The sequence below is a fragment of the Alcanivorax sp. P2S70 genome (genome assembly GCF_000475295.1).
Lineage (GTDB): Bacteria > Pseudomonadota > Gammaproteobacteria > Pseudomonadales > Alcanivoracaceae > Alcanivorax > Alcanivorax profundi.
The window spans coordinates 1-57,671 of record NZ_AXBZ01000003.1; the positions used below are offsets into that span (position 1 = coordinate 1).

At 59.1% G+C, this 57,671-nt stretch carries 54 protein-coding genes, 1 tRNA gene and 1 other RNA gene (1 of these 56 running past the window's edge); 17 read left to right on the plus strand and 39 right to left on the minus strand.

Annotated elements, in window-relative coordinates; translation table 11 throughout:
- Window positions 1–143 precede the first annotated feature (143 nt).
- From Q672_RS18290 to rnd, 5 genes are read right to left on the minus strand one after another with little or no spacing between them, the layout of a single operon-like run.
- Window positions 144–587 carry an HIT family protein gene (locus Q672_RS18290; protein ID WP_022983843.1) on the minus strand — a complete coding sequence of 148 codons (444 nt, stop codon included), beginning with the start codon at window positions 585–587 and terminating at the stop codon, window positions 144–146.
- Between the two features lie 2 nt (window positions 588–589).
- Complete coding sequence (locus Q672_RS18295) at window positions 590–925, minus strand: hypothetical protein (protein WP_022983844.1); 336 nt, start codon at window positions 923–925, stop codon at window positions 590–592.
- Window positions 926–955: 30 nt separating this feature from the next.
- Window positions 956–1,408 (minus strand): YcgN family cysteine cluster protein, encoded by a 453-nt coding sequence (locus Q672_RS18300; protein ID WP_022983845.1) that lies wholly within the window; start codon window positions 1,406–1,408, stop codon window positions 956–958.
- Entirely contained in the window at window positions 1,401–1,706 is a 306-nt protein-coding gene (locus Q672_RS18305; protein ID WP_022983846.1) for a YcgL domain-containing protein, read from the minus strand. Before Q672_RS18305 ends, Q672_RS18300 begins: the two co-directional genes overlap by 8 nt.
- Window positions 1,706–2,779: a ribonuclease D gene (gene rnd, locus Q672_RS18310; protein WP_022983847.1), complete on the minus strand. Its 1,074-nt coding sequence runs from the start codon at window positions 2,777–2,779 to the stop codon at window positions 1,706–1,708. Before rnd ends, Q672_RS18305 begins: the two co-directional genes overlap by 1 nt.
- A gap of 112 nt (window positions 2,780–2,891) precedes the next feature.
- Here rnd and gpmA point away from each other — a divergent pair, with 112 nt between their 5' ends.
- Complete coding sequence (gpmA, locus tag Q672_RS18315; protein ID WP_022983848.1) at window positions 2,892–3,638, plus strand: 2,3-diphosphoglycerate-dependent phosphoglycerate mutase; 747 nt, start codon at window positions 2,892–2,894, stop codon at window positions 3,636–3,638.
- Between the two features lie 140 nt (window positions 3,639–3,778).
- On the opposite strand, the gene Q672_RS18320 is transcribed toward gpmA, so the two are convergent.
- The 6 genes from Q672_RS18320 to Q672_RS18345 are packed head-to-tail and all read right to left on the minus strand — an operon-like array spanning window position 3,779 to window position 12,677.
- Entirely contained in the window at window positions 3,779–7,063 is a 3,285-nt protein-coding gene (locus Q672_RS18320; protein WP_022983849.1) for an efflux RND transporter permease subunit, read from the minus strand.
- The gene (locus Q672_RS18325; protein WP_022983850.1) at window positions 7,060–8,217 is read right to left on the minus strand and encodes an efflux RND transporter periplasmic adaptor subunit; all 1,158 of its coding nucleotides are present in this window, start codon (window positions 8,215–8,217) and stop codon (window positions 7,060–7,062) included. Before Q672_RS18325 ends, Q672_RS18320 begins: the two co-directional genes overlap by 4 nt.
- On the minus strand, window positions 8,214–9,170 hold the full coding sequence (locus Q672_RS18330; protein WP_022983851.1) for a hypothetical protein: 957 nt from the start codon (window positions 9,168–9,170) through the stop codon (window positions 8,214–8,216). Before Q672_RS18330 ends, Q672_RS18325 begins: the two co-directional genes overlap by 4 nt.
- The gene (locus tag Q672_RS18335; protein ID WP_022983852.1) at window positions 9,167–10,261 is read right to left on the minus strand and encodes a GNAT family N-acetyltransferase; all 1,095 of its coding nucleotides are present in this window, start codon (window positions 10,259–10,261) and stop codon (window positions 9,167–9,169) included. The genes Q672_RS18330 and Q672_RS18335 overlap by 4 nt, the downstream gene beginning before the upstream one ends.
- Window positions 10,261–11,883, minus strand: coding sequence for a GH3 family domain-containing protein (locus Q672_RS18340; RefSeq protein WP_022983853.1), 1,623 nt, complete (start codon window positions 11,881–11,883; stop codon window positions 10,261–10,263). Before Q672_RS18340 ends, Q672_RS18335 begins: the two co-directional genes overlap by 1 nt.
- Before the next feature lie 17 nt (window positions 11,884–11,900).
- Window positions 11,901–12,677: a hypothetical protein gene (locus Q672_RS18345; protein ID WP_235047174.1), complete on the minus strand. Its 777-nt coding sequence runs from the start codon at window positions 12,675–12,677 to the stop codon at window positions 11,901–11,903.
- Between the two features lie 224 nt (window positions 12,678–12,901).
- Between Q672_RS18345 and Q672_RS18350 the strand changes: the two genes are divergently transcribed.
- Together Q672_RS18350 and Q672_RS18355 are read left to right on the plus strand one after the other, a co-directional pair.
- Window positions 12,902–13,915: a helix-turn-helix domain-containing protein gene (locus tag Q672_RS18350; protein WP_031225781.1), complete on the plus strand. Its 1,014-nt coding sequence runs from the start codon at window positions 12,902–12,904 to the stop codon at window positions 13,913–13,915.
- A 139-nt stretch (window positions 13,916–14,054) separates the two neighbouring features.
- Window positions 14,055–15,044: a putative solute-binding protein gene (locus Q672_RS18355; RefSeq protein ID WP_022983856.1), complete on the plus strand. Its 990-nt coding sequence runs from the start codon at window positions 14,055–14,057 to the stop codon at window positions 15,042–15,044.
- A 146-nt stretch (window positions 15,045–15,190) separates the two neighbouring features.
- Here the strand turns inward: Q672_RS18355 and Q672_RS18360 are convergent, their stop codons facing one another.
- From Q672_RS18360 to ffs, 5 genes are all read right to left on the minus strand, one after another.
- Window positions 15,191–16,333, minus strand: coding sequence for an acyl-CoA dehydrogenase family protein (locus tag Q672_RS18360; RefSeq protein ID WP_022983857.1), 1,143 nt, complete (start codon window positions 16,331–16,333; stop codon window positions 15,191–15,193).
- Window positions 16,334–16,801: 468 nt separating this feature from the next.
- Window positions 16,802–17,404 carry a recombination mediator RecR gene (gene recR / locus Q672_RS18365; protein WP_022983858.1) on the minus strand — a complete coding sequence of 201 codons (603 nt, stop codon included), beginning with the start codon at window positions 17,402–17,404 and terminating at the stop codon, window positions 16,802–16,804.
- A 9-nt stretch (window positions 17,405–17,413) separates the two neighbouring features.
- Complete coding sequence (locus tag Q672_RS18370) at window positions 17,414–17,731, minus strand: YbaB/EbfC family nucleoid-associated protein (RefSeq protein WP_022983859.1); 318 nt, start codon at window positions 17,729–17,731, stop codon at window positions 17,414–17,416.
- A gap of 23 nt (window positions 17,732–17,754) precedes the next feature.
- On the minus strand, window positions 17,755–19,647 hold the full coding sequence (gene dnaX, locus Q672_RS18375) for a DNA polymerase III subunit gamma/tau (RefSeq protein WP_022983860.1): 1,893 nt from the start codon (window positions 19,645–19,647) through the stop codon (window positions 17,755–17,757).
- 160 nt (window positions 19,648–19,807) lie between these two features.
- An RNA gene (gene ffs / locus Q672_RS33900) (signal recognition particle sRNA small type) lies at window positions 19,808–19,904 on the minus strand.
- A 193-nt stretch (window positions 19,905–20,097) separates the two neighbouring features.
- Between ffs and gap the strand changes: the two genes are divergently transcribed.
- On the plus strand, window positions 20,098–21,117 hold the full coding sequence (gap, locus tag Q672_RS18380) for a type I glyceraldehyde-3-phosphate dehydrogenase (RefSeq protein ID WP_022983861.1): 1,020 nt from the start codon (window positions 20,098–20,100) through the stop codon (window positions 21,115–21,117).
- Window positions 21,118–21,230: 113 nt separating this feature from the next.
- On the opposite strand, the gene Q672_RS18385 is transcribed toward gap, so the two are convergent.
- From Q672_RS18385 to Q672_RS18405, 5 genes are all read right to left on the minus strand, one after another.
- Window positions 21,231–21,749, minus strand: coding sequence for a hypothetical protein (locus tag Q672_RS18385; protein WP_022983862.1), 519 nt, complete (start codon window positions 21,747–21,749; stop codon window positions 21,231–21,233).
- Window positions 21,750–21,987: 238 nt separating this feature from the next.
- Window positions 21,988–22,437, minus strand: coding sequence for an Hsp20 family protein (locus Q672_RS18390; protein ID WP_022983863.1), 450 nt, complete (start codon window positions 22,435–22,437; stop codon window positions 21,988–21,990).
- A 209-nt stretch (window positions 22,438–22,646) separates the two neighbouring features.
- Window positions 22,647–24,695: a hypothetical protein gene (locus Q672_RS18395; RefSeq protein ID WP_022983864.1), complete on the minus strand. Its 2,049-nt coding sequence runs from the start codon at window positions 24,693–24,695 to the stop codon at window positions 22,647–22,649.
- The gene (locus tag Q672_RS18400) at window positions 24,644–25,309 is read right to left on the minus strand and encodes a 2OG-Fe(II) oxygenase (protein WP_022983865.1); all 666 of its coding nucleotides are present in this window, start codon (window positions 25,307–25,309) and stop codon (window positions 24,644–24,646) included. Before Q672_RS18400 ends, Q672_RS18395 begins: the two co-directional genes overlap by 52 nt.
- A 9-nt stretch (window positions 25,310–25,318) precedes the next feature.
- Complete coding sequence (locus Q672_RS18405) at window positions 25,319–25,792, minus strand: YbjN domain-containing protein (RefSeq protein WP_022983866.1); 474 nt, start codon at window positions 25,790–25,792, stop codon at window positions 25,319–25,321.
- 149 nt (window positions 25,793–25,941) lie between these two features.
- Here Q672_RS18405 and Q672_RS18410 point away from each other — a divergent pair, with 149 nt between their 5' ends.
- The 5 genes from Q672_RS18410 to Q672_RS18430 all read left to right on the plus strand — a co-directional run bounded on the left by Q672_RS18410 (window position 25,942) and on the right by Q672_RS18430 (window position 29,746).
- Window positions 25,942–26,628, plus strand: coding sequence for a hypothetical protein (locus Q672_RS18410; RefSeq protein WP_022983867.1), 687 nt, complete (start codon window positions 25,942–25,944; stop codon window positions 26,626–26,628).
- A gap of 211 nt (window positions 26,629–26,839) precedes the next feature.
- On the plus strand, window positions 26,840–27,388 hold the full coding sequence (locus tag Q672_RS18415; RefSeq protein ID WP_022983868.1) for a PadR family transcriptional regulator: 549 nt from the start codon (window positions 26,840–26,842) through the stop codon (window positions 27,386–27,388).
- Window positions 27,385–28,197 carry a DUF1853 family protein gene (locus Q672_RS33755; RefSeq protein ID WP_022983869.1) on the plus strand — a complete coding sequence of 271 codons (813 nt, stop codon included), beginning with the start codon at window positions 27,385–27,387 and terminating at the stop codon, window positions 28,195–28,197. Before Q672_RS18415 ends, Q672_RS33755 begins: the two co-directional genes overlap by 4 nt.
- Window positions 28,194–29,228, plus strand: a complete 1,035-nt coding sequence (locus Q672_RS18425) for a DUF2804 domain-containing protein (protein ID WP_022983870.1) — start codon at window positions 28,194–28,196, stop codon at window positions 29,226–29,228. The genes Q672_RS33755 and Q672_RS18425 overlap by 4 nt, the downstream gene beginning before the upstream one ends.
- A complete protein-coding gene (locus Q672_RS18430; protein WP_022983871.1) occupies window positions 29,222–29,746 on the plus strand; it encodes a DUF4282 domain-containing protein in 525 nt (174 codons plus the stop codon). The genes Q672_RS18425 and Q672_RS18430 overlap by 7 nt, the downstream gene beginning before the upstream one ends.
- 81 nt (window positions 29,747–29,827) lie before the next feature.
- On the opposite strand, the gene Q672_RS18435 is transcribed toward Q672_RS18430, so the two are convergent.
- The 15 genes from Q672_RS18435 to Q672_RS18505 form a co-directional block, all read right to left on the minus strand.
- The gene (locus Q672_RS18435) at window positions 29,828–31,981 is read right to left on the minus strand and encodes an acetyl-CoA hydrolase/transferase C-terminal domain-containing protein (protein WP_081703567.1); all 2,154 of its coding nucleotides are present in this window, start codon (window positions 31,979–31,981) and stop codon (window positions 29,828–29,830) included.
- Between the two features lie 51 nt (window positions 31,982–32,032).
- A complete protein-coding gene (locus Q672_RS18440) occupies window positions 32,033–32,362 on the minus strand; it encodes a DMT family transporter (RefSeq protein WP_022983873.1) in 330 nt (109 codons plus the stop codon).
- Window positions 32,363–32,379: 17 nt separating this feature from the next.
- Window positions 32,380–33,405 carry a CobW family GTP-binding protein gene (locus Q672_RS18445; protein WP_022983874.1) on the minus strand — a complete coding sequence of 342 codons (1,026 nt, stop codon included), beginning with the start codon at window positions 33,403–33,405 and terminating at the stop codon, window positions 32,380–32,382.
- Window positions 33,405–34,439, minus strand: coding sequence for a dihydroorotase (gene pyrC / locus Q672_RS18450; protein ID WP_022983875.1), 1,035 nt, complete (start codon window positions 34,437–34,439; stop codon window positions 33,405–33,407). Before pyrC ends, Q672_RS18445 begins: the two co-directional genes overlap by 1 nt.
- 147 nt (window positions 34,440–34,586) lie before the next feature.
- A tRNA-Ser gene (locus Q672_RS18455) sits at window positions 34,587–34,676 on the minus strand.
- Window positions 34,677–34,783: 107 nt separating this feature from the next.
- Window positions 34,784–34,972 carry a carbon storage regulator CsrA gene (gene csrA / locus Q672_RS18460; protein WP_022983876.1) on the minus strand — a complete coding sequence of 63 codons (189 nt, stop codon included), beginning with the start codon at window positions 34,970–34,972 and terminating at the stop codon, window positions 34,784–34,786.
- 210 nt (window positions 34,973–35,182) lie between these two features.
- Window positions 35,183–36,409: an aspartate kinase gene (locus Q672_RS18465; protein ID WP_022983877.1), complete on the minus strand. Its 1,227-nt coding sequence runs from the start codon at window positions 36,407–36,409 to the stop codon at window positions 35,183–35,185.
- A 144-nt stretch (window positions 36,410–36,553) separates the two neighbouring features.
- Window positions 36,554–39,145: an alanine--tRNA ligase gene (gene alaS, locus Q672_RS18470; RefSeq protein ID WP_022983878.1), complete on the minus strand. Its 2,592-nt coding sequence runs from the start codon at window positions 39,143–39,145 to the stop codon at window positions 36,554–36,556.
- Between the two features lie 243 nt (window positions 39,146–39,388).
- Window positions 39,389–40,156 carry a sulfite exporter TauE/SafE family protein gene (locus tag Q672_RS18475; protein ID WP_022983879.1) on the minus strand — a complete coding sequence of 256 codons (768 nt, stop codon included), beginning with the start codon at window positions 40,154–40,156 and terminating at the stop codon, window positions 39,389–39,391.
- Window positions 40,157–40,437: 281 nt separating this feature from the next.
- Window positions 40,438–40,902: a regulatory protein RecX gene (locus tag Q672_RS18480; protein ID WP_022983880.1), complete on the minus strand. Its 465-nt coding sequence runs from the start codon at window positions 40,900–40,902 to the stop codon at window positions 40,438–40,440.
- A complete protein-coding gene (gene recA, locus Q672_RS18485; protein ID WP_022983881.1) occupies window positions 40,895–41,932 on the minus strand; it encodes a recombinase RecA in 1,038 nt (345 codons plus the stop codon). The genes Q672_RS18480 and recA overlap by 8 nt, the downstream gene beginning before the upstream one ends.
- 178 nt (window positions 41,933–42,110) lie before the next feature.
- The gene (locus Q672_RS18490; protein WP_022983882.1) at window positions 42,111–42,599 is read right to left on the minus strand and encodes a CinA family protein; all 489 of its coding nucleotides are present in this window, start codon (window positions 42,597–42,599) and stop codon (window positions 42,111–42,113) included.
- A gap of 41 nt (window positions 42,600–42,640) precedes the next feature.
- The gene (locus tag Q672_RS18495) at window positions 42,641–43,396 is read right to left on the minus strand and encodes a heme ABC transporter ATP-binding protein (protein ID WP_022983883.1); all 756 of its coding nucleotides are present in this window, start codon (window positions 43,394–43,396) and stop codon (window positions 42,641–42,643) included.
- Complete coding sequence (locus Q672_RS18500; RefSeq protein ID WP_022983884.1) at window positions 43,389–44,429, minus strand: FecCD family ABC transporter permease; 1,041 nt, start codon at window positions 44,427–44,429, stop codon at window positions 43,389–43,391. Before Q672_RS18500 ends, Q672_RS18495 begins: the two co-directional genes overlap by 8 nt.
- Window positions 44,430–44,438: 9 nt before the next feature.
- The gene (locus tag Q672_RS18505) at window positions 44,439–45,287 is read right to left on the minus strand and encodes a heme/hemin ABC transporter substrate-binding protein (RefSeq protein WP_022983885.1); all 849 of its coding nucleotides are present in this window, start codon (window positions 45,285–45,287) and stop codon (window positions 44,439–44,441) included.
- A gap of 259 nt (window positions 45,288–45,546) precedes the next feature.
- Here Q672_RS18505 and Q672_RS18510 point away from each other — a divergent pair, with 259 nt between their 5' ends.
- Genes Q672_RS18510 through Q672_RS18520 form a run of 3 tightly spaced genes read left to right on the plus strand, consistent with a single transcriptional unit; the run spans window position 45,547 to window position 48,521 of the window.
- Window positions 45,547–47,574, plus strand: coding sequence for a TonB-dependent hemoglobin/transferrin/lactoferrin family receptor (locus Q672_RS18510; RefSeq protein WP_022983886.1), 2,028 nt, complete (start codon window positions 45,547–45,549; stop codon window positions 47,572–47,574).
- 18 nt (window positions 47,575–47,592) lie between these two features.
- Window positions 47,593–48,003 carry a heme utilization cystosolic carrier protein HutX gene (gene hutX, locus Q672_RS18515; protein WP_022983887.1) on the plus strand — a complete coding sequence of 137 codons (411 nt, stop codon included), beginning with the start codon at window positions 47,593–47,595 and terminating at the stop codon, window positions 48,001–48,003.
- Window positions 48,000–48,521: a HugZ family pyridoxamine 5'-phosphate oxidase gene (locus Q672_RS18520; protein ID WP_022983888.1), complete on the plus strand. Its 522-nt coding sequence runs from the start codon at window positions 48,000–48,002 to the stop codon at window positions 48,519–48,521. The genes hutX and Q672_RS18520 overlap by 4 nt, the downstream gene beginning before the upstream one ends.
- Before the next feature lie 21 nt (window positions 48,522–48,542).
- Here the strand turns inward: Q672_RS18520 and Q672_RS18525 are convergent, their stop codons facing one another.
- Entirely contained in the window at window positions 48,543–49,589 is a 1,047-nt protein-coding gene (locus Q672_RS18525) for a helix-turn-helix domain-containing protein (RefSeq protein WP_022983889.1), read from the minus strand.
- Between the two features lie 123 nt (window positions 49,590–49,712).
- Here Q672_RS18525 and Q672_RS34440 point away from each other — a divergent pair, with 123 nt between their 5' ends.
- Window positions 49,713–51,119, plus strand: coding sequence for a fatty acid desaturase (locus tag Q672_RS34440; protein WP_022983890.1), 1,407 nt, complete (start codon window positions 49,713–49,715; stop codon window positions 51,117–51,119).
- Window positions 51,120–51,457: 338 nt separating this feature from the next.
- On the opposite strand, the gene Q672_RS18535 is transcribed toward Q672_RS34440, so the two are convergent.
- Complete coding sequence (locus Q672_RS18535) at window positions 51,458–52,810, minus strand: WS/DGAT/MGAT family O-acyltransferase (RefSeq protein WP_022983891.1); 1,353 nt, start codon at window positions 52,808–52,810, stop codon at window positions 51,458–51,460.
- Window positions 52,811–52,956: 146 nt separating this feature from the next.
- Window positions 52,957–54,324 (minus strand): WS/DGAT/MGAT family O-acyltransferase, encoded by a 1,368-nt coding sequence (locus tag Q672_RS18540; protein ID WP_022983892.1) that lies wholly within the window; start codon window positions 54,322–54,324, stop codon window positions 52,957–52,959.
- A gap of 424 nt (window positions 54,325–54,748) precedes the next feature.
- Here Q672_RS18540 and Q672_RS18545 point away from each other — a divergent pair, with 424 nt between their 5' ends.
- From Q672_RS18545 to Q672_RS18560, 4 genes are all read left to right on the plus strand, one after another.
- Window positions 54,749–55,129 (plus strand): GreA/GreB family elongation factor, encoded by a 381-nt coding sequence (locus Q672_RS18545; RefSeq protein ID WP_022983893.1) that lies wholly within the window; start codon window positions 54,749–54,751, stop codon window positions 55,127–55,129.
- A 70-nt stretch (window positions 55,130–55,199) separates the two neighbouring features.
- Complete coding sequence (locus Q672_RS18550; protein WP_022983894.1) at window positions 55,200–55,727, plus strand: sigma-70 family RNA polymerase sigma factor; 528 nt, start codon at window positions 55,200–55,202, stop codon at window positions 55,725–55,727.
- Window positions 55,728–56,711, plus strand: coding sequence for a FecR domain-containing protein (locus Q672_RS18555; RefSeq protein ID WP_022983895.1), 984 nt, complete (start codon window positions 55,728–55,730; stop codon window positions 56,709–56,711).
- Window positions 56,712–56,815: 104 nt separating this feature from the next.
- Window positions 56,816–57,671 carry the 5' portion of a TonB-dependent siderophore receptor gene (locus Q672_RS18560; protein ID WP_022983896.1) on the plus strand. Its footprint extends 1,622 nt past the window's final position, so 856 of the gene's 2,478 nt are visible here — the first part of the coding sequence; the start codon lies at window positions 56,816–56,818; its stop codon lies off the right edge, out of view.

Below are 57,671 nucleotides of genomic sequence, written 5' to 3' on the forward strand. Positions count from 1 at the left end.
TGACGAGCATAAAGGCGCGGCTTGGAGCGCCCATCTGCTGCGCCTTGCCTCTAGGAAAGGGAACCACCCTTACCGTCGAGACAAGACACAACAGCTGCACGCTCCAGGCCACGCTCAGCGTGCAAGGCGTTATTCGGAGACACCTAGGGAAAATGCTCTGCCAGCAGGCCAGCCAAGCGATCCAGTTTCTGGCGACGTTTGGCCATGCCGAAAATATTGACCAGCCGGGTGGCCCAGGTGAATGCCGTTGCCAGAGTATCCCCACCCCGCCGGGGTATCACATGCAGATGCACATGGGGAACATGCTGATTGGCTTCCCGGCCATCATTGATGACCAGATTATGGGCCCGCACGGGCAAGCCAGCGCGTTTCTGGGCGCGAATCGTGCGCCGCGCCAGATCCATCAGATGGTAAGACATGGCGTCATCGAGCTGCTCTACCAGTGGCGCATGGGTCTTTGGAATCACCAGACAGTGCCCTTCGCGAACCGGAAACAGATCCAGAATGACCATCGCCTGCTCATCCTCATAGACTACGCTGGCCGGAAGCTTGCCAGCCTGGATCTGACAGAACACACAGTCTTTCATGACTACTGCACCGCAATCTTGCGTCGCTGACGCCAGACTTCCAGGCACGCCACCACCAGCGCCACGGCAAGCATGCCGAGCAAAGGACCGCCCGCGCGCCACAGGCTGATATCTTCCTGGGCGAGACCATCAAACAGGCTGACAACCCAGGCCGGCGCCCATTCATCGTGCTCAGGCGACACAGACCAGGGCGTCACCAGCAAGGCCGCCAGCACGATGCGTAACGGCACCTTGGCCCACACGGCTAACGGGCGGGTCAACCACCACCAGACAAACAGAACACCGGCACAGCCAAGAAGGTAGGCAAACCAGCCCCACAGATATGCATTCGTTGTCACAACGACTCCTGACGACTTTCGGGCAGCACGTTAGTCTACCCAGTGAATAATATGGTCTTCCCAATTGTCTTCGGGTACAAGCTGCTCAGACACTACCTTGCCGGCCACGCTGATCCCTGCCTTGGCGACACTGGCGCGATCACCACTCAGTAGCGGATGCCATTCTGCCAGAGGCTGGCCCAGGGCGCGCAAGCGATAGGCACAGGTTGACGGCAACCAGTCCGTATTGCGGGCAATGTTTTCGGTAACCCGGATACAGTCTGGCACCTTGCTGAAACGGTTGCTGTAAACCCGGCACTGGCATCGTCCGGCATCGAGATACCGGCACGCCAGATTGGTGAACACCAGCTCTTCGGTGTCTTCATCCTGCAATTTGACCAGACAGCACCGCCCGCAACCGTCGCACAGGGCTTCCCACTCCGGCGCCGACAGCTCCGCCAGAGGCAATTCCCAGAAACGGTCACGCAACCCGGCGTCAGGCATCCAGCCCCCGGGGCCGATCCGGGTGCCCCTCGGCCAGATACAGGTCTTCATCTGGCGGCGGAGGCATTTGCAGGTAAAAGCCCTGCTCGCGGATCTTGTCCATCACCTGTTGCACATCAGCACGGGCCAGCGGCCGGTCCGGGGAGAGAATCATGTCGTTAACATGGATCGGCGCACCAAACTGCTGCAGCAGTACTTCCGGCAGATCCTTGAGACCTTTCTGGCGGTCGACAAACAGGTACATCCCGGTCTTCTTGCGGGTCTTGTAGATCGAGCAAAACAACTTGCCCTGCAACATCAGAGTAACTCCAGCAACGGCTTGGTAATAATGTCCTCGCGCCAGCCCGTGAGGGGCTCCGGGACGCGCTCCGGGTGACGGATCAGTGCCTCCAGCCATCGTCGGCGCATCAACACATCCGGCTTCAGCCCCACCTGTTCGGCCACCTGCCCCACTTTGCCACGCAGGGTCTTGGCCAGCTTTTTCTCGCGGGCATCCGGCGGCCCGGGCAGCGGTGGGGGCGGCGTCACGGTGCGCCCCTCTTCCAGCAGGGCCAGCAGGGCTTCGCCATCCCGGCGGATGCATTTCGGGTGCAGCCCCACGTCCGCCAGCATCCCCCGGTCGGTGCGATTGGCACGGGCCAGCTCCAATAGCTGGGCATCCTTGATCACGAAGCTCTTGGGCAGGTTGCGCTCGCGGGCCATGCGGTTTCGCCACGGCGCCAGTACTGACAGGGCCGCCCGGGCATGATCCGGCAATAACGCCGCCCCTTTGACACTGCGCCAGGCTTTTTCCGGCTTTTCTTCCTTGCTGGCCTGCGCCAGCAGGCGATCGCACTCTTCCTGCCACCAGGGCAACCGGCCCAGTTCTGCAAGGCGATCATGCAACTGAGCCGCCACCTCCGGCAGGTATTTCACATCATCTTCTGCGTAATGCAGTTGTTCGTCGCTCAGGGGGCGCTTCAGCCAGTTGGTACGGGTGGCGCCTTTCGGCAGCTCAACCCCCATCAGCATCTGGACAATCTTCTGATAGCCCAGCTGCATGTCCTCACCACCAAGGGCTGCAGCGATCTGGGTATCTTCAATGCGGGCGGGATAATGGCCGGTAAAGGCCGCCACCGCCTCCAGATCTTCCGAGCAGGCATGCATCACCAGCGTGTGCGCCTGGAACAATGGTGACAGCGCCTCGGCACTGACCCGGGTGGTATCAATGAGACGGATGCTCTGCCCGTCATGCACCTGAACCAGTGCCAACTGGGGCCAGTAAGTCCGCTCACGCATGAATTCGGTGTCCAGATACACCGGGCTGCCCGGGGCCAGATCGGCCAGCCAGGAGCGAATTGCGTCGTCTGTGTCACACCAGAGATAAGCCATGAAACCGCCTGAAACTGAATTCGCGACGATTATACGACCTGTGGAACTCAATTTCCCGGCGGTTTTCTGCTACGCTTTGCGCCGCACTGAAAACCCGCACAGGAATGACCGAATGAGCACGAAACTGGTACTGGTCCGCCATGGCCAGAGCGTTTGGAACAAGGAAAACCGCTTTACCGGCTGGAAAGACGTGGATCTGACCGAGCAAGGCCGTGAGGAAGCCCGTACCGCTGGCGAGCTGCTGAAGGAAGCCGGCTTCGAATTCGACGTCGCCTACACCTCCGTGCTCAAGCGCGCTATCCGCACACTGTGGACCATCATGGACACCATGGACCAGATGTGGATCCCGGTCATCCGTGACTACCGCCTCAACGAGCGTCACTACGGCGCCCTGCAGGGCCTGAACAAGGCGGAAACCGCGGCCAAGTACGGTGATGACCAGGTGCATATCTGGCGTCGCAGCTACGACACCCCGCCGCCGAAGATGGAGCGTGATGACGAGCGTTACGCTGGCAACTTCCGTGTCTATCAAGGCCTCAACGAAGAGCAGATTCCGTTGTCCGAAAGCCTCAAGGACACCGTCGACCGCTTCGTGCCCTACTTCGAAAGTGAGATCAAACCGCAAATCGAAGCGGGCAAGCAGGTACTGATCTGCGCCCACGGCAACAGCCTGCGCGCATTGGTGAAGTATCTCGGCGACATCTCCGACGAGGAAATCGTCAAGCTCAACATCCCTACCGGGGTACCCATGGTCTACGAGCTGGACGACAACCTGAAAGCCGTGAAGAACTACTACCTGGGCGACGCCGAGGCAGTGGCAGCAGCGGCGGAAGCAGTTGCCAACCAGGGCAAGGCATAACAGTTAGCATTGCCTCATCGCAAAAAGCCCGCCCCGGGAAGCCGGGGCGGGCTTTTTTGTGGACATCTATCCCTGGCTACCCGAAACGCATTTCACGTTGCGAAAAATAGCCCAATCCGGCTTTCCGCCACAGAACCGCCTCAAGTCTGCCCGTGCTGAGGCGTCTCGCTTTCACTTCCGTGATCCTGATGTCCGGCCTCCCAGGCAGAACGCAGCACCGGGTCATGATAGGGATTACTGGCGCCCCACCAGGCGGTGAGCTGCCCCCGTTCATAGGCCACCTCCACCGTATCCGCTTCCGATGCCACCGGAGCCTGCCAGCGTGCCATCCAGCGACGCACGGCCACGCGCGCATCATGGCCAATCACTAACAGGCACGGGACCAGCAACAGGCTGACCAGCGTGGCGAACAGCACGCCAAATGCCAACGCCACTGCCATGGGGATCAGAAAGCGGGCCTGCACACTGGTTTCCAGCATCAGTGGCGCGACACCGGCAAACGTGGTGATGGACGTCAACATCACCGGCCGTAAACGGCCACTGACGCCTTCCACCACCGCATCACGCAGTCCCTTGCCCTTTGCCTTGAGCTCATTAATGGCATCAATCAGCACGAGATTGTCGTTGACCACGACCCCGCTCACCGCAATCACGCCCACCAGCGACCACAGGGTAAGGCTGTAACCCAGCAGAAAATGCCCCAGGAAAGCCCCGACCATGCCAAACGGAATCGCTGCCATCACCAGCAGGGGCTGGCCGTAACCGCCAAACAGCACGGTCAGGAGAAAGAAAATCGCCGCCAGGGCAATGACATAACTGATCGACAAATGGTCCAGAAAATCTTTCACCGCCGCCTGTTTGCCTGCCACGGTCCAACCCGCCGCACTGTCGTTAGCCATCATCGGGTCGAGCAAGTTGCCTCTCAGGCGTTGCATGACCAACGCCGGAGAGGTGGTGTGCTCATCGACAAACGCACTGACAGTGGCACTGCGGCGCCCATCGTAGTGACTGATCATGGCCGGCGCCTGACGACGGGACAGGTCTGCCACAGCAGCCAACACCGTCATATCGCCACCGGGCATCTGCACCGGCAGTTTTTCCAGGTCCACCAGATGGCGGCTGTCTGGCTGGGCAAGCCTCAACATGACCGGGACTTCCTGATCCTGTTCAAACCAGCGATCCAGCTCAATCCCGTGAAAGGCATTACGCACCTGCTTGCCGACTTCTTCTGCACGCAAGCCGGCCTGCTTTCCTGCCTCGTTCAGAGAAATATCCACGATAGTGCGCTTGGCATGAAGGTTATTGGCGACCTCGTGCACCCCCTCCATACGGGCCAGCGCCAGCGCCGCCTGTTCACTCATTTGCTGGAGGGTGGCCAGATCCGGATGGAACAGATTGATATGGATATCCGGTTTGACCTGCATCAGGCTGGCATGGAATTTCACCGACAAGGCATCCGGTATCGCCCCATGGGCATCACGCCATCGGGCGGCCAGTTCCCGCGGCGTCAGCGCGCCAGTATCCCCGCTGATTGCCAGGGTGACCCTGACCCGAAAACGGGCGCCAGGATCACGGGCATTGGACGTTTTCTGGCGTACCCCCTGCTCGGCGAACACCGCATCTATGCTCACCGGAGCACTGGCGTCGTTCAGCCCCTTCCCCAGTTCACGGGCCGAAGATTCCAGCGACTGCACTTCACGAAACAGACGGGCATCGCCGGTGCCTTGCGGAAACACCACTTCGGCCATGACCCGATCACCTTCCACTCGCGAGAACAGCACCATGGTAAGCCAACCGCTGTTCACCAACGCGCAGCAAAACAGGAACAGCCCAACAAACACCACCACCAACACATAGCGCCAATGCAGCGCTTGTCGCAGCAATGGACGAGCACGGACATCCAGCCACCGTTCCAGGCCAGCATTGATACGGTTAGCCAGTACCTCCGACTTCAACCAGATCCCCCGGGGAGCGCGGCTATGACTAAGGTGCGCCGGCAAAATCCATAGCGATTCCACCAGTGACAACACCAGAATGGCAATGGAGACCACCGGGATCACCCGCATCAAGGCCCCTTCCGGCCCGGGCAGGAACAACAAAGGAGCAAAGGCAAACAAGGTCGTCAGCACGGCAAACAACAGCGGTTTGGCCACGCGCTGCGCCCCGCTGATGGCGGCCTGGGAAGGCGTCATCCCCTGGCGCCGCTGATGGTCAATGCTTTCACCGACAATCACCGCGTCATCCACCACGATGCCGAGCACCAGAATAAAAGCGAACAGGGAAATCGTGTTGAAAGATTCCCCCAATAACGGCAACAGGGCACAGGCCCCGAGCATACAAACCGGGATGCCCAATGCCACCCAACCTGCCAGCCTCAGGGTCAGGAAAATTGCCAGCACGACCGTTAGCAACACCAACCCTTGCAGAGCATTGCGCCACAACAGATTGGAGCGCTCCTGGAATTGACGGGCATCGTCACTCCAGATTCTTACGCTGACCCCCTGGGGCAAGTCCGTGTCATGCATCCACTGCTTCACGGCATCGGCCACCGCAAGCACATTCTGGTCGCCAACCCGGTACACATCCAGAGCTACCGCTGGCTGGCCGTCCAGCCATGCCGCCTGGTTATCCCTCGAGAAACCGTCTTCCACATGGGCGACTTGCCCCAGCCGCAACAAATCCCCCTGATCCGACTGGCGAATCACCAAGGCTTCGTAGGCCTGGGCATCGCCCGGCTGTTGTCCAGTCTGTAGCAGCCAGTCGCCACGCTCGCTACGTAGCAACCCTCCCGCCACCCTCTGGACATTCTGCGACGCCGCCACGGCCATCCCTTCCAGGGTCAACTGATAGCGATAGAGATCATCACGAGAGACCTGCAAGGCCATTTCCCGTTCGGGAAGGTTCTCGATATCCACACTGGAAATCGCGTCATGGTTGAGCAATTGGCGCCGGGCCTGCTGGGCCAGCTGATAAATATCCTTGCGTGACAACGAGCCACTCATCAGCAACCGCACCACCCGGTTGCGCACGATCAGTTCCTGGACACGCGGGCGGTCGGCTCCTTGCGGTAAGCTATCCAGCCCTTCCAGACGGGTGCGAATCTGCTCCAGTACCGTGCGAGTGTCGTGGCCCTCCAACACATCCAGTTGCACGGAGCACAAGCCTTCGCGGGATTCACTGATCAGATCGGTGCCGCCCTCCACATCATCAATGGCGGTTTCCACTGGGGTACAAACGAGAGCTTCCACATTTTCAGGCGTGGCCTGGGGCCAGGCCACGTAAATGCCAATGCGATCCAGCGGGACGTTAGGGAGGGTCTCCTGACGGGTGTGGGGGATGGCTAACACCCCCGCCAGCAGCAGGGTCATCATCAACAGGTTGGCGACCGCCCCATTATTGGCAAACCATGCGATCGCGCGGTTCATTGACGCGTCCCATCCACCGTGGCCAGACCCGCCGGCGGTGGATTGGGATGAATACGCATCCCTTCGAGAAGTTGCAGATCGCCCGCCAGTACCGCCTGAGTGTCGGTCGTCACACCATCATGAACATAGAGGCTCTCGTTATCGTAGTGCAGGATCGCCACAGACTGGCGCCGCAGACGCTTCTCGTCATCCAGTACCCAGATACTGTCTTCACCGGCCTGGGCAGACCGTGGCAGCACGGCCACCGCCGCGGTAGGCGCGCCTCGCAACTCTGCCTGCACCAGCACCCCGGGCTCCAACGGCAGATCCTGTTCAAAATTTGCCACCTGGACGATCAGGTGCATCATTTGATTGCGGTTTAGCCCGCCTTCCCGGCGTACCACCTTGCCCTCCCAATGCCCCTGACGGCCGGCAAATCGTCCACTCAACCGGGCGCTCACCGTATCCAGACTGGCATCATCTCCGGGCACAATGCCCAGCAACGCCAGCCAGTCATCGCGCACCGGCAAGCGCACCTCCACGAGATCTTCCTGATACAGCTGCCCCAGTACCGCCCCTGCTTGCAGGTGCTGCCCGGGCATTACCTGAACCCCTTTCAGGCGACCACTGATCGACGCCACCAGTTCGGTCTGTTCGAGTTGACGCTGGGCCTGACGCAGCCCTGCCTTCGCGGCAGCCAACCGGCTACGGGCTTCATCCATCTGCGGCTCGAAGCGACCCAGCGCCGAGGAACGACTGGAGCCCCCCGCCACCCGGGCGCGAGCCTTGGTCTCTGCCACGTGCAAGCGTGCGGCATGGACGGCATTCTGCTGGGAAACCACTTCCAGTTCGAAAGGCTCAGGATCCAGACGAAGCAACACATCACCCGCCATGACCCGACCGCCATCTGCAAACGCCGGGGACACCTCTTCGACTCGTCCGGAGACTTCCAGACTCAGCGGCAATTCATGTCGCGCCCGCACCATGCCTTGTGTGTGCACGGGGATCACCACGTCGCTCCACTTCACCGACCAGGTATCCAGCGAGAGCACATTGTCTTGCTGCCGGATATCCGGCTGGGCGGGTGGCACCATGTACAACGACACCACCGCAAGAACCATGACCCCGGCAGCCACCAGGGCGACCAGCGTTCGCAAACTGAAAGGTACTTTCATGCATCAGCTCCCAGCCAGTTGATCCAGCGTTGCAGGCACTGTTCGGCCTGGGCATGGCCAGCGCCCAGAGAAGGATGAAGTTTCAGTGCCAGACTCATGCAACCGTTAACCACGGTCACACCATTGGCGACGGGGTGATTGGGACTACCCGGGCCACAGCAGGCAAACACGGTATCCGGTGCCATGCCTGCCGACATAAAATCCATTTGCCATTCGCCCAGACTGGAAAACGATCCACAATGCTGCGGACCGTTCAGCAACCTGCTGCACACCCAGTTCACTCCGCGCTGACCGATCCAGCGCCCAATACGGGCCAGATGCCAGTAGCGCCAGTGCACGTTGGCTTTCAGGTTCTGGCGTATGGTGCGGTCGATGCGCGAAGGGGTGTCGTTTTCGTCCACGGTTAAATAGAACGCGCTGGAGAGATTCATTTCCTGACGGGGAACAGTGACCGCATTGCGCATGTTCACCGGAAAGCACCAGCTGCCAGGCTGCCCTTTCACCAGCAAGGTATCGGAGACTGCACGGTGAAGCGCCAGCAACAGCAAGCTGTTTACCGACACCTTCTGTTGATGCGCACGTTGGTACAGTGCCCGGGTCTGCTGCGGGTTAAGCCACTGCACCAACGGCGCATTGTTCTCGCCATCCGCCACCCCGAAACGCCGCCATTGCAGCTCGGCAGGCTCGCGGGATTCAGCCGGTGACTGCCAGCGCTGCCAGAAGGGCGGCGCCTTGCGTCGCTTTCCCGAGGGCACCATGGGCATTCGCATGCCGACCTCCCGGGCCGCCACCAGAATCCCCGCCACGCCATCATAGTCACGATGTCGCAGGGCCACGGTTCGCCGTTGCCCGGAAGCCGGATCGATGAAGATGAACTCGATGCGGTCATCCACGCCCAGACGCGCCCGGGCGCGATACCACATCCCGATGTAATCGGTTGCTGCAGCACTCACAGTCGCGCCACCTCGACATACCAGGGGCGGTCACTATCCAGTTGCTCACGGGGGTCGCCATCAAAGCTCACCAGAAAATGTTCGCTGAGCAACAATCGCCGGCGGTAACGCGCCGGGACCTTCGCCAACGGATCATTGGCAAAAAAACCGCACACCAGGGCATCAAAACGGCCATGGAAAAAACTCACTGCATGATCGAGTAACAACCGCAACAGTTCCGGGTCATCGTTCTCGACGACCAGACTGTGCAGCGCCAGGTAAGACAGCACGCCACCGGGCGCAGGCAAACGCATACCGCCACGCAACATACTGTGCGAGTTATACAAATGACGCATTAGCCCCATGCCTTTGGCATAACCCAGTACACGGGTCTGCTTGATGGCTTTCTGGTCCCAGAAACCCAACAAGCCTTTCAATTCCCCCTTGACCCACAAGCCCAGAAAATTGCCAGGGCCCATGCCGTAAAAGTAGTCATCGCCACGCACCCGCTGGACATCCCAGTACGGGAAGAACTGTTTTTGCCGGCCCTGACGATTCAGCAGTGTTGCCATCTCTGGCAAATCCACTTCGTTGGTCTGGCGAAGGGTGATATCCGCCGGTAAGCGGGCTTTGCGGGCGCGGGTATAAAGCATGCTGGTTTCAATGGTGCCGGCCGGGTAATACACCGGTAAGCCGGCACGCCCACTGGCGACAGTGGACAGGGACGCCTGGTTATCGTGAAGTACGGTGGTCTGCATCCACTCCCCTTCAGCAAGCTGTTTGCGCAGTTGCCGAAACAGGCGATGCAAAATCATGCCATTACGGTATTCCGGATCGATACGCAGATCGTGGGCATAGCGCACCCGGCGAACCTCGCCATTGATCCACAAGCTCCGCCAACCCACGTTATAAACAGCACTGACCTTGCCGCGGGCATCGCGGGGTTCGGCCACCCACACATCCGGCTGTTCACAGGTCACTTTGGCGCCACGAAAATAATCCGGCTGCCGCTCAAAATTCAGGGTAACGGCGCCTTGCTGGGGCGTGCCTTGCAGCAGGGAGAGAATCGCTTCATTGTCCGCCGCGCGGGCAGGACGAATCTGGTAGCTCATCAGACAGTCTCCTGCTCAGCACCGGATTCACTCGCTGCCCGTGCCAGCCACAAAGGCAAGGCGCCAGGCCAGTGCTGCAGGGACTCCATCTTGATATTGCCCTCGATCATGCCCCGTTGCCGACACTGATGCAGATAACGCTCGCGCATGTTGGCGTGCACGATGCAGCGCACCGGCGCCAGTTGTCCGAGGTTACGGGCCAGCTGGTAATGGAAGTGCTCCTGAAGCGCGGCATCCAGTTGACGCGCCAGCGTCGGGCCATCACAGCCATACCCCTCGAGCAGCAGCAAGTAGCCTGGCTTACCCTCACCGGCATCTTCCACACCCACGGTACACACCGGGGTCGCCGTCGGCGGCAGCGCAAGACCGGCAATGGCTGATTCCACCACCGGAGCCGTCAGCTTCTCTCCTACCAGGTCGGTTGTGCCCGCCCGTCCAAGGAAGGTCAGCACCGGTACGCCCTGGCTCAACGCCTCCACCTTGACCAGGTCTTTCAGCCGATAGCGCAGCAACCCACTGCCCGTGCTCAGCAGCGGCATCACCTGCTGACCCGGCTCCAGCTCCCAGGGCGCATAAATACAGCCATCCTCCGGGTCCTGGAATTCGTACACATGGCTTCGATAAGCCAGTGTGTGCTGGCCCTGATAAGGAATCGTCACCACCCCTTCGGTGGCCCACAAGCCCTTGCCCTGAAACGCCGCCTGGGGAAGGAGTCCGTGAAGCTGCCTGGCCCAGGGCGCAGAAGCCGCCGTGTCCCAGGCACTGACCAACGCCAGTCGCGGCCATAGCGCCATGAAAAAGTCAGCCCCAAGGCGGCCATCCCATTGCCTCAGCAAACTGGCTGCGCGGTGAGAAACCGGACACCCGGCCCCCTCCACGCCCAACATGCGAGTGCCCCACTTCCCGGTAGCAAGCACCTCGGCCAGCTCCTCACGCCACTGGGCCATGGCCTTGAGCATGCCCAGACCAAAAGTCGGGCTCCAGATGGACATCATGGAAAGCGACTCATCCGCCGCCAGATAAGCCAGTGTCGAGAACAACGAATCGTCAGAGGTGCGCGCCAGCGATACCTCTTGCGGTACCGACTGTGTTGCCCCTGCCAGCAGACGTTTGCCCAGCGACATCAACTGCAGGTCATCGTTGATCTCATCGCTCATGGACTCGCGCAGTGCGGTGGGCACCCAGGACATGGACCAATAATGGCGGCCACGCTTGAGACCCGGAAACTGACGATAGAGGTCTACCACCCATGGACTGATGGCGTTGTCCAGTTCTGCCAGGAACTGGCGGGTGTAGGGTACCCATTTGATGGCTGAGGTGGAGCCACTGGTAGGCTGATAACGACTGACCGGCGAGGTCGTGAGCCCTGCCCCCCCCTGGAGACGGCTATGCTCGATAGCCTCACGCCAATGGTCGTAATCGGTTACAGGCTGACGGGCAGCAAACTGCTCCCAGCGCATATCCGCCTGCAACGTTCCATCGGCGTGATGCGCAGAAGCACAAACCTGTTTCAGCAGTGCCGCCAGATTATGACGTTGCACCTGTTCCAGGTTCTCACGGGAATGGGCGAAACGCCGCTCGCCGGGCCAGGTGGCCAGCTTGAGCAGTTGATGTCCGAGCATGGGAGCCCCCGTTTTTTCTAATTATTGGCCGGGACCGCAGAGATCGTTTCGCTGGTTTTGCGGCGCAGTTTTTTCCACAACATAAACGGGTAATGCAAAATCAGGGAATAGCTGACTTCACCGATACAAGGCAACTCCGTTCCCCGTTCCCAGGTCGGGTTACGCTGCTCAAAAAAATTGATTTTTACGTTGCGCTGGCGCATGTCATCGGTGATCCCTGCCACGTCGGATTTGAGGTGGGTGTAACCATCACCAAAATCGAGAATTTTCTTTTCGGCACGATAATAATCGCTAAAAAGGCGCTCACAATAATTATCCACCAACCCTTCCAGTTTCTCGCAGTGACGCTCCGGACTTGGATAATAGTTGTGGAAATTATTTGCCATCAGCAAATAGGTTTTGTATCCCTTGGAAATCAGCAACCAGAACAACGGTTGAAAAGGATGGCGAAGTTTTTCGCGAATCATGCGGAAGAAAAAGGCAACATGCAGCGCCTTGTTACCCCAGTATTCCTTTTCGAGAATCGTGTCACCACTGAACACCCCCTTCACCACGCGGTTGCCCGCTTTCATGTGCAAGGTCTTCATGGTCGAAAAACCTACCACGCGCTTGGTAGAGCGATCTTCCACCAAAAACACGCCATTTTTTTCTCCCAAATCCTGGCAAAACAGTTCCAAGCTTATATTTTCGTAGTACCCAGAATATATCTCATACATTCTTCTCACTACTGGAACTGATACTTTAGAAATAGGTACATAACGTGCCTTAAGACAAGCAGCCTTTTCCCTTTTCATTTTCTCGCTCCATGTTTATTTTTATGCGATAAAAGCGGCCGACATCATGGCCATCTATGGTCAATGGCTTAATAGTTAAAGCGGCCAGTTTTTTGTTAAAAAAGGCAAACCTCCTTTTTGCTTTTTGTTAAAATCGACATAGTGAGACCCGGTTCTCACCTATAACAACAACAGGTTCCAGGGAGTCTCCACAAAACTCCCAGGTAAAAAAGTCGGGTAAAAAAATGAAGAACAATGGAATGGCTCTCGACGTTCCGCTGATTTCCGTTCGTTATGCCCGCCGGTATTTACGGTTTGTCCAGAAACGCGGAATTAATGGAACGATCGTGCTCGAAAATGCCGGAATTGAGTCCGCCATCCTTGAAAACCCTGATGCCTACCTTTCGGTTAAACAGATTTGTCAGTTACTGGGTCAGGGCGAAAAACTGCTGGATGATGTGACCTCCAGCTTTCGCTTTGGACAGGAACTGGATTTGCAAGGACACGGCCTGTTCGGTTTTGCCTTGCTCGGCCAGCAGGATTTTCGCAAGCTGGTGAACATGGTAGTGCAATACCTGCGTGTATCCCTGCCCTTGATGGACATGGAAATCCACTGCTCCGGGGACCTGATTTCCATCCGTCTGCACGACAACTGGGATTTCGGAGAGCTCAAACCCACCATCGCCAATATCTATATGGGCAGCATCCATGCCCTTGCGTCATTGGTATGCCGCCGCTTCACTTTCGAGTTCGACTTCCCGTGCCCGGGCAAATCCCTAGGCTGGCAGCAACTGGCCAACGATGTGGCTGTGCGCTTCAACTGTCCGGCCAACCGTGTACTGATGCCCCTGTCCGGTCGCCAGATCCGCGACGACGATGCCAGCGTCGCAGGCTACCTGGCTGCCGCCCGCTCCCGGGAAGACCTCGAAAAAACCGACAGCCTGCGCGTTGCCACTCTGGTACGTCAGGAAATCATGCGTGAGCCCGGTCGCAACAGCAGCCTGGAACGTATCGCCCAGAAACTGGGAATGAGTCCCCGCTCTGTCCGCCGACACCTGGGGCTCGCCGATCAGGCCTTCAGCGCCATACGTAATGAAGTTCGCGAGACCTTTGCCACTCGCTATCTGGAAGAAACCGACATGCCGCTGGAAAAAATTGCCGAGCACCTTGGCTACAGCGACCAGGCCAGTTTCAGTAAAGCCTACCGGAGCTGGACGGGCCATACCCCCGGCGAAATACGCAGGTCAAGGCGTAGCTGAAAGGTTCCCTGACCGGATTGACCCAAATGCTCCATAATCTGACGCAAGGGGTTTTTCCTTTCCTTCTGCTAATCTCTAGTATCGAAACCAGCCGCTGCGCATCAGCAGACATACCAGTAATAACAAGCAGGAAATACTGATGAAGAAACTGTTCACCTCCCTTGTGGCCGCCTGTGCCCTGACACTGCCTTTCTCCGCCCAGGCCGCCACCAAGACCAAGATCTGTGTTTTCGATATCGTCGGCAATGTGGGGCCCATGATGGGTGCCATGAAAGACTGGCAGGCCGCCGCTCTGGGCTGGGGCCTGGAAGCCGAACTGATTCCTTACACCAATGAAGCTATCGCCGCCGAAGACCTGAAGGCGGGGGTATGTGAAGCCGCTCTGATCACCGGTATCCGCGGCCGCGGTTTCAACAAGTTTTCCGGTACAGTGGACTCCATCGGCGCCATCCCGACCATGGATCACATGCGTCTGGTGCTGCAGGTGCTGTCTCACCCGCAAAGCGCCGGCAAACTCTCACAGGGCTCCTATCAGGTGATGGGTATCGCCCCGGCAGGTGCTGCCTATGTCTTCGTTAACGACAAGGAAGTGAATACCCTGGCCAAGGCAGCGGGCAAGCGCGTAGCGGTACTCGAATATGACGAAACCCAGGCCAAGCTGGTCTCAAAGGTGGGCGCGACCCCGGTGGCATCGGACATCACCAACTTCTCCACCAAGTTCAACAATGGCGTGGTCGACGTAATCGCAGCACCGCTGGCGGCCTACGAGGCACTGGAGTTGTACAAGGGGCTGTCTCCGGATGGCGGTATCATTAACTACCCGCTGGTTCAGCTCACCATCCAGCTGATTGCCAAGAAAGAGGCCTTCCCGGCAGAAACTGCCCAGAAATCCCGCGAGTATTTCTACAACAACCTGGACCGCATCCTGGATCAGCTGAAGAAAGAAGAATCCAAGGTCGATCAGCGCTGGTGGGTAGAGATTCCGGATGCCGACAAACAGGAATACGAAGTGCTGATGCAGGAAGCCCGCGACCAGCTGCGTACCGAAGGCTACTATGACCCGACCATGCTCGACATGCTGCGCAAGGTTCGCTGCAAGCTGGATCAGAGCCGTGCCGAGTGTACCTGAGAAGGCCAGTTGAAAGTTAAAAGTTGAAACGCGGGCAACGTTAACCTTGTCCGTAAGCAACGAGGCCGCGCCCAGGGTTTGGACGCGGCCTCGTTGATTTCAGTCACTGACAAGCTTCAATCGCGCTATAGCTTGCCGCCTGCCACTCACAACCCCATCTGTTTGGCAATCACCTCATTCATGATTTCGTGCGTGCCCCCGCCAATGGAAAGAATGCGATTGTCCCGGTAGAGGCGCTCAACGATGGTGCCGCGCATATAACCGCTTCCACCGAACAGCTGAACGGCATCGTAGGTCACCCGGTCGGCACAGCGGGTCGCCACATTCTTGGCCATGGACACATCCAGAACACAGTTTTCCCCGGCAGCAATGCGTGCCGCCACCCGATAGGTGAACTCGGTGCTGGCACGAATATCCGTGGCCATTTCCGCCAACTTGTGGCGGGTCACCTGAAAGCCCGCCAGCGGACGACCAAAGGCCTCACGCTCTTTCACGTAGCGCAGGCATTCATCCAATGCCAGCTGGGCGGTACTATTGGCGGTTACTGCCAGAATCAGACGCTCCATCTGGAAGTTGCTCATGATGCAATAGAAACCGCCATTCTCTGGCCCGATCAGGTTCTCTGCCGGGACCCGGCAGTCTTCAAAGAACAGCTCGGCCGTATCGGATGCCCACCAACCCATCTTCTTGAGCTTGCGCCCCACCGTGAAGCCGGGAGTGCCTTTCTCGATCAGCAGCAGGCTGATGCCTCCGTACCCCTTGTCACCGGTACGCACCGCCACAGTGTAGTAATCCGCCCTGACGCCACTGGTAATGAATGTCTTGGCACCGTTCACCACATAGTGGTCGCCCTCGCGGACCGCACGGGTTCGAAGGTTGGCCACGTCCGAGCCGCCATTGGGTTCCGTGATTGCCAGGGCCGAGATCTTTTCACCGCCAAGCACCTCGGGCACCACCTTCTGCTTCATGGCCTCACTGCCCCACTTCCAGACTGGCGGCAGACCGATATCCAGGGAACCGAGGCTGGCACACAGGCCACCGGAAGAGCTGCGTACCAGCTCCTCACAGGCGGCAATCTTCATGAACACGTCCTCACCGGTGCCCCCCAGCTCCTCGGGCGCATTGATGCCCAGAATCCCGGCCTCTGCCGCCTTGCCATAAAGCTCACGCGGAAACTCCCCCGCTTCTTCCCAGTCATCTACATGGGGAAGAATTTCACGCTCCACGAACTTGCGGACGGTGTCGCGCACCATCTGGTGAGTTTCATTGAAATAGTCCAGTGCGCTCATAGGGCCTCCCTCGCAGAAAAGATATAAACCAAGCGCTTGCTCGGCTGAAACCTTAACAGAGAATAACGGACAAGTGCAGCTGCGCGCTTTCAGCTGCGAGGAAAGGCAAAAGACCAAGGCCGGAGCGGTGCCAAGCCAGGCCTTGCCGCAGAAGCGTTCGCCTGCGGCACGATTGTTCGGGTGGGTTGGTCTCTCAAGTGCCTGCACAGAGAGAGTCTGGCAGCCATGCGCAGCTCCCCCTTCTGGCCACACAGCGTGCGATGCGTCTCTCCCGCTGCGGCCTCACCCGTAGGGCGGAAATCGCTCAGGCGATCTCCGCCACCATCATCGCGGTGGAACCACCGCTCCTACGGAGTGCTCGGGTTATTTCTTGGCGCCGAACTCAACGACCTGACAGGCGTTTCCGTTCTTCAAAAGCCGGGAACTATTTTGGGTTTTCCATTCCAATCGAGCAGTAGCTCGTAACTGCTAGCTACCGAAAGGGCGGCGGGCTTTGAGCGCCTGCGCGAGGGTGGCGCCGTCGACGAACTCCAGGTCTCCCCCCATGGGCACGCCCTGGGCGATACGGGTCACCTGCACACCGGCATCCTGGGCGATATCCAGCACATAGTGAGCGGTGGCCTCTCCCTCCACGGTAGTCCCCGTCGCCAAAATCAGTTCGCGGATTTCTCCACCCTGCAGGCGCTGTTCCAGCACATCCAGGCCTAACTCACGAGGGCCAATCCCGTCCAGCGGCGACAGCTCGCCCATCAGTACGAAATACTGCCCCAAATACTCTCCGGACTGCTCGAAGGCCAGTACATCGGCCGGCGTGGCCACAATGCAGATCAGTGAACTATCCCGCTTTGGGCTTTCGCAAATGGGGCACAACTCGGCTTCGGCATAATTGCGACACCGCTGGCAATGCTGCACCCCGTCCATGGCGGCATGCAGGGCATCGCCCAAACGGCGGCCCTGTTCACGGCCGCGATCGAGCAAGGCATACGCCATACGCTGTGCAGAACGCGGCCCCACGCCGGGCAGACAGGTAAAGGCATGTATCAGCTGGTCGACCAGCGGTGCGTGTTTCACTTGGCCGCCTTACAGCTTGAAGCCTGGCGGAAACGGAAAGCCCCCCGCCATGTTCTGCATATTGTCCTGCTGCTGCTTTTCCACCCTGCGTACCGCATCGTTCACCGCGGCTGCCAACAGGTCTTCCAGCAGTTCCTTGTCTTCACTCATCAGGGAATCATCCACGCTCACCGACTTCACGTCGTGGCGCCCATTCATGATCACCTTGACCAGGCCCGCGCCCGCTTCGCCGGTCACTTCGGCGTTGGCGGCCTCGTCCTGCATTTTCTTCATTTTCTCTTGCATGGCCTGGGCCTGTTGCATGAGAGAGTTGATATCGAAATCCATGGTTATCTCCTCCCCGTTGCGGGTTATTCCACCGTTTCTTTCGGGGTGACGCTGTCTTCATCCAGCCGACCGCCAAAACGACCAACCAGCTGTTGCACCACGGGATCCTGGTGCAGGGTTTGGGTGGCCTCGACAAGCAGTTCCTGCCGTCTGGCCTCGGCCATGGCCTCCGGGGTATCCCCGGCTTGCTGCTCATATTCTACCTGTACCTGGATGCGACGCTGAAAGTAGTTACCCAGTGCCGCAGACAGTTCATCCAGCCGTTCCCGGTTCACCAACACCTGGTGCCCGGTGCTGATTCGCAAGGTCCAGTGAGGATCATCCCGACTCACGAGCACAGCATTGCGGGCAATGTGGCGCACCGTGCCATCGAGATCGAGGCGTTGTAGTAACGACGCCCACCAGGGGGCCACCTCGCTTGGCGACGACGGCTCCGGTAACGGCGCCAGAGGCTCCGCCTCGGGTTCTGGCTCGGAACTGGCCGTGGGATCAGGCGCTGTGGGGTTGGGCTCCGGCATCTCTGCGGGTGCAGGTGCGTCATCCTCCCAGGGTGGCGGTTCGTCCTCCCAGGGCGGCGCCTCTTGCTCTGCGGTAGAAACGGCATTCTCTGGTGACGGCTGACTCGCTGAAGCAGAGTCTGCAGGGGGAGCCGGAATCGCTTCTGGCGATGGCGCCACCGCGGGTTCCGGCACGGGCGGTGCAGTCTGAGTCTCTGCCGGTGTCACCACTGTCGCTGAGGGGGGCGCATCCAGCAAGGCACGCAGGTCCGGACGCCCGTCAGCCGTGGCTGACGCTACCGCCGCTTCAGGCTTTTTTGCCGGAGTGCCGCCCCCCTGGGCAGGCAGCACACCTTTGGGGGTGAACAGCACCATGCGCAGCAACAGCATTTCCAGTGCCGCACGGGTATCCGGTGCATCCTGCAAGTCACGCCGGCCACGCAAGGCAACGTCGTAATAGAGTTGTACCTGTTCTGCGGTAAGCGCCGCGGCCAATTGCGATACGGCCTCATCATGGTTGCCCGGCACCGCCTGGCACACGGCGATTTGATGGAGCTGGGTGATCAACTCATCCAGCAATGCCAGCTCACCGGGGCTGTGCTCACACACTGATGCCAGTGCAGCCAGCACCCCTGCAGGCTCCTGCTCGGCCAGCGCGACCAGCAAGGTCAGTACATGATTACGGTCCACCGTACCCAGCATGGCGTTGACCGCCTCACTGCTGAGCTGTTCGCTGCCAAACGCAATGGCCTGGTCCGTCAAGCTCAGGGCATCACGCATGGAGCCTTGAGCCGCCTTGCCCAATGACAACAAGGCCGGTTCGTCGTAGCGAATCATTTCCTTGTCGAGCAGCGCCTTCAAATGGCCTGCGATCTGCTCGGCAGGCAGCGCCTTGAGACTGAACTGCAAACAGCGGGACAGCACGGTAACCGGCAGCTTCTGCGGATCCGTGGTGGCCAGCAGGAATTTCACATGGGGAGGCGGCTCTTCCAGGGTCTTGAGCAGCGCATTGAACGAATGCGCTGACAGCATGTGCACCTCATCGATCAGGTACACCTTGTATCGGCCACGGGTCGGTGCGTATTGCACGTTATCCAGCAGCTCGCGGGTATCTTCTACCTTGGTGCGGCTGGCCGCATCCACTTCAATCAAATCGACAAAGCGGCCGTCAGTAATTTCCTGACAGGTCGGGCACACACCGCAGGGCCGGGCGCTGACGCCCTGCTCACAGTTCAGGCAGCGCGACAGAATACGGGCAATGGTGGTCTTGCCCACCCCGCGGGTCCCCGTGAAAAGATAGGCGTGGTGCAAACGGTCCTGATCCAGTGCATGCATCAGTGCCCGCGAGACATGCTCCTGCCCCACCAGTTCATCGAAGGTACGGGGGCGGTATTTCCGGGCAAGGACCTGATAACTCATAGCACTCCAGCAGCTTTCGCAGCCACCACGACAAAGGAATTGAAATTCAGTCGCTTATGCTAACGAAGTTCCCGAAGCGAGGACAGTGCGAGCAACGGTTTTGGGAAGCGTGTTTGGGGAGTGTATTTGCGAGAAGCGGTGAAGCGGGATTAGGAGGTCTTCCCGCCAGCCACACCCCGGCACACGAGTCCACTGCTACCGTTGCTCCCTTCCGGGCCTGGCGGGGTTTACAGCTTGTCGTTGCGGGGGGACCGACGGGTCGACCATAACGCGCGCGCAGCGTGACAGCCGCACAGCGAGCGCGCATTGTGGCCAAAGCCTTGTGGCTTTGCAAGGGCGTCTCGGCAAAACACCGGATCCTGCCGTCCATCTGAACAAAGCTTGATCAGACTGGCGGCAGAATGGTGCCCGGGTCTACACTGGAAACGGATGGTAGACGGAGCCTGAACGATGAATACAGACAGGACATTTCGTATTGCTATCAATGGCTTTGGACGCATCGGCCGTTGCATTGTCCGCGCCCTGCAGGATCATCCGGCCAGCCCTCGTTTTGAGCTGGTGGCCATCAATGATCTGGCCGACTTTACCGTGCTTGCCCACCTGCTGGCCTTCGACAGCACCCATGGGCGCTGGACTCACTCGGTTCACTATGACGGCAGTCATCTGGAAATTGACGGCCACCGCATCCCCTGTTTCTCTCGTGCGGAACTCTCCACCCTGCCCTGGGCCAGCCTGAAACCGGATCTGGTGATTGAAGCTGCGGGCAAATTCAAGCATCGCGCCGAGCTCCAGCACCACCTGGACGCCGGCGCACCACGGGTGCTGGCCAGTTATCCTGTAGACGATGCCGATGCCATGGTGGTCTACGGGGTCAATCATGAGCAGCTGACGGCAAGCCAGCAGATTGTCTCCAATGCGTCCTGTACCACTAACTGCCTTGCTCCATTGGTCGAGGTACTGGACCGGGCCTTTACCGTACGCCAAGGCCTGATGACCACCGTACACAGCTACACCAATGACCAGAATCTGGTAGACAAGGCCCATGGCGACCTGCTGCGCGCCCGTGCCGCCGCGGTCAACATGATTCCTACCAGCACCGGAGCCGCCCGCGCGGTGGGCAAGGTCTTGCCACATCTGGCCGGCAAGCTGGACGGGCTGGCGGTCAGGGTCCCCACATTGAATGTGTCGCTGGTGGACCTGACGGTGACCCTGGAGAAACCCGCCACGATCGACGCCGTGCACGAAGCCCTGAGCAACGCCGCCCACGGCCCGTTACAGGGTGTGCTGGCGATCAATCACCTGCCGTTGGTGTCCGGGGATTTCAATCACCAGCCCTATTCCTGCATCGTGGACATCAACCACACCCAGCAGATTGGCCAGCAGTTCAAACTGCTAGCTTGGTATGACAACGAATGGGGATTCAGTCAGCGCATGCTGGATGTGGCAGCCACCTGGCTGGAAACGGCATAAAGGCGCCCAGGCTTCTCCCACAGGAGGAGGACAGTGGAGGCCCCCGAACTGCGGGCGTCAACCGCAGAGAGAACCTCCCACAAACCGTTCCTGTGTTTCCAGACGAAACACACTCAATCGAACGGGCTGAAATGCTCCTCACGGCCGGCTTCTTCGGCTTCGTGGCGGTGGTTTTTCATCACCTTTTCCACCCTGCCCGCCTGTTGGTCGTCATCGGCATCCACCATCATCAGGTAGTCTCCCTGCTCCACCCGATCCAGGTAAGGCGTCAGATGGTGATTCTGGGAAGACACCCCACGCAACCCTCCCAACCAGGCACCAAAACAGGTACCAAACAGGGTGGCGCCAATGATGGCCCCGCTTTCCAGTTGCATGCCCCAGGGGTCTGCCCCGGCGATCAGGAATCCGGCCAGCAAACCGACGCCCATCCCGATGAGCGCGCCCATAAACCCGGAATGCATGATGTCGGTTTCTTCCCAGGTGGTCGTGCCATGCACGTGGGCCTGGGCAATGGCCATGGTATCGGTGCCCATGACATGCATGCGATTTTCGCCGATACCGACTTGTTGAAGATCACGGGTAATCCCCTGAACGGACGTCAGGGACTTGGTGAAGTAATAAAGACGTTTCATTGCATGCCTCTCCCTGTGGCTGACAATGTTCGGACCGCACGGCCTTCCTGGCCGTCCCACAAGATGTGGCTGCGATACGTACCCAGACACCCCCAATCCAGCAGTTGTTCAGCGACTCCTTGCAGAAAACCACTGAAATGGCGGATCGGCGCCTGAGCTACCCTTTCGACGCTAACAAAAAGGGGCCTTACCGGCCCCTTTACTGTGTCACAAAATACGCGTCACAGACTGTTAGCGATCAATTACTTTTTGTAGGCGATGGCGCGCCATCCACCTGGATCACCCGGGGCTTTTTTTCCTCGGGAATAATACGGTTGAGAGTGACCGTCAGCAGCCCATCTTCAAGGCCTGCGCCATCCACTTCCACGTGGTCGGCCAGCTTGAAAGTGCGCTCGAAGGCGCGGCGGGCAATGCCACGATGCAGCCAGGTCCGTTCGCTGTCATCCTGGCTGGCCAGGTTACCGCGAATCTTCAGTTCGTTTTCCTTTACCGTGATTTCGATATCACTGCGGGCAAACCCCGCCACCGCCATCACGATGCGGTAACGTCCATCACTCTCGCGGATGATGTCGTAGGGAGGGAAACCGTTGGACTGATCCGCACGCAGCGCGGCATCCAGCAGCTCATCAAAACGGTCGAAGCCCACGGAATGGCGAAACAAAGGGGCAAGAGAAAATCCGGTATTCATACACACTATCCTCATTCCATCGTCAGCAGCAGACCCCGCAGGCATCCACTGATTCACGGTTTAACGTACAGGTTTGTGTGTGACAGACATGCACTCTCAGAGCAGAGCACAATGTCAGACCGGTCTGTTGTCACAATTCAGAAAATGGGGATAGCCAACCGGCTTTCAAGAGGCATCTGTCTAACTTTTGTCGCGCGACGGACAGACGGTCAGTGAGCAGGATTAAGCTGTGTGGAGGCGCGCTGTGTCGGCAGCGAGAAGCCCTGTGGCGCACCAGCAGGCTGAGTACGGGCGATGACGGTGACGGTGCGTTTGCTGCCGTCAAATGCCACCGGCACCCGCACGCATAACAACTCTCCGGCCACCACGTTCCAGCCCGGGCTACTGCCGGTTTGCCAACGCTCACTGTCGCCGGAACATTCCCGGTCCATGAGCAGCCCACTGACCGCCTCACTATTGCTGGTAAAGTGCACCTGCCCACTCACCGAGGCATGGTAGCGGAAGGTCAGCACCGCCTTGCCACCCACGGGCACGGACTGGGAGGCCGCGCCCTGCCACTGCGGCAAGGTCACCAGCCCTATCGCCAACGGGCCGGAATGCCGGTCCGGAGTCGCCGTCAGCGACCACTCGAGCTGTTTCCCCTGTTGTTTTGCGGGCGCTCGATTCAACACCGGCAGCGCCGGCAAGCGCTCTTCGTCCGCCAGGGTCAAGGACAATCGCAAGGACTGACCGCGACTCTCCGCCTCCGACAAACGCAGGCTGAACTGTCCCTGTCTGTCCGTAGAAACGGTCTGCGGGCGGACACCGACCCCAGTCAATCGCAGCTGCCGGGCAACGACCGGTTGTTCGCCATCGTCAAACCGGGCATTGAAGGCCTGGGCAGGATCCGCCGCGCCGTTATCCAGAAACAGTCTACCGGAAATCCAGTGTCCCGCCGGACGACAACGGAAACCGGCCTGAGCGCCTGACAATGGAAAGGCGGGAAAACCTTCCCGGCCATCAGCAGACAAGCTCTGCCCTTCGCCGCCGTTGCCGCCACCCGCGGCTCCAGCCCCCCCGGACACATCCGCTTTCAGCGACAACGACACGTCAGAGGGCATATCCAGCCACAGGGTACCGCCGCTGCCACCACCGCCTCCGGCCTTGCCCGCTGCACTGCCGGGATTTCCCCGCAAGGTCAGAGCGCCAGGGCCGGTCACCGCCGCCGCCCGAATCAATATCAGGCCGCCACCGCTACCGCCATCGCCACCCGTGCCCACCGAACGGGCTGCGGCGCCACCGCCACTGCCCAACCAGGGGCCCGGCGGAGCCTTGTGACCGCCCAGGCCACCCCCTGACTGCGGCTGGCCCGCCTGACCGGGTTGACCGTTACCCCCGCCACCACCACTGGCGAGCAACCGATGGGACATATCCATGGCGTTACCGCCGCCACCTGCGGTGGCTGGCGCGCCTCGCGCCATGCCACCCTCCGGATAGCCTGGCTGTTGCGGATCGATCATGACCGGGGTCCCGGCGATCCCTTCCCCCTTGCTGCCATGGTGACCATAGCCCAACGCCTGATCCTCCGGGTTTGGCGCGCTGTAGCGCCAATCGTCCGGATTCCCCAACGCACCCTGCAACGACACCGCCGGCGCCCCTCGCAAACCTGCCCCGTCCACATTCAGGGCATGGCCTGCCAGGGCCAGGCCGCGACGCACATCCAGTGCCAGCACACCGCCGGTAAAACCATCCCACGGCAACGCCAGTACATCCTGATCCAGGGTGAGGGCATCAAATTGGGGCACCCGCACAAGCTGCCAGCGGGCACGCCCATGATCCGGACCGGCGGGCTGGTTGTGATAGGCATGCAGCAATCCACCGCCTGCCCCGGCGCCCTTTACCTGCACCCGCCCCCCGTCAACCCTGTCGATACGCAGCCATTCCGCCTTCAGCGTGTGGGAGGCCAGCACGCCATAGCGACGGTCATTACGGGTACTGATGGTCGCCCCTTGCACCTGCATCAACAAGGCAAGATCGCCGGGAAGCAGCGGATAGGAACCACGGGCACGAGTCAACACCAGCTCACGGCTTCCCGCCGCCAGTGAAGCGTCATCACTTCCCGTGAAATAACTGTTGAGAATGGGGTCGGAGATCGCCTGACCGTCTCGACCCGGCTCACCACAGAGCTGGGCATGGACAGGCGCAGCCCCCAGCAGGAAAGCCAGGATCAGCGTGGTGGATCGAGCCAGTCGGCAGTAGTGTTGTTGCAGCGAAACCATCCGGCAATACTGTATCGTTCCCGAGTAGCTGCCAAGACTTCGTGGGGAATTTTCTCGCTCAGAAAGGCCACCAGAGTGCCCCCATGGGGTTCAACCTCTGTGTCTGCCAGCTTGGCATCAGGGCTATTCCAGATACGCAAGCGCCCATCCCACTCACTCTGCCAATCTTCGTTGAGGTAAAGCACAACAGACAACAAACGCCCATTGTTGCCCGCAAACGCGTCCAGGTGGCGCTGGTAGTAATCTCCAGGGCCATAAATGGCGAAATGGGATTCCAGCTCGAACAACCCCATGAACAAGGCCCGGTTCACTTCGAGCCGAAGCTGCTCCATGGCCTCGAACCACTGTGCTTGCGCCTGCGAGCCGCCCTTGAGCCAGCAGGTCCGATCACTGCGTATACGGGTATCTTTCTGGAATTCCTGCCGGCGACCAATGCCTGCAAGCCGAAACTCTCCGAGACCGTCACGTGCCTGCGCTTCGTCACGAAGCTGCCGGACCAGAGAAGGAGGGCAATACCCCGGAGCGACGCAATAGCCGCGCGCCACCAGCTCCTGAATCAGATATTCATGGAGGTCCGCGCCAAAGCCTTCGGGCCAATCCACAGTCTTGTGCACAGGAGGCTCCTAATGCAGGGCATCACCAGGAGCAGCATCACCATCCATTTCGTCCGGCCAGATCAGCCAGTGAAATTGCTGACATTCATCCATCAGTTGCAGGGTGGCATCCACGGTGGCTTGTACGAAGTAGATAAACTGGTCAAACGTAATCCCCCTGCGACCCAACAACAGGTCACAGGCAACCAGCCTGGGCAGGGAATCATCATTGACGTCAAGGAACAGCTTGATGGAGGGAAAGGCCATATTCAGACGGCTCAACTCTGCTTGCACTGCAAACAGCGCCGCCGGCCGAACTTCCAGTTCCGTGGTCAGCAACACGCCATCCTCTTCCACAAACAGCCGCGCATCCACCACACCTTCTCGCCCCTGCAATTCTGACAGGTGCAGGCCGTGGCAGTGCTCACAGATGTAATGCTGAATATTCGCCTGTTGCAACCATTGCTTGATCTGGTCTGCATCCGCGTGGATGACGCCTAACATGTTTTCTCCTCACCCCGGCAAACCCGGCAATGGCCGCGAATCATCAGCCATTGCGCCACAAAAAGAAATAGAAACCCGGCAATTTTGGTCATTGGGTCGGCAAATACCCATGGGTATCATCCTTTCCTCCAGTCATCGGGAGCCGAATAATGACAAATCCTCATGTGGCCTTTCAGTCCAGCGAGACTCTCCACACCAAAACCGACGCTTTTATCCGCGATATGCAGGGTGGCGCCAGCAAGCCGCAACCCAAGGAAATCGAGGAAATCATGGCCATCTTCATTGATGAGGCACTGCAGGCGTTCATGCTGCGCGCCTCGGAAGCCGCCAATCTGTCTTCCGGCATGCTCAAGGTGGTCAACATGACCTGTTCCACCATCAGCAAAGCGACCGCCCTGGTGGTCGGCCGTAGCGCTCGCAAGATGGACCTGAAACAGAACCAGGATTCTGCCAGTTACATGGACCAGGTGCGCCAACCCGGTGAGGACGGGGAAACCTGGTATGTAGCATTCCCGGTTAACGAAGGGCTCGCCATGAAGGGGGCCAACCTGCCCCAGCTGTGCGAGAACGGGGATTTCGAAGAAGCCCGCCGGGAACTGGAAGAATACCTGCTGGAAGTCACCGACGAATCCATACACTGGTACTTCGAAAAGCCCATGGCGCTGCTGAAATTCGGTCCGGTGCTGCGCAAGATCGCCAGCGTGGGGGTAGAAACCACCCGTAAGGCCTCCCGCAGCCTGATCCACAATTTGATCCCCAAACTGACCGAAGAGCAGCTAACCGCCTCCTGTCGATACCAGGCCAGCATGCTGATGGATTTCCCTTCAAAACACTGATGACAGCAACGCGACACCCGTTTCGATTCAAGACCACTTGGCCAACATAGTGCATGCCTTTTAATAACAAATACTTACACTGGCGCGCTCTTGTTGGCTAACTTCACCAAGTTTTTACAAAACTACTTATTCAACGGATTGCGCTGCAATAACACGGCTCTCTACTATCAATCTGGTATCAAAACTAAAAGAGATTGCCGAGGAGTCAGCCGTGTCATTGCGCCATGCCATACTTGTATTACTACAAGATCAGGAAGCCAGCGGTTACGACCTCGCTCGCGAATTTGCCAACAGCATCGGGCTGGTATGGAATGCCACCCACCAACAGATTTACCTGGAACTGGGTAAACTGAATGAGAAGGACATGGTGAAGTTTCGCCATATTCCCCAAGACGGCAAACCGGACAAGAAAATGTACCGGATCACGGAAGAAGGTCGAGACGAGTTAATCCGATGGCTGCGGAAACCCGCTGCCCCGCCCCGTATCCGTGATGCGTTTATGGTCAAGATTGCCGGAGGGGCGCTGAGCGATCCTTCCTCTATCCTTCGGGAACTGGAAGATCAGGCCGATCTGCGCCGCGAACGCCTGAATACTTTTGAAGACCTGGCTCGCAAGCTGGATGACCGTGACAGCGACAAGAACATGTACACCTACCTGACCCTGCGTCGCGGTATTCTGGACCAGCAAGCGTGGCTCAACTGGGCAGAGGAAGTCCGGTCCGAACTGCGACGACGTGAAGACCTGACCACCTCGGTATGATCGGCGCCCCGCCTGGCGGGGCGGTGATGACCCAGCTCCAGTGGCTGGTTCAAGCCCCGCCATTGATCCCGGCATCCCCCTGGGAAGATGCTGGTTGCTGGCTGCTGAGGGAGTGGCAACGGGACCCTGCCTTGCCCTCCCGTGCAGCTCACTTCCTGATGGGCCAGCCTCAGCCGAGCAGAATTGGGCTTCAATTCGAAAATCAGGTCGCCGCTTTGGTGGAACACAGCAGCGGACTGGAACTGGTGGCGCGAAACCTGCCCATCCGGGATGAACAGCGCACCCTCGGTGAACTGGACTTGTTGGTACGTGATCTGGATACCGGCAAACTATGGCACTGGGAACTGGCCCTGAAATTCTATCTGGGAACACCAGACCAATGGTACGGGCCTAACCGTAGAGATACCCTCGCCCGCAAAATTGCTCATCTGCATGGGGAGCAACTGCCTCGCAGCCAAAGCAGCCAAGCCAGTCGCACGCTCAGCGAGACAGGCTGGAAGGTCGACGGACAAGCATTATTGACCCGCGGCAGGCTCTTCTACCGCAGTGGCCATCCCGAGCAGCCGCTACGACACCCCCGCCACGAACGAGGTTGGTGGCTACCTGCCCGCGGACTGCCATCACAACAGTGGCACACCATACCGCGGACTTTCTGGTCTTGTCCGTCCATGTCGGACAAAAGTACCAACACCATTGATACCCGCTCGCTCATTGACTATGTTGAGGAACATTCTCGCCCGGTCATGGTGCTGTCAGCTTTGCGCCCGGAACCGGGCTTTATTGTTCCTGTCACTTGGCCCAACACATGAATTTCCAGCCACAACCCGCCACTCTGGTCGACGATCAGGGCCAGGTCGCCTTGGGCGTTTTTCCGCATACCGTTGCTCATATCAACGGCCGGGAAGCGGACTATCGCACCCCCATGGGCAAACCAGCCTCGCGTTTCGCCCGGCATTTTCATTACAAACAGTTCCAGTATTTCGGCATCATCAGTGACCAGCTTCTGGCCGGTTGCGCCTTTGCCCATACGGCCTATCTGGGAATGGCTTTCTTCTATATTTTCGAACCGAAAACCGGCGAATTGAAGGAATACACCTGGCGCTCGCCTCTGGGGCGCGACCTGAACATGTCCGCCTCACCCCGGGTAGGCGAAAGCCATTTCAAACAAAAAGGGGTCGATATCCGACTTGGCTACCAGGACAACCAGGGTTCACTGACCAAGACCCTGAGTATCAGTCTCGATGGCCTGTCACTGGAAGCCGTGCTCAGTGAGGGTGACCAGTATCAACCGATGTCACTGTGCACCCGCACCGGCGTCAATGGCTGGGTGTATGCCAACAAGGTTGCCGGTCGCACCGTAACCGGCAACCTCACTCGCAACGGCCACCGCCAGGATCTATCTGAACTGGGGGCCTGTGGACACCATGACTTTTCCGCCGGTTACATGCGCAGGGAAACCTTCTGGAACTGGGCCTGCCTGTCCAGCAAGGTCGGCGACACCCGTATTGGCCTGAATCTGTCTTGCGGTGTCAATGAGACGACTTTTTCCGAAAACTGCCTGTGGGTAGATGACGTCATGGTACCTACCGCTGGCGTGATATTTGATTACCACCGCGATGACCTGATGCAACCCTGGCAAATTCGCAGCCTGTGTGGTCAGGTCAATCTGCGCTTTACCCCCAGCGGCAACCACAAAGAGCGCCTCGATCTTGGCCTCTTTGCCAGTAATTTTAATCAGCTGTTTGGCCGTTTCGATGGTGAATTGACACTCAAGGACGGTCGCACTATTCCCATCCAGGCACACTACGGTTTTGTCGAGGAGCAGTACGCAAAATGGTAGATAAAAAAGAGAATGCGGCGCCGGAAGTGGCACCGAAGAAAGTGAATGTAAAGCTGCGCCGCGGTTTTTTCTGGATCGTTCAGTACTGGCGCGAACTGTTTAACTTTCGCTTTGATAAATACATGATCATCCAGGTGTTGCCGGGAGTGTATGGTATCGCCCTGTTCGGTATCGGCCTCGGCCTGTTATACCTTTGTGTGGAAGCCTTTATGGCATCTACCTGGCGTGGTCTTTTCTACTTTTTCGTGGCAGCGCCAATCACCTTCCTGGTACTGGCTTCCGTGCTGCGAGCTCTGCTTGAGTTCTACATGGTGGTGTTCAAGATTTCCGAACACGTGGATGAACTGGTAGGCCTGCGCGATACCGTGGATCGTCTGTCCGGCATTGGCGACACGGTAGATGAAATGGTGTCTGTCACCCGCCGCATTCCTTTCTGGCGAGTGCTCTCAGGCCGCTCCGGCCCTGCAGCGCGCAAACCGGTAAAACCGGAAGAGCGCAAAAAAGACAAACCGGAATAATCGCGCCCTGCACCGCCCCGTCGAGAAGCCATGTTCACAGGACATCCTTGTCCTGTGAACAGGATAACTGACCGTCAGCTGTCAGTGGCTCACTGCCTCAAGTGCGGTGAGCAGTAACCGCTGGTAAACATGTTCACGGACCCCCTCCGGCGTTTTCATGTCCATCCGCTCCAACTCGCGCTCAAATTCAGCCTCACTGCCTTCGTTGAACAGCGCGTCACGCCCCAGCTCCAGGTATTCCTTGTGGCTGACTTTTTCCTTGAGCCATGTCAGCGCCTTGAGCAAGCGCTGCTCTGTATCGGTAAAGTCACTCCCCAACGGGAACAAGGGGAAACTCTGCTCACCGTTGTTTGCAGCAATCTCATGCAGGTGTTCGGGGTTGTTACGGCGATAGGGCTCGGGGATCTGATAGTCCTTGCGCAGTTTGCCCGCGGCCTGGGCCTGCTCCATCAATTCAATCTGGAAGCGACTGTCAGCCACATTGAGCATGGCCATGATCACTTCCTCATCGGTCTTGCCACGCAGGTCCGCCACCCCATATTCGGTCACGACAATATCACGCAGGTGACGGGGAATCGTATTATGGCCATAGGAGAACACCACATTACTCATGGCCTCACCGCCCCGCTCTCGCCAGGCGCGTACCATGATCACAGAACGCGCGCCCTCCAGTTCATGAGCCTGACTGACAAAGTTGTACTGCCCGCCGACCCCGCTGAGCACACGGCCATCATCAATCTGATCCGCCACCGCGGCACCCAGCAAGGTCACCGTAAAGGCAGTATTGACAAAGCGTGCATCCTGACGCTGCAGACGTTTGAGGGTCTCATCACCGTACAGATGATTGACATAACTGATGCGGGTCATGTTGATGGCCGCCCGTTCCGCGTCATCCATCCCGCGCAGCCGGTCGTAAAATGCCTTTGGCCCGAGGAAGAAGCCTCCATGCATGACCATGCCCCCCTTGAGCCGGTCGCCAAACACGGCTTTCAGCGCCTCGCGAGTGGCACGATCATCCAGATCATTGGCCACCGCAACCTCATTGGGCAGCAACAGTTGCTCGCCCTTCTTGGTCACGCCCTCACGGAAAATCCCGAAGCGTTTCAGCAACCGTAACTGGGCGCGATCCAGACGCCGACTGATCGCAGACTGCTCACGCAGCGCATCCAGCAGGGCCAAGCCGGGTTCGGCCGGGTTATGCATTTCCAGCTGTTGCAGGGGGGCCCAGTCATACACAGGCCGGCGAATAATCTTGTCGTCTACCAGCTGCAACAGACCGTGGGTCACCATTTCACTGCACCCGTACAGGCCTTCCTGAAAGCGTGCGGTACCCCCCTCCTGATCAATCAGAGCCTGATGCTCCCCGGGAATCTGCCAGGCTTTCAAGGGAGACAGGTAACGTTGGTTATCCTGTTCGCGCAGGCGAAGATGGTGCACCAGGGCATCACCCAAAGCACCGATGCCAATCTGTAACGTGCCACCATCCTTGACCAGCGTGGACGCATGCAGCCCAACAAAATGATCCTGAATATTCACCGGCATGTTCGGGGTGCTGAACAGGCAACGATGGCCATCAGGGTCATCCACCAGCAAGTCCATTTCCGGCAGCCAATCACCCACCATGGCATCGTTTTCCATAAACGGCAGATCACGATGCAACTGGCCCACCGCCACGATCGTCTCTCCGGCCTCCCGGCGCGCCTTGAGCAACGGCAGCAGATCCAGCGTCACCTCAGGGTTGCAGGAAAAGCTGTACTGGTCCTCACCGTCCACCACGCGGTGCGCCAGCATTTGCGCCACCACATTGATCTTGCGGGCATTGAGGTCTCGGGCCACGTGGGTGTAGTTACTGCTGATGTAATGCTGCTGCGCCACATCGCTGCCCAGCATGCTGCCGGGCTGCACAAAGAATTCGAACACCCGGATATTGGCGGGCAACGCCCCCTTCTTCTGGGGTTTCAGGTAGGCAAGGGGCTCGTAATCCGCAAAGATCCGCTCGGCGAAAGGGTCGAGAAACCGTTTTTCCAGATCACTGCCCGCACCAGGCTTGCCCAGTGACAGCGCCGTGAAAATATCCAGCGACAGAGCAGGATCGTGTTCAACACGCTGATAAAGGGCATTCAAAAAACGGTTGGGCTTGCCCAGTCCCAAGGGCATGGCCAGGCGAATCTCCCCGCCGGTCTTCTCAATGACGTAATCGACCGCCTTCTCAACGCTATCCATTCGCTCTGTCACGGCTGCTCCTTATGTTGTCGCGGTGTATTGGGTTGTGGCTGAGGACACAATTCAGTGGGCGCCGGTACGGGACACAAACGTCACCAGCACCACCCCAACGATGATAAACGCCATCCCGATCATCGCTGGCAAATCAGGTTGCTGTTTCAGAAACACCGCCCCGACCAGCGCAATCAACACAATACCAACCCCCGCCCAGACGGCATAGGCGATTCCCATGGGAACGGTGCGCAGCGTTAGCGACAACGCATAGAAAGCAATCCCGTAGCCCAGCAAAGTGATCACCGAAGGCCACAGGCGGGTAAAACCCTGCGACGCATTCAGCGCCGTGGTCGCCACGACTTCGGCAAGAATCGCAATGGAGAGGAAGAGATAACCCATGGAGAGAGCGTCCTGTGTCAACCCAGCTGTTGCAGCAATGCCTGCCAGTGTGCCACCTGTTCATGAACAAAGTCAGGATTATCGTGACGCACAATCACCACCAGCCGGGTGGTGGTATCCCCGTCCGGCCACGCGTTCATCGGTGATAACGCCGGCTCCCCTTGTCCGGTCCACTGCACCAGCAAGGGCCCATCAAGGCCTTCTACCTTGAGCAGCCCTTTGAGACGGACCAGAGATTCACCACACTGGTTCCCAAGTTGTTGCAACGCCGCCTGCCAGTGGGGCCAGGACAAGCGCCCCTCCCAACGCAATGAGGCACTGTGGAGTTGATGTCGAGACACCGACACTGACGACAACTGCGGCTGCAGGCTAACGCCGGTGGACAACGTCAGGGGCCCCGTGATCCGGCAACGGCGCGGGAAAACCTGATCGAGCAAGGACGTCGGTCCGGGTGACAACAGAACGCTTGCGTCAGGGTTCAGAAGGGCAAGCTGCGCTTTCAACTCGGCCAGAGAGTCGGGTGTGCACAGATCGGACTTGCTGATGAGCAGTTGATCCGCCCCTTGCACCTGCTCCAGACACTCAGGATGACGCTCCAGTGCCGCGACACCGGCCTGGGCATCCACCAGCGTGATCACCGACTGGCAGACAAACCGTTTTCGCAGCCACGGATCCTGTTGCAAGGGAGCGACCACGCCAGAAGGTTCTGCCGCACCAGTGGTTTCCAGCACCAGCCTGTTGAACGGCGGGATCTCGCCATTCTTGCGCGCCATGAACAGATTACGCAGGGTGGAGGAAAGCGAGCCCTGCACCACACAACAAACACAGCCACCGGCCAGCAGGGTCACGGGGACGCCCTGAGCCTCAGTCAGATGCTGATCAATGCCGATATCGCCCAGCTCATTGATCACCACCGCAAGGTCTTGCCGTTGCGATAGCCAGTGGTTCAGCTGGGTCGTCTTGCCACTGCCCAGAAAGCCGCTCAGGACAATCACCGGCAGGCGATCATCCTGAATGTCAGGAGAATGCGTTACCTGAGGCATTACGCCAGAGACCAGGGCAGCTCCTGACCGGCATAAAACGGCACCATGGCTTCCCCGGCGGCATCAATTACCTCCGGCACCGACCAGGGCTTGCGCACCAGGGTGACGGTATCGGTGTGACGCGGCAGCCGATAAAAATCCGCCCCGAAATGGCTGGCAAACCCTTCCAGCTTGTCCAGCGCATTGTGCTGTTCGAGGAAAGAGGCATACAGCGGCAACGCCGCGCGAGCGGAATAGCAACCGGCGCAACCACAGGCCGCTTCTTTTTTGTTACGGGCATGGGGAGCGGAATCGGTGCCCAGGAAAAAGCGCTCATGGCCTTCCAGTACCGCTTTCTGGATGGTTTCCTGATGCTGACGGCGCTTGAGAATCGGCAGGCAGTAGTTATGCGGGCGCACGCCACCCACCAGCAAGTCGTTGCGGTTCATCAGCAGGTGCTGCGGCGTCACCGTGGCGGCCGTCAACGCACTGGCCTCACGCACAAAGTTCACGCCCTCAGCAGTCGTGACATGCTCAAAGACAATCCGCAGGCCAGGGAATTGCCGACGAATCTCGTTGAGGTAGCGGTCGATAAACACCTTTTCGCGGTCAAAGATATCGATCTCTGCATCCGTCACTTCGCCATGAACCAGCAGCGGCACATCGTGCTTTTCCATGGCCTCGTATAGATGCATGATCTTGCCCGGATCAGTGACCCCGCTGTCGGAATTGGTTGTTGCCCCGGCGGGATACAGCTTGAAGGCATGCACAAAATCACTTTGTGCTGCGCGCGCGACTTCCTCCACCGGCGTGCTGTCGGTGAGATACAAGACCATCAACGGCTCAAAGGTTACCCCGGCCGGGACCTGCGCCATGATGCGTTCACGGTACTCGGCCGCCTGGGCCACCGTGTTCACCGGCGGCGTCAGGTTCGGCATGACAATCGCGCGACCGAAGACATTGGCCGTGGCCGGCACCGTTTCCGCCAGCAATTCACCGTCACGAAAATGCAGATGCCAGTCGTCCGGGCGGGCAATGGTCAGGGTATCGGTCATGGGGTCACCTTAAGCCGTAAAAAATTCGGGGACGTAGTGTAGCGCATGTTGGCGCACAGGCGCAGGGATCAGCTGCCGGGCGACCACTGAGGGAAAGGCCATCGCCCCAAACGAAAAACGCCCCGCGATGCGGGGCGTTTTGGAATATGGCGGAGAGGGCGGGATTCGAACCCGCGATACGGTAACCCGTATGGTTCCTTAGCAGGGAACTGGTTTCAGCCACTCACCCACCTCTCCGGAATGCGGAACTGCATGTTGTCAGGGAATTGGTCGCTCTTGGTTGGCGCTGTTTCCCGACACGCCGCGCATCATAACGATTTTACGGAGAAAATACAGCCCAAAAATCAGGCAGACTCACCGTCTGTTGATTTTTCGTGCTGAATCCGTTGATAGATTTCTTCTCGATGCACCGCAACTTCTTTCGGCGCGTTAACACCGATGCGGACCTGGTTGCCTTTGACGCCCAGAACAGTCACGGTGACTTCGTCACCGACCATCAGGGTCTCTCCGACTCGACGCGTAAGAATAAGCATAATGATCCCTCCTGGGGTCCTTGATTTCCGTGAGCGCAATCCGTACCCGAAGTTACCGGGCTGCCGTCCATGACGACTCCTTGGTGCGAGGACCATTTGCCCACCGCAGGCACGGGGGCGTAAGTATGCATGAATCGAATTCTCAAGTCTTGCCGCAGGACGAGGCGGAACCTACCGGTCGTCGCCCCATCCTTCCGAACAGTATGTCCGTTATGCGACAGGCTGGTCCAGCTCGAACGCGGAATGGAGGGCACGAACGGCCAGCTCCAGATACTTCTCGGCGATGACCACAGACACCTTGATTTCAGAGGTGGAGATCATCTCGATGTTAACGCCTTCTTTGGCCAGGGCTTCGAACATCTTGGAAGCAACGCCCGCGTGGGAGCGCATGCCCACACCCACCAGAGAGACCTTGGCAATCTTGTCATCGCCAATGATTTCCGGCTGCCCCAGTTCTTCAGACGCATTGCGCAGGGCTTCCTGAGCACGGCCAAAATCGTTGCGGTGAACGGTAAAGGTGAAGTCGGCAGCGCCGTCCTTACCCACGTTCTGTACGATCATGTCTACTTCAATATTGGCTGCACTTACCGGGCCGAGGATCTTGTAGGCAATGCCCGGGGTATCCGGGGCGCCACGCACGATGATCTTGGCTTCATCACGGGTAAAGGCAATTCCGGAGATTACCGGCTTTTCCATATCAACCTCGTCGTCGACGGTAATTAGGGTTCCAGGACCATCCTGGAAGCTGGAGAGAACACGCAGCGGCACATTGTATTTGCCGGCGAATTCCACAGAACGGATCTGCAGGACCTTGGAGCCCTGACTGGCCATTTCCAGCATTTCTTCAAAGGTAATCGTGTCCAGCCGGCGAGCATTGTCCACCACGCGAGGGTCGGTGGTGTATACGCCATCCACGTCAGTGTAGATCTGGCATTCATCCGCCTTCAGCGCTGCCGCCAGAGCAACAGCAGTGGTATCAGAGCCGCCACGACCCAGGGTGGTAATGTTGCCGTCCGCGTCCACGCCCTGGAAACCGGCTACCACGACCACACGGCCGGCGTTGAGATCGGCGCGCATTTTCTTGTCGTCGATTTCTTCGATACGGGCTTTGGAGTAGGAATTGTCCGTACGCAGGGGAATCTGGGAACCGGTATAGGAACGGGCATCCAGACCCAGTTTCTGCAAGGCCATGGACAACAGGGAGATCGTCACCTGCTCACCGGTAGAGACCAGCACGTCCATTTCCCGTGGAGAAGGGCTGTCGCTGATGCCTTTGGCCAGCTCGATCAGTCGGTTGGTTTCGCCGCTCATGGCAGAGACCACCACCACAACCTGATCACCCCGTTTATGGAAGCCGGCTACCTTGTCGGCAACGGCTTGTATGCGTTCGACCGTACCTACCGAGGTACCGCCGTATTTCTGCACGATAAGAGCCATATAGTCGCTTTGTCTGCAAAAAAGAGCGCGTTACTTTAGCAGAAACGCGCCCGGATTTCATGTTGGGGTGGCGGGAGAGCCTGCCAGAGAGCCTGTAAGTACCGTAACCGACGGGGCAAACCGCCCCGTCACGACACCGCAGAATCAGCCGGCCACCCAGTCCTTCACACTCTCCAGTGCTGCGGGCAGGGCCGCAGGGTTGTTGCCACCACCCTGCGCCATATCCGGGCGACCGCCGCCACGACCATCGACCTGCTCGGCCACATGCTTGAGCAGATCTCCCGCCTTGAAACGATCGGTCAGGTCTTTGGTAACACCGGCCACCAGGGCCACCTTGTCACCCTCTACTGCCGCCAGCAGAATCACCGCCGAACCGAGCTTGTCTTTCAGCTTGTCCATGGTGACCCGCAGGGTCTTGCCATCGGCACCGTCCACCTGGGTGGCCAGCACCTTCACGCCATTGATGTCCTGCACGCTGTCGGTAAGGTCGCTGCCCGCCCCACTCGCCAGCTTTTGCTTCAGGCGTTCAATTTCCTTTTCCAGCTCACGCACTTTTTGCGCCTGGTTGCGGACCCGCTCTGCGGCATTATCCGGCGTGCTTTTTACCGTGGCGGCAATATCACTGAGGGCCTGCTCCTGCTTGCGCATAGCGGCAAGCGCATTCTCACCGGTGACCGCTTCGATCCGACGGACTCCGGCAGCTGCCGAGGCTTCCAGAGTAATGCGGAACAACCCGATGTCACCGGTGCGGCTCACGTGCGTTCCCCCACACAGTTCCTTCGAGAAGCCATCGCTGCCCATGGTGAGGACACGCACCTGATCGTCGTACTTCTCACCAAACAACGCCATGGCGCCGGCGTCACGGGCGGCGTCGATATCCATCAACTCAGTGGACACCGCAGTGTTGGCCAGAATCTGGCGATTGACGATGGTTTCGATCTGCTCACGCTGGGCGTCGCTAACCGCCTCGCCGTGAGAGAAATCGAAACGCAGATAGTCTTCGGCGACCAGCGAGCCCTTCTGCTGTACATGCTCGCCCAGCACGTCACGCAGCGCTGCGTGCATCAGGTGAGTTGCAGAGTGATTGCGCATGATGGCCTTGCGACGCTCTACATCGACATAAGCCGATACCTTGTCGCCCACGTTGAGGGAACCACTTTCCATGCTGCCCAAATGCACATGCGCCGCCTGACGCTTTTTGGTGTCGGCCACAGCAAAACGGCTGTCACCTTTCACCAGAAAACCGGTATCGCCGACCTGGCCACCGGACTCGGCATAGAACGGCGTGCTGGCCAGTACCACCATGCCCTCCTCGCCCGCTGCCAGGCTGTCCACCGCTTCACCATCGCGATAGAGACCGACGATTTCATCGTCATCAGCCAGTTTTTCGTAACCGGAGAAGCCGGTTTCCGCCTCGATATTCAGACGATCGCTGTAATCGTTGGCAAAGCTGCCGGCACCGCGGGCGCGCTCACGCTGGGCTTCCATCGCTTTCTCGAAGCCGGCCATGTCCACTTCCAGGTCCCGCTCCCGGGCCACGTCGGCGGTGAGATCCGGCGGGAAACCATGGGTGTCGTACAGGTTGAACAGCACCTCGCCGGACAGGGTCTTGCCCTGCAGCTCGGCAATGGCCGCTTCCAGTACCTTCATGCCTGCGGCCAGCGTGCGACCAAACTGCTCTTCCTCTGCCAGCAGGGCCTTTTCGATACGGGCCTGCTCCCGTGCCAGTTCCGGGTACGCCTCACCCATCTGCTCGACGAGGGCTGTTACCAGGGTAGAGAAAAACGGCTTGTCCTGACCCAGCTTATGGCCATGACGCAGCGCGCGGCGAATGATCCGCCGCAGCACATAGCCACGGCCTTCATTGGACGGGATCACCCCGTCGCAAATCAGGAAGCTGGAGGAGCGGATGTGATCGGCGATCACGCGCAGGGACTTCTCTTCCAAATCATTGCAGCCGATGGCCTGGGCCGCGGCCTGTAGCAACGCCTGGAACATGTCGATTTCGTAGTTGGAATGGACGCCCTGCAGCACTGCGGCAATACGCTCGAGCCCCATACCGGTATCGACACTGGGCTTGGGCAGCGGTTTCAGCTCGCCGTCTTCCTGACGGTCGTACTGCATGAACACCAGGTTCCAGATCTCGATGTAGCGGTCCAGGTCATCGTTTTCCGAGCCAGGAGGGCCGCCGGGGACATCTGCCCCGTGATCGTAGAAGATTTCCGAACAGGGACCACAGGGACCGGTGTCCCCCATCTGCCAGAAATTGTCTTCATCAAGACGGGAGAACCGTTCGGCACTCACGCCCATTTCTTTCAGCCAGATATCCGCGGCTTCATCATCAGAAATATGCACCGTGACCCACAACCGCTCTTCCGGCAGGCCCAGGGTGCCCGTCAGGAATTCCCAGGCGAACTTGATGGCTTCGCGCTTGAAGTAGTCACCGAAGCTGAAGTTACCCAGCATTTCAAAGAAGGTGTGGTGACGGGCGGTATAACCCACATTTTCCAGATCGTTGTGCTTGCCACCGGCGCGAACACAGCGTTGTGAGCTGGTGGCACGGGTGTAATCGCGGCTTTCACGGCCCAGGAACACGTCCTTGAACTGGTTCATGCCTGCATTGGTGAACAGCAGGGTCGGGTCGTTATAAGGCACCAGAGAGGAAGACGGCACCTTGGTGTGTCCCTGGCTGGCGAAGTAATCCAGAAAGGCCTGGCGTAGTTCAGCACTCTTCATAGGAAAAACGGTATCTTGGCTGGCTATCGGAAAGCGCCGAGTATAGCGCCCATAGGGCGCAGTTGCGATGGGAATAGAAGGCAGGGGGAGTTCAACGTCCAACGTTGAAAGTTCAAACTCGGGTGAGGCCGAGGGAGGTTGCGAAGCCTTGCCCACGGCCCCGGGATATCGGTGCTGGCACGACAGATCCAGGCCAGACATACCCGGCCCGCGCTTTTCAGCTTTGAACGTTAAACTTTCAACTCAGCCCCTGATCGCGGCGGCCAGACAGACCGTCAGCACCATCACCAGCAACAAGCGCTTGAGCACCACCGGGGATACCCGATGGGCAAATCCCACGCCTAGCCGAACCCCTACCAGCGTCCCGGCAGCCACCACCAGGCCAGGCAACCAGGCCACCTGATCCCGCCACATGAAGATGCCCAGCGCCAACACCGTGAAGCTACCGGTTATCGCCAGTTTCAGGGCATTACCCCGTAGCAGGTCATAGCGCATCTGGCCGACCAACACCGCGATCAGCACAAAACCCACCCCCGCCTGCACAAATCCCCCGTACACCCCGGCGAAGAACAGGCCGAGCCAGGCAGGCAGGGATTCCCCTGGCACCTGCGGCACCTCATCAGGACCGGGGTTCATCTGGTTGGGTTTCAGGACCATCAACAACGCCACCACCACCAGGGTACCCAGCAATACTGGCTTGAGGATGGTTTCGGGCAGGTAAGCTGCTGCCAGGGCGCCGACCAGGGTTCCCAGCAGACACGGGACCAGGATCGCAGGTAACGGTTTGAACGGCATGGTGCCACGCTTGTTGAACTGGCGGACCGCCTCAATGCTTTGGATCAGCACACCGACCCGCATGGTGCCATTGGCCAGCGCCGCCCCCATACCGCTGAGCATTAGCAGCGGCAGAATCAGCAACCCGCCCCCGCCCGCCAGCGTATTGATAAACCCCGCCAACACACCGGCCCCCAGCAAGGCAGCGACCAACCAAGGGTCAGAAAGGTATTCCATGGACACTCTCACGCAAGCGGAAAGCGGCAGGATACGCCGCGAACCTAATTCAGGCCACTACCTCCTCTGTGCAGAGCCCAACGTGGCAAGGCTCTCTTTTGGTTCATCGTGGATTAACGGGAGTTTGGGATCGCGCCGCCACCGAGCGCAGCGAAGGAACGCCCGCAGGGCGGCCCCGAAGGGGTGAGCAGAGCGAATAACCGACGCTCCTACGGCAAGGGAAGGGATTAAATCAGGCCTTTCCCGGAAATCCGAGATGAGCCTCTATTTTCAGGACAGGACTACGCCATCTCCTCGTCGCCCGGTACCAACGCGGCAAAGCTTTGTTCAGCGTCAAAACCGCGCCCTTGCAGGAAACGCAATTGTCTGGCTTTTTCTTTCTGGTCCTGGGGATATTGCCGAAAGCGGCGGGCGCGCACTTCCCTGGCCAGGGCAAACCAGTCCACCTCGGTCTCCTGCAAAGCGGACTCGATCAGCTCGCTGGCAACCCCGCGTTGCTGCAACTCCTGACGGATACGCAACACCCCCTGGCCCCGGTCGATGCGCGAGCGCACAAAAAAACCGGCAAAGCGCCGGTCATCGATGAAGCCATGTTCTTCACACCACTCGATCACCGCCGCCAAGGCCGGATGATCGCCCACCTTGCTGCGCAGCTTGGTTTCCAGCTCGCGGCGGGCGTGATCCCGACGCGCCAGCAGGCTCACCGCCCGCTGACGCAACTCGGATTCCGTGAGCGGTTTATTCATCGCCCAGTTCGGCTTCCTCTTCCGCTTCTACCGGTGCCTCGCCCGGTACGGCCAGCAGCCGTGCACGGATTTCTTTCTCGATTTCCTGGGCAATGGCCGGGTTTTCGCGCAGGTGCTCACAGGCGTTCTGCTTGCCCTGGCCAATCTTGTCGCCCTTGTAGGCATACCAGGCACCGGATTTGTCCACCAGCCCCTGCTGCACACCCAGATCCAGGACCTCGCCGAGCTGGTTAATGCCCTGCCCATAGAGAATCTGGAATTCGGCCTGACGGAACGGCGGCGATACCTTGTTCTTCACCACCTTCACCCGGGTTTCGTTACCGGTGACTTCGTCGCCCTGTTTCACTGCACCGATACGACGGATATCCAGACGTACGGAGGAATAGAACTTGAGCGCATTACCGCCGGTGGTGGTTTCCGGGTTGCCGAACATCACACCGATCTTCATGCGGATCTGGTTGATGAACACCACCAGACAGTTGGCATTTTTCACGTTACCGGTAATTTTCCGCAGCGCCTGGCTCATCAGACGAGCCTGCAGGCCCACGTGGGCATCGCCCATTTCACCTTCGATTTCTGCCTTCGGCACCAACGCCGCCACGGAGTCAACAATGATCACATCTACCGCACCGGAACGTACCAGCATGTCGGTGATCTCCAGCGCCTGTTCACCGGTATCCGGCTGAGAGACGATCAGGTCGTCCACGTTCACGCCCAGCTTCTCGGCATAGTCCGGGTCCAGCGCGTGTTCTGCATCCACGAAGGCACAGGTCGCGCCTTTTTTCTGGGCTTCGGCGATCACGCTCAGGGTCAGGGTGGTTTTACCGGAGGATTCCGGACCGTAGATTTCCACGATACGGCCTTTCGGCAATCCGCCAATGCCCAGGGCGATGTCCAGGCCCAGGGAGCCGGTGGAAATGGCCGGAATCCGCTCACGCTTCTGGTCGCCCATACGCATGACAGAACCTTTACCGAACTGGCGTTCGATCTGGGACAGTGCGGCGGACAACGCCTTGGATTTATCGCTCATTGTGACCCCTCTCCTGTGTCGGCGTGACAGTCATTGCATCGCCGGTATCTGTGTCGTCGAAACTGACCTTTCAGCCAGCACTGACAATATGGACAGTATTATGAACAGGTATTCCTGTCCTTTGCAACCCTGTTTGTCAGATCCAGGGATGCGTACGATAAAGTCCGTCTGATTGTGGCTACTGGAGGCGCGCGATCAAGCCCTTGAGGGCTTCCAGAATGGTCTGCTGACGAACGGCATCGCGGTCACCCTCAAACTGGAAACAGCGGGCCTCGGCATACCCCAGCTTCTGACCCCAGGCGATCCACACCGTGCCCACGGGCTTGTCAGCGGTGCCGCCATCCGGCCCGGCCACGCCGGTCACAGCCACACTGATATGGCCGCGGGAATGCTCGATGGCACCGCGGGCCATCTCCAGCGCCACCGCTTCACTGACCGCTCCGTGGCTGGCCAGTGTCTGCGCCTGCACACCCAGCAGGTCCTGCTTGGCGTCATTGGAATAGCACACCATCCCGCGCTCGAACCAGGCAGACGAGCCAGGTACGGCCGTCATGGCCTGGGCGATACCGCCGCCGGTGCAGGACTCTGCCGTCACCACCATCAGACGCTGGCGGGTCAATTGAAGGGCCAGGGATTCAACCGCGTTGGGAATGTCTTGCGGGTTCACGCATCGCTCCAGTGAGGATTCTGGAACGCACTGTAGCATTTTCAGAGCAACGCAAAACGCTCTTCTGTTGTATATCGCTCGGGACGATACCCCCACACCTCTTCGATTCGGTGCGGGGTGAGTACAGCTTCCGGCTCTCCATCCGCCACCAGCTCTCCCTCTGCCAGCACCAGACAGCGCATGCCGTAGCGCAGCACCTGATTCAGGTCGTGCAACACCGCCAGGACGGTAATGCGGCGCTGCTGCGCCAGCCGCACTGCCAACCGCAAAATATTGTGTTGCTGCCCCAGATCCTGTGCAGACACGGGTTCATCCAGTAACAACAGTGGCGTCTTCTCGGCCTGCACCAACTGCACCAACACCCGAGCCAGGTGCACCCGCTGCTTTTCACCACCGGACAGGCCGGGAAAGCTGCGCGCAGCCAGGTGCAGGCAATCCGCATCGATCATGGCGGCCCGCACCACATCGGCGCCGGCCTGGCGCGACAACGACAACGGCATCAGCCCCATCTCGACCACTTCACGGGCACTGAACGGGAACGTCAGGCTGCTGGCCTGGGGTAGCACTGCCACATGTCGGGCCCGCTCCTGAGTGTTCCAGTGTCGCAGTGATTGACCATGAAAAAGCAACTCGCCACGACAAGCCACCTCGCCACTGATGGCCTTGAGCAAGGAAGATTTCCCCGCACCATTGGGCCCCAGCAATGCCACAAACTGCCCCGCGGGCAAGGTCAGATTGTCCAGTTGCAGCAAACGCCGACCACCGGCTTCAACAAGCAGATCACAAAGCTCAAGCACCGGACAGACTCCATTGCTTACGCTGTTGCAGCAGCAGGATCAGAAAGAACGGCGCACCCAACAAGGCGGTCAACAATCCCACGGGCAATTCAGCCGGGCTCACCAGGGTGCGCGCCGCCAGGTCCGAGAGCATCAGCAGCACGGCCCCGGTCAGTGCCGACAGCGGTAACAGGCGGCGGTGATCCGGGCCGCAGGACAAGCGCACCAGATGCGGCACCACCAGCCCTACAAAGCCGATAATGCCGCTGCACGCCACCGCAATGCCCACCCCCAGCGCCGCCAGCACAATCAACTCCAGTTTCATGCGCTCCACCGGCACCCCCAGATGGCGCGCCTCGGATTCCCCCAACAAAAAAGCATTGAGCGGCCCGGCACGGCGCTGAAACCAGGTCGCCAGCATCACAAACGCCACCAACGCCAGTAGCACCTGCTGATGATTGGCCCCATTCAGCGAGCCCATCTGCCAGACGCTGAGCTCCCGCAGCCGGGTATCGTCGGTGAAATAACTGAGAAAGCCGATCCCTGCCCCAGCGAACGCCGCCACCGCCACCCCGGCCAGCAGCAGCATCACCACTGAGGTCCCAGCCGAAGAACGCGCCAGCGAATACACCAGTAACGTGGTCAGCAGCCCGGCGACAAAAGCCGAAGACGGTACCGCCCAGACCTGCCACGCCACCGGTAACAGCACGATCGCCAGCACCGCACCTACCGCTGCCCCGGAGGACACCCCAATGATACCCGGGTCTGCCAGGGGATTACGGAACAGCCCCTGCATCACCGCACCGCACTGAGCCAGAATGGCCCCAACCAGCATGGCCAGCAGCAAACGCGGCAAGCGGAGCTCCAGCACAATGATCTTCTCGTGGCCGAGTAACCCGGAGCGCTCACTGTTGAACAACGCATCCCAGATCGCGGCCAGGCTGCCGGAGGCAGGCATGGACACCGCGCCCTCGGTCAGGGACAACACCACCCCCACCATCAACACACCGCACAGCAATACCGCCGCAGGAGTCGCCGGCAATCGATTCATCATGACACTGCCTTAGTGACCAGACGGCCGGGAAGGTTGTACTGCGTTAGCGACGCGCTCTGCCTCATCCAGCGCCGCCAGGCTCAAGCCTGCCACCAGGGTGGCACCGTCCACCGTGAAGATATGCCCCGCCTTACCGGCTGGGGTATGCGCCAACAGAGGCTGATTTTCCAGAAGCGCCGCCGCGGGGTCGCTGCTCATCTCGCCGGCCACCAGAATCACATCCGGCTCCATGGCCAGCAGGGACTCCATGGATACAGAACGATAGTTCTCGAAATCTGCCACGTTATCCGCGCCAAGCAAGTCAATCATCGCCTGCCCGGCATTACTGCCCGCACCAGCAAGACGAAATCCGCCCCGCGCACTGAGAATGAACGCCACCTTATTGCCCTTCAGCGAATGGGTCTGCAACTCGGCAGTCTGGGCAGCAAAACGGTCCAGCAGGCTCTGCGCCTGCGCCTCTCGACCCAGCGCCTCAGCCATGGCCTGCAGATTGCTTTTCAGGGCCGGCAGAGAATAGGCCGCCGGCAGACGGATCAGCTCAACCCCGGCGCCTTCCAGCACGCTCAAGGTGGTGTCAGGGCCCATGTGATCGGTTCCCACCAGATGGGTCGGTGACAGACTCAACAAGCCCTCTGCAGACAGGTTGCGGTGGTAGCCAATGCGCGGCAATTCGGCAAGATCGCCAGACGCCGGGCTGGTCACATCCACCGCCACCAGCGAATCTGCCAGTCCCAGCGCCACAATCATGTTGGTGGCGCCGGCATCCGCACTGACCAGCCGTTTTGGCTCAGCCGCCTGCACCTGCATTGCCAGCATCACACCCAGCGACAAGCCTGCGATCATTTCAAGAATTCGCACCACAACTCCCCTTTCCGAGGCTGAATTTTCGGACGCGACGGCCCGCGAATATGACGGGATGCAGATCACAAGAGGCATACCCACACCCTTAATGTGGTGCAAATACTGGCAGCCTGAGCCATAAACGTCAATGGGAATGATTCCTGTTTACAGACGACAATCAAATGCATATGCTTGCGCCCCAATCCTGATTCCTGCCAAGCCAGCCCTCGCACGCCAGGCAGATTCGCTGTCCTTTTTGGCTTGTGAGGAAACCCACATGTATTTGCGCAAACATGCCCTGTCTCTGGCAATCGCACTGGCGGCCAGCCCGGCTCTGGCTGACACCTCTACTGAAGAACCTATCGTGCTGGCCGAGCTGGCACCGGTCACCGTCACCGCGACCCGCGATAACAAAACCGAAAAAGAAGCCACCCGCTCCGTGGCCACCGTCAGCCCGGAAAGCATCGAGAGCCGTCAGGCCAGCTCGGCGCCGGAGCTGGTCAAAGACATCCCCAATGTCACCACCGTGGGCGGCCCCCGCTCTGAAAACCAGAGCATCAATATCCGTGGCCTGGAAGGCGCGCGGGTACTGCAACTGGTGGATGGTGCACGTCAGGTCTTTGAATCCGGTCACCGCCCCAGTTACTTCATCGAGCCCGAGCTGATTCGCTCCGCCGAAGTCATTCGTGGCCCGGCCAGCAACCTGTGGGGCTCTGGCGCGGTCGGCGGTGTCGCCTCGTTCAACACCGTGGATCCCACCGACCTGATTCAGCCCGATGCCAGCGTCGGCGGCTTCCTGAAAGGCACCTACAACGACAACAACAATGACAAACGCGGCAGTGCCGCCGTGGCAGGCACCACCAAACATGTGGATTGGCTGGTCAGTGGCTACAACCGCGAGAGTGACGACATGGAAGTGTCCCACGACCAGGACCTGGCCAACTCCGCCAGCCGCGAAGATGGCGGCATGGGCAAACTGGTCTGGCACCTGGCCGACAACCAGAACATTGCCTTTACCGCACGGCAGGCAGACTTCTCCGGCGGTGTGCCTTCCAACGGCAGCGCTCCCGCCAATGGCACCAGCAATTTCCTGATCCAGCGCGACCAGACCACCCGCAATGCCGTCATCGACTACCGCCATCTGGGCAACGGTGACGGCACCAACAGCCAGGCCATGTTCTACTGGAATGGTGTGGAGATGGATGAAACCCGCAAAAGTGATGGCCGCCCGGACAGCACCCAGCTGGACCTGTATGGCATCAACCTGAACCACACCGCCATGCTCGGCAAACTGGAATTGTTGATGGGGGTAGATGGCTACCAGGAACAATTCAGTGCAGAGCGAGGCGGCAGTAACCGGCCCACCCCGCCAGACGCTACCACCGATGTCTGGGGCGTCTTTGCCCAGGGTACCTACCCACTCACCGGCGCGCTGGATCTGGAGCTCGGCGTGCGCTATGACGACTTCGCCACCAAGGCCGACAACCTCAGTGAAGACCGCAGCGACAGTGCCGTCTCCCCTTCTGCGGCGCTGAGCTGGCAAGCGGCCGAATGGGCCCGTGTCACCCTACGTCACGATCAGGCCTTCCGGGCCCCAAGCTCCGAAGAGCTGTACAGCACCGGCACCCATTTCTGCATGGGCCCGGGGTTCTGCAACACCTTTGTTTCCAACCCGGATCTGGACCCGGAACAAGCCGCCAACAACGAACTGCTGGTGCGCATGGACTGGAGCGAGCTGGCCGGGGGCGACAGCCTCACCGTCAAGGCGGCTATCTTCCAGAACAAAGTGGACAACTTCATCGAACAAATCGTGACCCCGCCTGTGTTCTTCCCGCCGCCGGCCATGGACCCGGGCAACACCTACTGGGTCAACGTGGACAAAGCCACCCTGGAAGGCTTCGAACTGGAGGCGGAATACCGTCTTGAGGCGCTTGGTGTTCGACTCGGCTATGGCCAGACCCGCGGCGAAGATGAAGATACCGGTGAAGACCTGACCAACATTCCGGCAGATACCCTGAACGCCGGCCTGTTCTACGGCTTCTGGGATAGCCAGTTCACCGCCGGTGTGCGCATGATCCACGCCCGTGAACAGGACCTGACCGATTACGCCACCAACACCGGCAACACCACCTACGACGGCTACACCGTCACCGACCTGTATGCCAGCTGGACCCCGAAAGCCTGGCCAGCCATCCGTGCCGATGTGACCGTGAACAACATCACCGACCGCAGCTACCGGGTAGCCTGGTCCGAACTGGACAGCCCCGGCCGTGCGATCATTTCCTCACTGCGCTATCAATTCTGATAGCACCCGGAGACGCTCATGACCCAGCCACAACTTTCGTTGCCAGGCAGTGACGCCAAAGCCTTGATGCAGCTGCTCGCCACCTGGGACAACACCACCACCATCGTGCTGCACGGCGGCTGTGTGTTCGAATTCAAGGGCCCCTTCCCCGCCGGCAAGGAAGGGGAAGGGTATTTCAATCTGGATGGCCCGGTTCCCGGCTTCCACGGCCATATTCGCCTGGATGCCGTCGACCATATCTATTTGCAGAGCCGCCAGCACCGTGGCCGTGACAGCCATGCGTTCTGTTTTCAGGACAAACAGGGCGACAACATTTTCAAAGTGTTTCTCGGTCGCGACGGCAACGGCCAGCTGCTGGAGAACCAACTGAAAACCTACCTGAACATTCGTGACACCCTCAGCCTGCCCAACACCGGAGCCGACCAATGAGCAGTGAACGTTTTACCCGCAAGATCAACCTGGAAGTGGTCGACTTCATCCACAGCCGGCGCAGCTTGCAGCTGGCCAGCATCCGCGATGACGGCGCGCCCTTTGCGTCCTATGCGCCCTTCGCCATCGGCGACGAATGCCTCTATGTGTTGATCAGCGAAATTGCCGTGCACGCACGCAACCTGCTGGCCAATCCCCTGGCCTCTGTGCTGATCGTGGAAGATGAAGACAGCGCAGAAGAACTGTTTGCCCGCAAGCGCGTGAACTATTTGATGGATGCCGAAAAGCTGCAGGAAGACAGCCCGGAGTGGAAAACCGGTGTAGACACGCTTCACCAACGTCTGGGCGAGCGTATTCTCAACCTGAGCACCCTCGGGGATTTCAAGCTGTTCCGCCTGATTCCGCGCGAAGGTCGCTACGTAAAAGGATTTGCACGCGCCTATCAACTGGAAGGCAAGACCCTGGCCGGTGAAGCGGTCAACCACATGCGCGATGGTCACCGCAAACGGGAAGCCTGAGCCCTCGGCCCGGATGGCAGCTCAACGCGACAGCGCTGCAACGGCGTGTTGGGCTAGCCAACGGGAAGGCGTAATCCCTGCCTCTCGACGAAAAGCACGGGTGAAGTTGGCACTGTCCCGGTAACCCAGTTCCAGGGCAATCTCCACCATGCTCATCTGCCCTGCCTCCAGCAAATCACAGGCCCGCTGAAAACGAATCCGCCGTGACAGTTCCCGGAAGCTGGCCCCTTCATCCTGCAGGCGCCGATCCAGGGTACGCGGCGAAATGTTCAACAGATCTGCCAGCTCCTCGCGAGTAGTGATCACATCACGGGAATAGGTCAGCATGGCCGTCACCCATTCGACCAGCCTTCCCTCTCTCAGAGTTTGCCGGGCCTGCTCACTGCATTGCCGTTCTGCCAGCTGCAGCGCTCCCGGATCAGCCATTACCAGCTCTCGCCCGACCAGCCCTTTCGGATACAGGATCCGGAATCCCGGCTGGATAGGCCAACCGAAGTGCCAACGTGCAGGTTTCAATACCTGATAGCGCTCCACATGGCGAGGAGCGGCGATGGAGAGATACAGGTCATAGGCAGGCATGTCTCCCGGCAGCAACGAGAGGATCTCCCAGTGCCAGGCCACCGCAATGGTTTCCACATGAAACAGCAGGTTCTGGGCAGATAACGTCGCCGTCGCAGACAGCACCACCTCCTCGTGCTCACTGGTGCGGCGATACTGCAGACGAAACGTCGGCATGATGATGCGGAAATAGCGGGCCAACAGTTGGAGCACATAATCCAGGTTAGGGCTGCTCAACATGGCGTACCCCAACATGCCATGGGAGCTCAGCTTTAGGCTGCGCCCCAACTCAAAAGCCCAGGGAATATCGGGAGCCTGCCGGTATACCTCGGCAATCAGCGCCTCCACCTGAGGAAGCGTAAGACGGCCATCCGGATCGGCCAACACCCCTTCGTTGATCTTCGCGACCGCAATCACCGCCCCGGCATCCAGCCCCCTTGCCGCCATCAACTCAGCCAGCCGGGCATAGTAACGGGCGGGAATAAAAGGTAGCTCAGCAGACGTAGTCATCCCGAACTCTCGTGTCAATAAATGACAACACTCTGGCAATAAATGACAATTCACGCAAGCCCCACTCTGGGACTCTGCCTCCACCGATTCTTCCAATAACGGTGACTTGCGAGGCCAACAACGATGACAAACCACGCCCAACACACAGCACCACCCACCCCGTGGACCGACCAGAAATACCTGCTCTGGCTGGCCAGCCCTTTTCTTCCCCTGCTGGGTTTTCTCAGCCTTATGGCGGGTTACCTGTTCGAACAGCCAGCCCTTTACTGGCTCATGCCGGTGTTTTTCTACGCCGTATTACCGCTACTGGACTGGCTGGTGGGCACCGACATCAACAACCCACCGGAAAGCGCAGTGGCTCAACTCGAAGCCAACCGCTACTACCGCGCCATCGTCTATGCCTACATCCCGGCCCAATACGCCAACACCATCATGGCGGTATGGCTCGCCACCCGTGGTGACATCAGCATCGCCAGCATCATTGCACTGATATTCTCAGCCGGGCTCATCAACGGGGTCGCTATCAACACTGCCCATGAGCTCGGCCACAAGCGTGCCGATCTGGAAAAATGGCTGGCCAAGATCGCCCTGGCTCCGGTGGCCTACGGGCACTTCTTTGTGGAACACAACCGCGGACACCACAAAAACGTGGCCACGCCCCGCGATCCAGCCAGCTCGCGCATGGGCGAAACTTTCTATGCCTTTCTGCCCCGGACCATGGTTGGCAGCCTGCGCTCCGCCTGGGAACTGGAAGGCGAACGGCTGGCGCGTCAGGGCAAGTCGGTCTGGTCTTTTGACAACGAAAACCTGCGCGCCTGGGCCATGACCGTGGTGCTATTCGGCGCCCTGACCCTGTGGCTGGGCACCGGCGCGCTGGCGTTCCTGCTGATTCAGGCGTTCTTCGGCGCGGCCTTGCTGGAAGTGGTGAACTATCTGGAACACTACGGCCTGCTTCGTCAATGGGACGAACGCACCCAGCGCTATGAGCGCTGCGCCCCCAGCCACTCCTGGAACAGCAACAATGTGGTGACCAACCTGCTGCTCTACCAACTGCAGCGTCACTCCGATCATCACGCCAACCCGACCCGACGCTTCCAGTCCCTGCGCCACTTCGATGAATCGCCGCAGCTACCGTCAGGTTATGCGTCCATGCTGATCCTCGCCTACTTCCCGCCGCTGTGGTTCAAGGTCATGAACCCGCGGGTCGCAAAGCACTATGACGGCGATATCCGCAAGGCACACCTGTACGGCCCGAAACGGGAGCAACTGATCAGAAAGTGGCAGGCCGCAGCCACCTCCAGCCCGCAAACCGTTGCCAATGAGAAGCCTGCACAAGCGCAACACCGTGCTGACGAAACAGCGTCGGCAAGCCGTCATCGCTGTACCAACTGCGGGTATATTTATGATGAAATTCATGGCAACCCGAGCGAAGGCTTTGTGCCCGGCACTGCATGGAAAGCGATTCCTGCAGAGTGGTCCTGCCCGGAATGTGCAGTGAGGGACAAGGCAGACTTTGTGCCCATTGCCTGACGCCCCCACCAAAAAAGAGGTTCATAGCAAAGAGCATTCCGTAGGAGCGTCGCTCGCGGCGCGATTCCAAGACCAGGATCAAAAGCTGTCTCAACACAGAAGTCACCGAAAAATCAGGCTTTCACTCTGTGTGCTCTGTGCCCTCTGTGGAGAAGATTGTTTTTCAGATTTGGGCTATCGCGCCGCCAGCGACGCTCCTACGCAGAGGGGGATTGAATCGGGATGTTCCCGGAAATCCGCGATGAACCCAAAAAGAGCCCGTAATGGGCTCTTTTTTTGTGTCGAGGCTGGTTTCGATTTTGGTGTCGCCCCACAAGGAATCAAGCCCCCCCTGCAAATCAGCCTTCCAGCTCTGCCAGCGACTCTTCCAGATAATCCAGCATGCGCTGAATCCGTGGCAGGGTTTCGCGGCAGGCGATGATGCCGAATTCCAGGCTGTCGCAGTAGCTGAACACGGTGATGTTGAGCGCATAACCGTGCATCACCAGCGACACCGGATACGACGCCAGCATTTTCGCATCCCCCATGTACAAGGGTTGCTTCGGCCCCGGCACATTGGAAATCACCAGATTGAACAGCGGATTAATGCGCCCGGAAATCCCGGTCATCTGCCCCACCGACAACGGCAGGTTGGAGATCATGGTGAAGATATCGATCTCCGCTTTCTCCATGGATTTGAGCCGGCCCTTCACGCCGTTCATGGAATCCTTGATGGCTTCAAGACGCTCCAGCGGATCATGCAGATGGGTGCCCAGACTCACCTGCACCGCGGTAATGGCATTGCCGCCATCACCCGCCTCCTCTGCCGAACGCAGCGCCACCGGCACCTGAGCCACCAGCGGATCATGGGGAAGCTTGTCCAGCGACAGCAGGTAGCGGCGCATGGCACCCCCACACATGGCCAGGAAGATATCGTTGACCGTCCCGTCGTGCTTCTCGGCGGCGGCCTTGATGCGCTCCAGCGACCAGGACTGGGCGGCGAAGCGTCGCGCCCCGGTGACCCGGTGATTGAAAACGGTCTTGGGGGCCTGATAGATGGTTTTGATATTGCTTTCTTTGGGCTGGCGCATCAGGTCCACAAACTGCCCGGTACCACGCTGCAGGTTACGCAGAGATTTCACCAGCCCGGCCGGGGCCGGCCCCTTCTTTTTACGCTTGTGCGGCAGTCGGGTATTCCACTCGGAAGACCAGGGCGGCGGGAAATGATCATCCGGACTGGTGGCCATGCGCGACTGCAGCAGGTTCATGCCGCCAGCACCGTCCATCATGGAATGGTGCATCTTGTTGTAGACCGCAAAGCGATTCCCTTCCAGCCCTTCGATCAGATAGGTCTCCCACAGCGGCCGGCGGGGATCCAGACGCTGGGCGTGCAGACGCGACACCAGCGCCAGAAGCTCACGCACCCGCCCAGGTCGCGGCAACGCCGAATGACGAACATGATAGTCAATGTCGAAATTGGGGTCGGTAATCCAGGACGCATCGAGCCGCCCCGGCACCCGGGAGTGCAGTTTCTGGTTGAACGGACGGCAGATCCCTTCCACCTCTACCATGCGCCGGTACACCTGCTCCATGTAATCCGCCGGGGCATCATCCGGCAAACCATACAGCTGCAACATGCCGATATGCATGGGGGTTTCTCGGGTTTCCATTAACAGGAAACCCGCATCAAAAATGGATAGCTTCTTGCCCAAGGTGTGCACTCCTGCGCGCATTCATCAACGAAGGGTTATGCACACCACGTTACGCACCGCGCAGGCAAGTCACCATGACACTGAAAGGAGCCTCGTGATCAAAACGGACAAAATATACAATTTGTCTCAATTTGGCTGCACGTGGGCTACGCCTGGCTCTCCAGCTCTGCAAGAGAGGCTTCGAAATAATCCAGAAAACGCTGAATATGCGGCAGCGTGTCGCGACACCCGATCACCCCGAACTCCAGACTATCCTTGTAACTCACCACCGTGATGTTCAGGGCATAGCCATGCAACACCAGCGAGACCGGATAGGTGGCAAGCATCTCGGCGCCATTCAGGTAAAGCGTCTCTTTTGGGCCTGGCACATTGGAAATCACCAGATTGAACATGGGGCTCACCCGCCCGGAAAGTCCGGTCACCTGCCCTAACGATAGCGGAACATTGGTGAGCAGCGTATAGACATCAATTTCTGCCTTCTGCATGTCCCCCAGACGGGATTTGACCCCCTTCATGGAATCCTGAATGGCATCCAGGCGCGCCTGGGGATCGTCGATATGGGTTCCCAGACTGACCTGCACCGTAGTAATCGCGTTGCCACCATCCGCCGCCTGGTCTGCGCTACGCAACGCAACCGGCACCTGCGCCACCAGCGGATCATCCGGCAGGGAGTCCTGACTCAACAGGTAGCGGCGCAGTGCGCCACCGCACATGGCAAGAAAGATGTCGTTGACGGTACCACCATGCTGTTTTGCCGCCGCCTTGATGCGAGGTAGCGACCAGGATTGCGCGGCAAACCGGCGAGCGCCGGTGACACGTCGGTTCAACTGGGTTTTGGGCGCCCGGTAGATGGTTTTCACATTGCCATCGCGGGGCTGACGCAACAGATCCACCAGCTGGCCACTGCCCCGGCGCAGATTATTAACGGTGTTTTTCATCCCGCTCACGCCCGACACCGCAGGGGCACCACTACTCTTGCGTGGCTTGCGCCCGGCCTCCCACTTGCCGGACCAGGGCACCGGCAGGCGATCCTGCGCGCTGGTGGCCAGCCGCGACTGCATCAGGTACATCCCGGCCACCCCGTCCACCATGGAATGGTGCATCTTGGTGTAGAGCGCAAACCGGTTCCCTTCCAGCCCTTCAATCAGGTAGCTCTCCCACAACGGCCGGCCAGGGTCCAGACGCTGGGCATGCAACCGCGACACCAGCGCCAACAACTCGCGCACGCGCCCTGGCCGCGGCAAGGCAGAATGACGAACGTGGTAATCAATATCGAACGAGGTATCTTCCACCCAACCGGCGTCCATTCGCAGCGGCAAGTGAGACTGGATCTTCTGGTTAAACGGACGACAGATACCCTCCACATCCACCAGATAACGGTAAATGCTTTCCATGTAATCCGCCGGCGCCTCCTCGGGGATGGCAAACAAGGCCAGCCCCCCCACATGCATGGGCGTCTCCCGGGTTTCCATCATCAGCCAGCCGGAATCCATGATGGACAGTTTCTTGGCCATTAACAGGCTCCTTATTGTTATGAATACACACCGATCACCCCGACCATCATGCGGGTTTTACCGCAAAAAACACTATGGAATTGGTTGTATTTGGTAAGTGACGCTCCAGTCATGAACAAGCCTGTAACCGGTTTCCAGGAAGCAGAGATACCCCACCCGGCGAGTCTCTCGACGTCGCCCTTCCTGCCCAGCCTTGACCGAAAACACCACTGGACAAAAAACACCGACCGGCTAATCTGGCCCCATGACAACCCGCTTGATTCACCGTCGCCCTCCTTGCGACCTGAACTTTTCCTTTTCCGCTTTCATGTCTTTGCAAGCGGTGAGCACCCCTGCCCGTCATTCCTGACGCCGAACGCCCGTGATGCTGGGAGTTCGGCGAAGCCCACATCCCTCTTTTCGGCTTAATACTCAGGAAAATATCATGACCACCCTACCCCCGATTACTGTTAGCCAGCTGGACAGGAACCGGCTCTATGCGTTGCTGGAGCGGCTCGACGACGAATCAGAGCAGATTGAGTTTCTGTATCGAGAGCTTGAGCGGGCAACCGTTGTCGCCCCCGATATGCTACCGGCCAACGTCGCCAGCCTCGGCAGCAAATTGACGTTCCGCAACGAAGACACCGGCAAGGAGCACGTTCGCATTCTGGTGATGCCCCGCGAACTGGAGCACTATGCTGACGGCATTTCCATCCTCACTGCCGCTGGCGCGGCAATGCTGGGTCTGGAAATCGGCGCCAGCATCCTCTGGCACCACCGGGGAAAACCGTTAAACCTGACTCTTCTGGCCGTCAGCCGCAGCTGACATTGTAATGATACCCATTCCCATCTAGAATTCGCTTTCATTATTGCCTGACCGCACTGGAAAAAAGGGTATGCCCGGGATGACACCACAATCGCTGTCAGTGGAAACGCTGTATAGCGAGCATCACGGATGGCTGCAGAATTGGCTTAGCCGTCGCCTGGGTTGCCCTTCATTGGCGGCTGACTTGGCCCAAGATACCTTCGTGCGCCTCCTGTCCCACCCCCGGCAGCTGAATAACCTGGGTACCCCCCGCAGCTACCTGCGTACCGTCGCCGGGCGACTTTGCGTCGATTTCTGGCGCCGACAGTCCGTAGAGCAGGCCTGGCTTGAAGTGCTTGCCTCTCGCCCAGAACCTCTGGCCATTTCACCAGAAGAACACGCCATTATTGTGGAAACCTTCTGCGAAATTGATGAGATGCTGCAGCGTTTACCCAAAAAAGTGGCGGCAGCCTTCATCCTTTCCCAAATCGAGGGTCTAAGTTACAAAAAGATCGCCGTAAAGCTGAACGTGTCGGAACGTACTATCAAGAATTACATGGCGAAGGCCATGCTGGAATGCATGCTAATCGAAGCCCGTTACCACCATTCGGTGACGTGAATGCCAAGTCGCGACCTTCCCCCCTACCCCGTCCTGCAGCAGGCGGCCGAATGGTTTGCCCAACTAGCGGATCACAACGTAACCCCGGAAGAACAACGAGAGTGGCAGACCTGGTTCGATCAGGACCCACAGCATCAGCAAGCCTGGTTATATGTTGAGCAAGTCGGCCACCGATTTTTCCAGGCCAAACAACAAGCCGGCGGCGAAGGAGCCAACCGCATCCTTGAGCAGACGCGCAACCGCCGGATCAGCCGACGCAAAGTGTTGGGCAGTGGCCTGGCTGGCGTTGGCGCCTGGCTCACCTGGCGATACACCCCTATACCAGAAGCGACTCGCCAACTTGCCCTCAGCCTGGGGGCCGATTACTCCACGGCCACAGGAGAGCAGCGCCAGATTAGTCTGCTTGATGGGGGGCAGCTGTGGCTGAATACCGCCAGCGCCGTGGATGTTATCTACAATGATCAGCTGCGCAATATCCAATTGCAGCGTGGCGAGATTTTGATTGAAACCGGTACAGACTCGCACAACCGACCCTTTGTGGTCACCACTCAGGAAGGACGCTTGCGTGCGCTTGGCACGCGCTTCAGTGTGTATCAAGGCGATGGGCAGACACAGATAGCCGTCTACCAGGGGGCTGTGGAAATCAGAACAGCGGGCGGCCCCGGGCTTGTCCTGAAAGCGGGGGAAAAAACCACCTTTACCCGCCACCACATCGATCCTCCCGGCAAGGCAAACACTGCGCAGGTGGCCTGGCAACATGGCCTGATCATCGCTGACGCGATTCCGCTAAAGACCCTGGTGACAGAACTCAGTCGTTATCGCCACGGATACCTGGCCGTGGACCCCACGATCGCCAATCTGAATGTGATAGGCACCTACCCCATCGACAAGCCGGACCATGCTCTCGCCATGCTGGAAAGCGCACTCCCCATTCAGGTAACCCGGCATTTGCCTTGGTGGGTGACATTACAGCCCAAGCCGTGAATCTATCTATTCCTGAAAAAAAACCTGTTGAGGCTTCCCCTTTTTGTTTCTCGTCCGTGTAGAGGGAAGAGCGAGAAATATTAACCCCTCAGGGAGTCTTGAGAATGCCACTTGGTCATTTACCGAATGTTGCGCACCGTGCACGCCGCAGCATCAGCTTGTTACTCACCACTCAACTGGTAGTCACCGGGATGGTCGCCGCCACGTTGACGGCAACGATGCTGTCAACGCAGGCCGCCCATGCCCAAACCGCCAGCGAGAGCCAGCAACGTACCCGCTTTGATATTCCTGCCGGTACGCTGTCCAGCGCCCTGAACCGTTTTGCGCAACAAACAAACCTCTACCTGACCGGTTCCGGCGAGCTGACTCGCAACAAAACCAGCGAAGGGCTGAAAGGCGACTACACCGTCAGCGAAGGTCTGCAGCAGCTGCTATCCGGTTCGGGAATCCAGTTTCACTTTAATGGTGAAAACACCGTCACCCTGACGAGCGCAACAAAAGATGCCGTCACACTGGCACCGGTCGTGGTCAGTGATGACGCGGTTGCCGAATCCGCCTATGGTCCCGTCGAAGGCTTTACCGCCACCCGCAGCGCAACGGCCTCGAAGACAGACACCCCCATCATTGAAATTCCACAATCCATCTCCGTCGTCACCGCCGATCAAGTAAGAGTGACAGGCGCCACCACCCTCAAAGATGCACTGAGCTATACCCCGGGAGTCAGCACGACCCCGTGGGGTAACGACTCACAGTATGACTGGGTATACCTGCGCGGGTTTGACGCTTATTCCCCGGGCTTCTATCAGGACGGCCTGCAGTTACGTAACACCGGCAACTGGGCCGTCTGGCAAACTGAAAACTATGGCATTGAGCGTATTGAATATCTGCGCGGCCCGTCTTCCGTACTGTATGGCCAAAACTCCGCAGGCGGACTGATCAATGTGGTAAGCAAACGACCAA

Bases quoted from the DNA above. Each gene is read 5' to 3' on its own strand.
- Q672_RS18335 (WP_022983852.1), bottom strand. From the start codon at position 10,261: ATGAGCTACCAGATTCGTCCTGCCCGCGCGGCGGACAATGAAGCGATT.
- gpmA (WP_022983848.1), top strand. From the start codon at position 2,892: ATGAGCACGAAACTGGTACTGGTCCGCCATGGCCAGAGCGTTTGGAAC.
- Q672_RS18440 (WP_022983873.1), bottom strand. From the start codon at position 32,362: ATGGGTTATCTCTTCCTCTCCATTGCGATTCTTGCCGAAGTCGTGGCG.
- dnaX (WP_022983860.1), bottom strand. From the start codon at position 19,647: ATGAGTTATCAGGTCCTTGCCCGGAAATACCGCCCCCGTACCTTCGAT.
- Q672_RS18545 (WP_022983893.1), top strand. From the start codon at position 54,749: ATGACCACCCTACCCCCGATTACTGTTAGCCAGCTGGACAGGAACCGG.
- Q672_RS18325 (WP_022983850.1), bottom strand. From the start codon at position 8,217: ATGAAAGTACCTTTCAGTTTGCGAACGCTGGTCGCCCTGGTGGCTGCC.
- Q672_RS18340 (WP_022983853.1), bottom strand. From the start codon at position 11,883: ATGCTCGGACATCAACTGCTCAAGCTGGCCACCTGGCCCGGCGAGCGG.
- Q672_RS18395 (WP_022983864.1), bottom strand. From the start codon at position 24,695: ATGGTTTCGCTGCAACAACACTACTGCCGACTGGCTCGATCCACCACG.
- Q672_RS18370 (WP_022983859.1), bottom strand. From the start codon at position 17,731: ATGGATTTCGATATCAACTCTCTCATGCAACAGGCCCAGGCCATGCAA.
- csrA (WP_022983876.1), bottom strand. From the start codon at position 34,972: ATGCTTATTCTTACGCGTCGAGTCGGAGAGACCCTGATGGTCGGTGAC.
- Q672_RS18475 (WP_022983879.1), bottom strand. From the start codon at position 40,156: ATGGAATACCTTTCTGACCCTTGGTTGGTCGCTGCCTTGCTGGGGGCC.
- Q672_RS18520 (WP_022983888.1), top strand. From the start codon at position 48,000: ATGAGCAGTGAACGTTTTACCCGCAAGATCAACCTGGAAGTGGTCGAC.
- rnd (WP_022983847.1), bottom strand. From the start codon at position 2,779: ATGGCTTATCTCTGGTGTGACACAGACGACGCAATTCGCTCCTGGCTG.
- Q672_RS18350 (WP_031225781.1), top strand. From the start codon at position 12,902: ATGAAGAACAATGGAATGGCTCTCGACGTTCCGCTGATTTCCGTTCGT.
- Q672_RS18480 (WP_022983880.1), bottom strand. From the start codon at position 40,902: ATGAATAAACCGCTCACGGAATCCGAGTTGCGTCAGCGGGCGGTGAGC.
- Q672_RS18410 (WP_022983867.1), top strand. From the start codon at position 25,942: ATGACAAATCCTCATGTGGCCTTTCAGTCCAGCGAGACTCTCCACACC.
- Q672_RS18540 (WP_022983892.1), bottom strand. From the start codon at position 54,324: ATGGCCAAGAAACTGTCCATCATGGATTCCGGCTGGCTGATGATGGAA.
- Q672_RS34440 (WP_022983890.1), top strand. From the start codon at position 49,713: ATGACAAACCACGCCCAACACACAGCACCACCCACCCCGTGGACCGAC.
- recA (WP_022983881.1), bottom strand. From the start codon at position 41,932: ATGAGCGATAAATCCAAGGCGTTGTCCGCCGCACTGTCCCAGATCGAA.
- Q672_RS18290 (WP_022983843.1), bottom strand. From the start codon at position 587: ATGAAAGACTGTGTGTTCTGTCAGATCCAGGCTGGCAAGCTTCCGGCC.
- Q672_RS18510 (WP_022983886.1), top strand. From the start codon at position 45,547: ATGTATTTGCGCAAACATGCCCTGTCTCTGGCAATCGCACTGGCGGCC.
- Q672_RS18425 (WP_022983870.1), top strand. From the start codon at position 28,194: ATGAATTTCCAGCCACAACCCGCCACTCTGGTCGACGATCAGGGCCAG.
- Q672_RS18345 (WP_235047174.1), bottom strand. From the start codon at position 12,677: ATGAAAAGGGAAAAGGCTGCTTGTCTTAAGGCACGTTATGTACCTATT.
- pyrC (WP_022983875.1), bottom strand. From the start codon at position 34,439: ATGACCGATACCCTGACCATTGCCCGCCCGGACGACTGGCATCTGCAT.
- alaS (WP_022983878.1), bottom strand. From the start codon at position 39,145: ATGAAGAGTGCTGAACTACGCCAGGCCTTTCTGGATTACTTCGCCAGC.
- hutX (WP_022983887.1), top strand. From the start codon at position 47,593: ATGACCCAGCCACAACTTTCGTTGCCAGGCAGTGACGCCAAAGCCTTG.
- Q672_RS18500 (WP_022983884.1), bottom strand. From the start codon at position 44,429: ATGATGAATCGATTGCCGGCGACTCCTGCGGCGGTATTGCTGTGCGGT.
- Q672_RS18385 (WP_022983862.1), bottom strand. From the start codon at position 21,749: ATGAAACGTCTTTATTACTTCACCAAGTCCCTGACGTCCGTTCAGGGG.
- Q672_RS18305 (WP_022983846.1), bottom strand. From the start codon at position 1,706: ATGTTGCAGGGCAAGTTGTTTTGCTCGATCTACAAGACCCGCAAGAAG.
- Q672_RS18405 (WP_022983866.1), bottom strand. From the start codon at position 25,792: ATGTTAGGCGTCATCCACGCGGATGCAGACCAGATCAAGCAATGGTTG.
- Q672_RS18360 (WP_022983857.1), bottom strand. From the start codon at position 16,333: ATGAGCGCACTGGACTATTTCAATGAAACTCACCAGATGGTGCGCGAC.
- Q672_RS33755 (WP_022983869.1), top strand. From the start codon at position 27,385: ATGATCGGCGCCCCGCCTGGCGGGGCGGTGATGACCCAGCTCCAGTGG.
- Q672_RS18555 (WP_022983895.1), top strand. From the start codon at position 55,728: ATGCCAAGTCGCGACCTTCCCCCCTACCCCGTCCTGCAGCAGGCGGCC.
- Q672_RS18355 (WP_022983856.1), top strand. From the start codon at position 14,055: ATGAAGAAACTGTTCACCTCCCTTGTGGCCGCCTGTGCCCTGACACTG.
- gap (WP_022983861.1), top strand. From the start codon at position 20,098: ATGAATACAGACAGGACATTTCGTATTGCTATCAATGGCTTTGGACGC.
- Q672_RS18445 (WP_022983874.1), bottom strand. From the start codon at position 33,405: ATGCCTCAGGTAACGCATTCTCCTGACATTCAGGATGATCGCCTGCCG.
- Q672_RS18430 (WP_022983871.1), top strand. From the start codon at position 29,222: ATGGTAGATAAAAAAGAGAATGCGGCGCCGGAAGTGGCACCGAAGAAA.
- Q672_RS18550 (WP_022983894.1), top strand. From the start codon at position 55,200: ATGCCCGGGATGACACCACAATCGCTGTCAGTGGAAACGCTGTATAGC.
- Q672_RS18300 (WP_022983845.1), bottom strand. From the start codon at position 1,408: ATGCCTGACGCCGGGTTGCGTGACCGTTTCTGGGAATTGCCTCTGGCG.
- Q672_RS18525 (WP_022983889.1), bottom strand. From the start codon at position 49,589: ATGACTACGTCTGCTGAGCTACCTTTTATTCCCGCCCGTTACTATGCC.
- Q672_RS18390 (WP_022983863.1), bottom strand. From the start codon at position 22,437: ATGAATACCGGATTTTCTCTTGCCCCTTTGTTTCGCCATTCCGTGGGC.
- Q672_RS18465 (WP_022983877.1), bottom strand. From the start codon at position 36,409: ATGGCTCTTATCGTGCAGAAATACGGCGGTACCTCGGTAGGTACGGTC.
- Q672_RS18320 (WP_022983849.1), bottom strand. From the start codon at position 7,063: ATGAACCGCGCGATCGCATGGTTTGCCAATAATGGGGCGGTCGCCAAC.